This window comes from Hyphobacterium vulgare (assembly GCF_042643335.1).
Classification (GTDB): domain Bacteria; phylum Pseudomonadota; class Alphaproteobacteria; order Caulobacterales; family Maricaulaceae; genus Hyphobacterium; species Hyphobacterium vulgare.
Genome location: NZ_JBHRSV010000001.1, coordinates 660042 through 715135, shown reverse-complemented (window position 1 = coordinate 715135; position 55094 = coordinate 660042). Strand labels below are relative to the sequence as shown.

Sequence of the window (55094 nt, the reverse complement as noted above, 5' to 3'; positions counted from 1 at the left end):
TGTATGCCGAAGCGGGCCTCGATGCGCCGCACATCGCGTCGGCGGTGTTCGATGCGCTAGGCCGTGAGGACGAAGCCGCCGCGGCGCTGCTGGCCTGAACGCTCAAACTGCTGCGTTGGCCGGGGCGACCCGGGATGTTTCGCCGCGCTGGCGGGACTTGCCCTTGAGTCCGATCACGAAAGGCGCCGCCCATCCGAGATAGCGCATCGTGAACAGCTCGACTCCGATCGGAGCCAGCAGACCGGCTGCCAGTCCGATGGCGATCCCCGGCCAAGGCGCCGGTTCGCCGGTGAAGTTGTAGACCATCTGCGTGCCCATCACCGCAAACAGATGATAGAGGTAGATCGAGTAGCTGTACTGGCCGATCCAGGCCAGTGGCAGGAAGCTGAAGCGGTTCGCCAGCAGCGCCCCGGCGAACGCCAGTCCTGCCATCAGCGAGAAGACCGCGCGGCGCTCGATCACCTGGTGCGGATCGGCGATCGAATTCATCGTGTGCAACACGAAGAGCAGGACGGCGACGGCGGCCCAGACCTGGGCGGCCGGCCCGAAGCGCTTCGGGTCGAAACGGCACATGAAGACGCCAAGCGCAAAGAAGGGAAACAGATAGACGGCGCGGGTGATCGAGAGGAATTCGATGTCCGGAGCCAGCGGCGAAACGAAAAGCCCGATCGACAGGATCATCATGCCGAGTGCCACGGCATGCGGGCGGTTCGGAAACAGCCAGTCGGCCACCGCGTAGGCGACAAAGATCAAAAGCACCGCCTGGATGAACCAGAAGTGGGCATAGGCAAAGACATAGACCTGCCAGAAATCGCCCCAAGGCATGGCGAATCCGCCGCCGAGCACCGTGTTGATGCCCGCAAACGCGGTCGCGGCGAACAGGAAGGGCAGAACCAGGCGTCGACCCTTGCCGACCCAGAAACTGCTCATGCGGCCGCGTTCGGCCGGACGCCATGCGTAGACAAAACCCGACAGCATCGCGAACAGGGGCATGCGCAGATGGAAGGCCAGATGCGTGAAGATGGCGAGGGGGTGGGTTTCCTCGATCCGAAGTCCCTGGGTCGGGTTTTCGCCGATGACGTGCAGCGCGACGAGCAGGATGCAGGCGATCCCGCGCAGCGTATCGATGCTGCGATCCCGGTTCTTCTGGGCCAATGCGGTCATGCGTCTGTCCCTCTTCGAAACGCCGGGCGCCGGCATTCGGTTGTTCGTTCCAGACGCGAGCAAGACTCGCGCCAGAGGGGACTTGCGCGTTTCCACCCGGAGTGGATAAGCCGACGTCATGCGAGCCGACCTCTACCTTCTCGAACAGGGCGCATTCGAAACGCGGGCCCAGGCGCAGGCGGCGATTGCAGCCGGCCGGGTGCGCATAGGCGGTGTGCCGATCGCCAAGCCGTCCCAGAAGGTTCAGCCCGGCGCCGCGATCGAGGCGGAAGCGGCGCATCCCTGGGTCGGCCGGGCGGCGCTGAAACTGGTCGCGGGTCTCGATGCGTTCGGGATCGACCCGGTAGGCCGGACCTGTCTCGATGTCGGTTCGTCGACCGGCGGCTTCACCGAGGTGCTGCTGGCGCGCGGCGCGACCCGGGTTTTCGCCGTTGATGTCGGCCGGGATCAACTTCATTCGAAGCTGCGCAATGATCCCCGCGTTACCGTTCTGGAGGGAACCGACGCGCGTCAGTTGACGACGGCCGAGATCACCGGGCCTCCCGATTTGATCGTCTGCGATGCCAGCTTCATCGGCCTGGCCAAGGTGATCGAACGGCCCCTGTCACTGGCGGCGGAAAGGGCCGAGACGGTTCTGCTGTTCAAGCCGCAGTTTGAAGTGGGGCGCGCCCATATCGGCAAGGGCGGGGTGGTGAAGGATGATCTTGCCGTTCAGGCGTCACTCGAGCGCTTCCGCATCTGGATGGGCGACCGGACGGACTTCACGGTCACCGGTATCGCCGACAGCCCGATCACCGGCGGCGACGGCAACCGTGAATTCCTGATCGCCGCGCGCAAGGGCTAGCGGAAACAGAAAAGGCCGCCCCGGGGCGGAGCGGCCTTTCCTGCATGGTGTGACGCCGGAGGTTACTGAGCCGGGCGCCAGATGCCGTCATGGCCCTGGCACATCCAGACGCTCTGCGAGCTGACCGTGCCATAGGCGTCGGCGCGGCGGGTCTGCATCCAGCGGCAGCTGTTGTTCGCACCGGCATTGTAGACCCGGGCGTCGGTCGAGGGCTGCGAGTAGACATAGCCGTTCGGCCCGCCCGCCAGTTCGCCATTGCCGTAGTAACGCTGCTGATCGGTGTAAACACCTTCGTCACCGACATAATACGAGTCGTCGGCGTAGTAGTTGCCGTTCTCGTCGTAATAGCCGCTGTTGGTATAGCCCTGCTCGTCGCGGTAGCCGGAACCAGCATAACGATTGTCGTCGTAGTAGCCGCCATTGTCGTAGCCGCCGTAATAGCGGGTGTCGTCATTGCGGTAGATCGGAGCGCAGGGCTGCCCTGCGGCCACGCCGTAGCCTAGAAGGCCGCCGAGCCCGGCACCGGCCGCGACCGCGACGTCATTCTCGTTGCCCCGGTCATACCCACGATGGCCGCGATATCCGCCGTGACGGCCGTAATAGCTGTCCCGGCCGCCATGACGGCCACGCCAGCCGTGATTGTCGCGATCGTCGATGTCGTCCTCGATCTGGGCGGCGATCACCCCGCCGAGAATGGCGCCGATCACCGCGCCGGCAACCTGGCGGTTCTGGCGGGCGGCCTCGCATTCCTGGACGCTGCGATAATAGTTCTGCGACTGGGCCTCGGCGGTGGCCGCCGGCACCAGGACGGCGGCAGAGGCCGCTGCGAGAAGTGCGAACTTGGACATGTTCATGTCGAACTCCTTTCCGGTTCGCCGGCACGTCTGGCCGGATATTCGAGAGGACACTATCAGGACGCGATGAGCCTGAAATGAACGAAGCCGGCGTTCCCGCCGGCTTCGCAAGTTTCGTGCTGGAACGCTCGCCTACTGGTGACGAGCAACTTCCCAGCGGCCCCAGCGGTCCTGACACATCAGGATCCGGTCGGTGACGTAGTCACCATTCGGCATGAAGATCTCGGCGTCGCCCCAGCGGCAACGGCGGCCGCCATAGTTGTAGTAGTCGCGGGCAATCACCACGCCCCGGACACCCGAATGCGGGTTGTACCAGTAGTAGGGGCTGCTGTTGTTGAACGAGTAGCTCGCGGCGTAATAGTATTGACCGCGGTCGCAGGAACTCAGCCCCGACGCGAGACCCGCGCCGACAATTCCACCGAACAGAGCGCCGGCGCCATCATCGTCGGCCACGGCTGCACCGAACAGCGCACCCAGGATCGCACCGGCGAAGACCTCACCACCTGACGTGCCGCAGCCGGCGTCGTAATAGCGGTAATTGTACCGACTATAGCCGTGATCGTAATAGCGCGTGTGATAGCGCCAGTTGTTCCGCGGCGGATTGTAGTAATTGCCGTAGCGGGGCGGGTTGTAGTTCCGGTAACGCGGCGGGCTGTAGTGCCGGTAGCGCGGCGGCGTGTGGTTCCGATAGCCCGGATTGGTGTATCGACGGTCGCGCCAGTCGCGTCCGCCAGGATTGCCGAATCGCGGGTCCGGACGGTGACGATTGTCGTAACGCGGGTCGCGGCCACGATCACCATATCGCGGATCCCGGGTGCGGTTGTCGCGCCAGCTGTCGTTTCCGCCGCCGCCGCGATTGTCGCGCCAGGAATCACCGCCACCGCGGCCGTCATTGCCGCCACGATTGCGCCAGTGGTCGCCCCGGCCGTCATTGCCGCCACGGCCGTCACGCCAGTTGCCACCGCCGCGGCCATCACCGCGGCCGTCATTGCCACCACCACCCCGGGCTCCAGGACCACCGGGCCCGCCCGGCCCACCGCGATCGCGATATTCGACACCAGGGCGTTCGTCCGGGGTGCGCGGAGTCGCACCGCGCTCGCCGTGACGGCCCCGACCGCCGCCGCGATCTTCCTGCAGCGTCACGATGGTGGAAATCTCTTCATCCATGAACGGCGCAGCAAGCGCCGCCGGTGCCGTTGCGGCGCCGAATCCTGCAGCGAGAACAGCGGACGAGAGAGCGGCCAGCAATGTCCGGGAGGACAGCTTCATGGCAAAGTCTCCTTCGTTATCTCGCCGCAGAGATGGGCGAGCTTGCCGAAGGGTTAACGCTTCTGCCATGAGCGCAGGATGAACGGTTCAGTCAGGTTTGTTCAGAGCGCGGACTGACCCGCATGCCTAAGCCAATGATCAGCCAACACGATTGCCGTCATCGCCTCGCCAACCGGAACCGCCCTGATACCGACACACGGGTCATGCCGGCCCCGCGTCGAGATCGTGGTTTCCTCGAAATCCCGGTTCAGAGTCATGCGGTCGATACGGATCGAGGATGTCGGCTTGACCGCAAAGCGCACGACCAGGTCCTGACCCGTGGATATCCCGCCCAGCACTCCCCCATTGTGGTTCGACGTGAATACCGGGCCGACGTCGCCCATGCGCATTTCGTCGGCGGCGGCTTCTCCCCGCAAACGGGCGGAGTCGAAGCCGGATCCGATCTCGACCCCCTTCACGGCCGGGATCGACATCATCGCGCCGGCCAGGTCGGCGTCGAGCTTGCCATAGACCGGTGCCCCGAGACCGGCGGGCAGGCCGCTGGCAACGATTTCGACAACAGCACCGGTCGAGGAGCCTTCGGTGCGCAGGGAATCAAGCAGCCGCTCCCATTCGGGCACCACGTCCGGATCGGGTGAGAAGAAGGGGTTCTCCAGCGTCCCGTCCCAGTTCCATCGGGACCGGTCGATCGCGATTCCGCCCATTTCGACCAATGCCCCGCGAACGGTTACGCCGTCGCCAATGACCTTCCGGGCGATCGCTCCGGCCGCCACGCGCGCGGCGGTTTCTCGGGCCGACGAGCGACCGCCGCCGCGATAGTCGCGCAGCCCGTACTTGGCGTCGTACGTGTAGTCGGCATGACCCGGACGCCACAGGTCCCGGATCGCGTCATAGTCTTTCGAGCGCACGTCCGTGTTCTCGATCATCAGGGAAATTGGCGCACCGGTCGTGACCGGACCGCCGGTGCGCTCGTCCTCGAATGTCCCGGACAGAATGCGTACCCGGTCAGCCTCCTGACGCGGCGTGACATGCCGGCTCGTTCCCGGTCTCCGGCGGTCGAGCCAGGGCTGGATGTCCTCTTCAGACAGGGGAATTCCAGCCGGGCAGCCATCGACCACGACGCCGAGAGCCGGGCCGTGGCTCTCGCCCCATGTGGTAATACGGAAAAGGTGGCCGAAAGTGTTGTGCGACATCTGGTTCTGGCGAGGGAGGGCTTCGGGGCGATCAAACGAGGCGGACGATAGTGCGATACATGAGGGGCGTCACGCCGCGCTGCGCGGCTTCCGGGCCCAGCGCGCGAACCGGGCGGCCGGGGAAGGCGCGGCAAAGTCCGCGACGAAGCGCTCGATCACGTCCTGGCCAGCTTCCGAGACAGGAAGGCAGGCGGGATGTTCGCGAAACCGGATCGTGATGCACGCCGACGGATCGCCGATCGCCGGAACAATGCAGCCATCAGCCGTTCCTGGCGGTATGCGCACGAATTCGCGGCGCATGCCGCTCGAAACCAGACGGGTGACACCGGTCCGGGCCTGATCGGGGGTAATCCAGACTTCCGCCTCGAAGAGGTGAGCCGATTCGATGTCGCGGATCGCTGCGATGGCCTTCGAAAGCGCGGCGAGCGAGCCTTCCGTGGGCGCGGCCCGGTCCGGATGAAGGGTTTTCACCCGGTCGCGGAACGCTCTCTTTGCATCGGCTCGGGTCGCGCCGGGCGAAAGCCCCAGCGTGCGGAATGCCTCCCGGAGTTGATGCGGGTCCACGGTCATCGGGGCAGGCTAGTGTGCTGACGGTTCCGGAATGGTTGACGAAATCGGGCGCGTGCTAGATTTCGGCTCTGACACCTGATGGAAGGATTGCACACCGTGGCGAAGAAAGACCTGATCCCGCCGACTCCCTCGGCCGAGGACTATGAAGCCACGAGTGCGGCCAACGCCGCCGAGATCTTCGACCGCGACGAACCGTTCGTCCTGTTCGCGGAATGGCTCGAAGACGCCAAGGCGAAAGAGGTGAACGACGCAAACGCAATGGCGCTGGCAACGGCCGATGCGAGCGGTCTGCCGGATGTGCGCATGGTTCTTCTCAAGGGCGTCGATGCGCGCGGCTTCGTTTTCTACACGAACACGGAAAGCGCCAAGGGCACGCAATTAGGCGCCAATGCGCAAGCCGCGATCTGCTTTCACTGGAAGTCGCTGCGCCGCCAGGTGCGCATTCGCGGCGTCGTTGAGACCGTAACTCCCGACGAGGCTGATGCCTATTTCGCGAGCCGGGCCCGGGACAGCCGTATCGGGGCGTGGGCCTCGAAACAGTCGCGGCCGCTGGAAAGCCGGTTCGCGCTGGAGAAGGCCGTCGCGAGAGAGGCGGCGCGTTTCGGCCTCGGCGAGGTCCCGCGTCCTCCGCATTGGAGCGGGTACCGGGTGGTGCCAATGCAGATCGAGTTCTGGCGCGACCGGCCGTTCCGGCTGCATGACCGCCTTCAATTGCTGCGGGAAAACGAAGATTCGCCCTGGAGGCGCACAAGACTGTATCCTTAGGGGTGTATCCGTTGCGGCAAGCCGGGGGGTTGCCGAATATGGGACCAGGACAGCACCGCCTTTACGACTTTGCCTCGTTGACCTGCTTCGTCGGGCTGACCGGCCTGCCGATATGGTTTGCTGTATGTGCGCTCGGCCCGAAGCTGGGCCTTGCCGATGGCGGATATGCGCTGGAGCAGCTGACGCTGTTTTGGGGCGTGATCCTGTCGGGCGTCTTTGTCGCCGCCGGGCTGGGCGCTCTTTTCTTTCTCCTGAGCTATCACCGGGACAACCGCGAAATGCCTCCGGGCAGCTGGGTCCCGATTGCCGGGTTTGCGGTCGCGTTGTCAGCCTTGGCCGCCAGCCTGTCCGCGGCCTGGCTCTTCCAGCAACAACCGGCCGTCAGCGAAGTCACGACGGATGGCGGCAATCCGCCGGCCTTCACCGAAGCGCTGGTCCTGCGCCGCGGCGTGAAAGCCAACACGCTGGATTTTGCCGATGGATATCGCCCCGAGGCGGTTATCGACCCGCTCGTGATCGAGGCATCTGCCGACGAAGTGTTTGATGCTCTTCTTGACATTGCCCGGGACCGGCGATGGCGGGTCGGGTCCGTTTCGCGCGAACGTGACATGGTCGAACTGACCATTGAAAGTTTCTGGTACGCCCAGACCGACGACGTCGTGATCCGCTTGTCTGCGGAGGAGGCTGGCGGCACACGCCTCGACTATCGTGCCGCGGCCCGCACAGGCGCGCGCGACGGCGGACGCAATGCACGGCGCCTGGCGACGATCGAGCGGGGCTTGCGAGAGCGGTTGGGCTAGATCGGCTTGCCGGCCATCTGTCGCAGCATCCGTGCGACGCGCCGGGTTGCGCTGAGTTTGTCGCGCAGCGGCAGGGCAATCGGCGGGTCGATATTCGTCTTGTTCACGTCGACGACATAGATGCGCCCGTCATTGCGGTCGCGCAGCACGTCAAGCGCGCCCCAGTCGAGATTCATCGCTGCCGCGAAGGCTTCGAGCTGTTCGAGTTCGCCCGGCAGCAGCCAGTCCTGATACTCGGCAAGCTTGACCTCGCAATTGAAATTCATGAAGCGCCGGTCAACCGGGCGGCGTTTCAGGAAGCCGAACGGGATCTTTCCACCCACAACCAGGCAACGGAAATCCTCGACCCGGTCGGCGTCGATGCGATTGTCGATCAGGCGCTGGTAGACACATCCCTCCATCGGCTCGCACGGAGCCTGGCGGATGCGGCCATCATGGGCGCCATTGGTTTCGGACTTTTCCACCACGGGGCCGTCGGCGGTCCGCGGGTCGATCTTCAGGGGATAGCCGAACACCTGTTCGAAAACGCTGTTCACGCGCGACTTGGTGACGTCCGTGCAGGCGAAGTTCAGCGTCAGCCTTGCCGCGGGGCGATCATGGCCGCGAGCCGAGGTCGCGTCCTCGAAATAGACCACGATGTCGGCCTGAGCGGGATCGGAGACGATACGGCCACCGGCGGCGTGCAAGGCCGGCCAGATGAAATACCACGGGCGCGGACGGCCGGGCGTGAAGGCGACACGGGGCCCGCGTCGCGCAAACGACGCAGCGCGCCACGCTTCCATGCACAGATAATAGACGAACCAGTTGAAACAGACCCAGAGGAAACGGCCCTTCACCGGAAGTTTCTGTCCGGTGCTGCGCACGGAGACGACGCCGTCCCGATAGTCCCAGTCGGTCCACCAGAGCGTGTTCGAATTCATCGAAGGCTTCCGTCCTCGCCTGTCCACATCCGCCACGCCCCCACGCAGCGGACCCCAGCCCTTTACCGGTCCGGGCCTTGCGTGGGAAGCCCCGAACACTTCGGGAGCGTGTCATGCCGGCATGGATTCGCATCGTGAATTTTGTTTCGGCCCGAATCCGGCGAGCCGTGTGGCTCGTACTGGCCGTGGCTGCACTGCAGGCCGTGACCGCCTTTTCCGAAAGGCCTGCACCGGCCGTTCGCGCGGCCTTGCCGATGGCCGAGAATGTGAACCTGCTGCAACCGCCCCTTGATTGACGAGTCCTGCACCAGCATGAAACTGTAGCAAATCAGGGCAGGACCCCCAGCATGTTCGGCTACATTCTCCGGCGCCTTCTCGTCGCCATTCCGACCATTCTGATCATCATCACCGTGGCCTTCTTCATGATGCGGGCCGCGCCGGGAAGTCCGTTCGATCTCGAACGGCCGATGCCGGAGGAAGTGCGCCAGAACGTGCTGGCGCATTTCGGGATGAACCGGCCTCTGCATGAGCAGTATTTCAATTACATGCGCGATCTGGCGCAGTTCGATTTCGGACCGTCGCTGAAGTTCCGCGACAAGACCGTGTCGCAGATCATCGCCGAGGGCTTTCCGGTCAGCGCGACGATCGGTGCCTTGTCGATCGCGCTCGCCATTTTTCTCGGATCGATACTCGGGTCGATCGCGGCCCTCAGACAGAACAAGCCGACGGACTTCGGGGTTATGGGCCTCGCCATGGTGGGGATAACCATCCCGCCCTTTGTGATGGGCCCCGTGCTGGCGCTGACGCTGGGCCTTTATCTCGGCTGGCTGCCGACCGGTGGTCTTGATCCGCGCCTGGGCATGACGCCCGACCGGCTGATCCTGCCGGTCGTGACGCTCGCGCTGCCACAGATCGCGATCATTTCGCGCCTGATGCGGGCGAGCATGATCGAAGTGCTGCGCTCGAACTATATCCGCACGGCGCACGCCAAGGGTCTGCCGTCGCGCGTCGTGATCACCCGCCACGCCATGCGTGCCGCGATCCTGCCACTGGTCAGCTATCTCGGTCCGGCCTCGGCGGCACTGGTGACAGGATCGATCGTGATCGAGCAGGTCTTCCAGCTGCCCGGGATCGGACGCCAGTTCGTGACCGCCGCGCTGCAGCGTGACTACACTGTCGTGATGGGGGTCGTGATCCTCTATGCGACGTTGATCATCACGTTGAACCTGCTGGCGGACCTTCTCTACGGCGTGCTCAATCCGAAGGTGAGGTACGAGTAATGGCACCTCAGAACGCCCACCCGAACGCCGAGTTGCTGGAGCAGAGCGCCATCAAGGGCCGCTCGCTTTGGGACGACGCGCGCGCGCGCCTGTTGCGCAACCGTGCCGCCGTCACCTCGATGATCATCCTGGGCCTGCTGGTCCTGTTGGCGATCGTCGGCCCGTATATCTGGCCGCACAATCACGCGACCATCTATCGCGAGGCAGTTTGGCTGCCGCCGACCTTCGAAAACCTGCACATTTTCGGCACTGATGCGCAGGGCCGGGACCTGTTCGCGCGGGTGTTGATCGGACTGCGCATGTCGCTGGCCGTGGGCGTGGTGGCGACCGGCGTGTCGCTGGCGATCGGCGTCCTCTGGGGCGCGACGGCGGGCTTTGTCGGCGGGCGGCTCGACCAGTTCATGATGCGGATCGTGGATATCCTCTATTCGCTTCCCTTCATCTTCTTCGTGATCATCCTGATGGTGGTGTTCGGCCGGAACATCATCCTCATCTTCGTCGCGATCGGCGCGGTCGAATGGCTGACGATGGCGCGGATCGTGCGCGGCCAGACCATCGCGCTCCGAGGGATGGAATTCGTCGAGGCGGCGCACGCCGCCGGCGTGTCGCGCCTGTCGATCATCCAGCGGCATATCGTGCCGAACGTGCTGGGACCGGTCGTGGTCTATGCGACGCTGACCATCCCGGTCGTGATCCTGGCGGAAAGCTTCCTCAGCTTCCTCGGCCTCGGCGTGCAGGAACCGCTGACCTCGCTCGGCCGTCTGATCGCCTACGGCGCGCAGGACATGGAAGTGGCGTGGTGGACGCTGATCTTCCCGGGCGCGACGATGATGCTGACGCTGTTCTGCTTCAACTTCATCGGCGACGGCCTCCGCGACGCGATCGACCCGAAGGATCGGTAAGGACGGGCGATGAGAGCAGTTCTGATCGCAGGACTGTTCGTGTGCTCGGTTCTGCTGTTTGGTGTTGCGGTCGCAGGTTCGGTAGTCACGCTCTCTGGCAGCGCCGAGGCGTCGCAGCGTGAAACCACTGTCGACTGGTTCCTCCAGTTCGTTCGAATTGCGATCGCGTTCGAAATCCCTCTTCTGTCGATCGCTTTCTGGGCAGGGATCGTCTCGGCTATCGCCGCAATGACATCCCTGCGGTTTGCGAACGGGTTGCCCTACGAAAATTGAAATTGTAGGGCAATTTCAGCTAAAACTAAAAAAGCCGCCGGTCGCCCGGCGGCTTTTTCATGTCTGGAAGGCGGGAAGCCTACTCCTCGCGCATGACGCGGATCGCGGTGCCACGATCATTGATCAGCATGAGATAGCTGCCCATGGCGGCGCGGCGGATCACAGCGGTGTTCTCGCCATTACGATTGAGGCGTATGCGCTCGGTATCGACCTGACGCCAGACCTGACCGTTCTCCATGTAGAAGCGGTACTGGTTGTAATTGTACTCGCGTGCCCGCTCGATCACCATCGAGATTTCCTCGATGGAGCCTTCGTCGTCGCGGCGGACGATGGTCACACCTTCGTCTTCTGCCGGGGTCGCTGCCGGTTCGACCGGGCGCGGTGTGGCCGGACGCGCGGCGGCGGGCGAACCGGGCTCTGCCGCGGGCAGGGCCGCGATGCGCTCCTCGGCTTCCGCAGCTGCGGCCTCGGGATCGAGCGCATTGGCCTCGCCACGGCCGAACAGCGACATCGAGATGCGCGGCATGGAGGGCAGGTCGAAGCCGAAGCCATCGCGTTCGACGGCGACGATATCGGACCGGCTGACCGTCACCAGATCGCCCGAGACACGGGCGTCCGCGAGATCTCCGGACGCGTTGTCGAAACAGGCGAGGCGCGAGGCCGGGTCTGCAATCGAGCGGCAGGCGATGACCGCATCGACCGGGTCTTCCTCCTGCGCGACGGCCGGGGCGGCGAGGCCGGCGAATGCAGTACCGGCGGCAAGCAGCATGCGAAGAGACACAAGACGGGACATGATTTGCTCCTGACCGGATTAGCGGATGCGGACCGCGCGAAACCAGCGGTTCGACTCGTCGATTCGCATCAGGTGAGACCCGAGCGCGCCGCTGCGTATGTCTGCGGTGTGCCCTTCGATATTGCGCGGCACGTATACACGGGTGGAGTCTTCCTGCTGCCAGACTTGGCCGTTGGCGAGTTCGAAGACGTAGCGCCCCTGGGCACCCGTCCGCACGGCCACGATGGGCTCTCCGATGACCTGCTCGATGCGACCCTCGGCATTCCTGAAGATCTGGGCGCCGGTATCGGTTTCCGTGACGGTCGCTTCGCCATCTCCTTCGCCGCGGCGAAAGCCCAGACGCGGCAGCGACGGCAAGGAGAAGTTCGGAATCGACAGGCCATAGGAGGCTTCCTCGGCTTCCTCGATCTCGCGGCGGGATACGGCGACCAGCCGGCCGTCGTCCTCGGAGGCGCGCAGGGCCGCAACCTCGCGGTCAAGGCAGGCGAGACGTTCGGCATCGCCAGCGATGTCCTGGCACGCGAACAGCGGACGCAAGGGTGATTGATCCGCATCTTGCGCTTGGGCCGCAGTTGACAGTACCAAGACTGGCGCGAGCAGGCCGATTGCAGCTAATGGTAATCGCACGTTCATAGACACTCGTTCATGATCGCTTCGATCAAGGACTATGCGTGAGCGGCGAGGGGCTGTCGACCGCTTCACGCCGTTTGGCGTCTGGATGCCGGACGCACTGGAATTACAGGGGAGATCCGCGACCATGATTCGCAATCGTTCGTTGCTTGCCGCCCTGGCCCTCGGGGCCTCCGCCTTCGCTCTTGCTGCCTGCGGTGGCGGCGGCAGCGAGGTTTCGTCCGGCACCGTTGTCATTCACCGGGGCAATTCCGGCGAACCGCTGACGCTCGACCCGCACAAGGCGAGCGGCACGTGGGAGAACAATATCATCGGCGACATGTTCATCGGACTGACGACCGAAGACATCAATGCGGAGCCGATTCCCGGCATGGCCGAAAGCTGGGACATCAGCGAGGACGGCCTGACCTGGACCTTCCACCTTCGCGAAGCGCAATGGTCGGACGGCCAGCCGGTGACGGCCGGCGATTTCGAATTCGCCTTCCAGCGGATCCTGAACCCCGAGACGCTGTCGCAATATGCGTCGCTTCTGTATCCGATCGTGAACGCGCAGGAAGTGAATACCGGCGACCTGCCGCCGTCGGAAGTCGGTGTCCGCGCGATCGATGACCGGACGCTGGAAATCCGGCTGAACTATCCGGCGCCCTATCTTCCGGGCCTGCTGACCCACTACACCACCTTCCCGGTGCCACGGCATGTGGTTGAAGAGTATGGCGACCAGTGGATCCAGCCGCGCAACATCGTCGTCAACGGGCCGTACCGCCTCGTCCAGTGGTCGACGAACAATTTCGTGCATCTGGAGCGCAACGAAACCTTCTACGGCAATGACGACGTCTGCATAGACGACGTCTTCTACTATCCGACGATCGACAGCGCCGCTGCGGTGCGCCGCGTTCTGAATGGCGAGCTGCACCTGAACAACGAATTCCCCGGCCAGCACATCGACCGCCTGGAACAGGAAGCCCCGGAATATGTCCGCGTCGCGCCCTATATGGGCACGGTGTATTATGCCCTGAATCTCGAAAATCCGACCTTCCAGGACGCCCGGGTCCGCAACGCCCTCGGCATGTCGATCGACCGCGACTTCCTTGCCGAGGAAATCTATCGCGCCGGTCAGCAGCCGGCCTATTCGCTGGTCCCGCCGGGCGTGGCGAACTACACGAACGAAGCCCGCGTGCGCTGGGCCGACGAGCCGATCGATGCGCGCCGCGAGCGCGCCCGCGAGCTTCTGATGGAAGCCGGCTTCGGCCCGGACAATCCGCTGGAATTCGAATACACCTATCGTTCTTCCGCCGACAATCCGCGCATCGCGCCCGTCGTGCAGCAGGACTGGGAAAGCATCGCGGACTGGGTGAATGTCTCGATCACGCAGATCGAACTGCAGATCCATTACGAGAACCTGCGCGCTGCCGACTTCCAGGTCGGCGACGGGGGCTGGATCGCGGACTTCAACGACGCCTACAGCTTCCTTTATCTGGGCGAAACGCAGTCGATCCCGATGAATTACTCGCGCTATCGCAACCCGCAATACGATGCGCTGGTCGCAGCGGGTAACCGCGAACAGGACATGGAAGTCCGGGCCGGAATCCTCGCCGAAGCCGAGCAGATGCTGCTCGACGACATGCCGCTGATTCCGATCGTGTTCTACGTCAACAAGGCGCTGGTGAACCCGAACGTGACCGGCTGGACGGACAACATCCTGCGCATCAACCGGACGCGCTGGCTGTGTTTCGCGGACGTCAATTCCGACGTCGAACCGGCCGGCAGCGAAAACGCGGCGGAAGAATAGTCCGCAGCGCCGACTTGTTCCTCCCCGCCGTCCGGCTTTAACTGGCGGCGGGGGAGGGGCCCATGTCAGGACCTGATATCATCGACAATGCGGTGACGGATGCCGTCGCTGCCGACGCCGTCTTTTCGGAGAACGAGCGCCGCAAGTCGGCCTTCGCGCCGGCGGGCGACGCCGGGCATTGCTCGAACTGCGATACGGCCCTTAAAGGCCCGATCTGCCACAGCTGTGGTCAGGACGCCGATACCTTCCACCGGCCGGTCTGGTCGCTGGCGATGGAAGTCCTCGACGGATTGTTTGCGTTCGACGGCCGCTTCTGGCGCACCATCCCCCCGCTGATCTTCCGCCCGGGCCGGATTACCCGGCACTATCTGACCGGCGTGCGCGCGCGCTATGTCCAGCCCTTTCGCCTGTTCATCGTGGCCAGCCTGGCCTTCTTCCTGGTGTTCTCCATCGACAGCTCCATGTTCAACGGCTCGAACGCCGATGGCGAACAACTGGCCGAGACCGAGCGCGGCCTGGCGCAGATCGAGGAAGACAATCCCGTGATCGCCGGGCCGTTGGCATTAGCGCGCGAACGGATCGGTGAAGCAGACGAGGCGGCGCGCGCCATCGAGGCGGATCCTCTGGTCAGGGCGCTGCAGCAGCAGCAAAGCCGCGATGAAATGGAGCGGTCGGTTCGCGAAGCCCTGCTGCCGGAAGACTATCCCGATGCGGCCAATGAACAGGGCGCAGCCGATCCGGTGACCCGGGAATTGGGCAATGGCACCACGCTGACCGTCGATGCCGAGGGGGCGGAATGGCTGCCCTATTCCGCGCGGTCCTTCCTCGCCGACCGGATCGGGCATGTGATCCAGGACCCCGACAGCTGGTGGCGCTCGGTCCAGGTCTGGACGCCGCGCATGATCTTCGTGCTGCTGCCGATCTATGCCCTGCTGCTGGCGCTGATGCATTTCTGGAAGCGCGGCGTTTTCTATTACGACCACCTGGTCGTGTCGCTGCACTTCCATTCCTTCCTGTTCTTCCTGATGACGGCACTGATCCTCGCCAGCCCGCTGATCGGGGGTTGGGGGATTGTGGCTTTCATCCTGTGGAGCAATTTCTATCTCTACAGGCTGCACCGGCGCGTCTACCTGCACGGCCGCTTTACCTCGGTCGCGCGGGTGATCGTGCTCGACCTAGTCTACATGGTCGTGCTTTCGATCGCCTTCCTGGCGCTGCTGGCGGTGGGGCTGTTCTTCGCCTGACGCCTAGTTCGGTGCCGAATGCGGCGCGCGAAGCTCGTTGCCCTGTCCGTTCATCGTGCGGGCATCGAGTGCAGCGCGCACTTCCGGCAATTGCATCAGCGCGTTCAGTTGCGCCAGCGTTTCCGCCGATTCAGCGGTGACGCCGAACATCTGCTGGAAGGCTTCGAACGGCGTCGGACGGGCCGGGTAGCGGCGCAGATTGACCGGCGCGCCTTCCTCGATGTCGGCCAGCCGCCGTGCCGCCGCGACCGCTTCGCGCAGCCCGCCGATCTCGTCGACGAGATCGAGTTCAAGCGCCTGGGCACCGGTCCAGACCCGGCCGCGGGCGATTTCAAGCACCCGCTCGATCGGAAGGATCCGGCCGTCGGACACCCGCTCGGTGAAGTCGGCATAGATGTCGCCGAGCAGGGCTTCCAGTTCGGCGCGCTGTGCGTCGGTCCAGTCCGTCTGGCCTGAATAGGCGTCGGTGAATTCGCCGCCGACCGAAATCGGTTCGATATTCACCCCGACGAGGCCGAGCGTGTCGTGCAGATTGATCTTGCCGCCGTAGACACCGATCGAACCGGTGATCGTCGTGGCGTTGGAAACGATGTAATCGGCCGGCGCGGCGATGTAGTAGCCGCCCGAGGCCGCGGCACCGCCCATCGAGACGATGACGGGCTTGCCGGCCTCGCGGGCGCGGCGCACGGCGTCCCACACCTGATCGGACGCGATCGAGGAGCCCCCTGGAGAGTCGATCCGCAGCACGATGGCGCGGACACTGGCGTCGCGGGCTGCCGACAGGATCGATTCGGCCATCATGTCGCTGCCAATCATTTCGTCGCCGCCGAACAGGCCCGGAGGGGCTGAACCGGTCACGATCGCACCCTGACCCTCGATCAGGGCGATGACCGGTCCGCTCTGATGCATCAGCGCCGAGCTGGCATAGTCATAAAGGTCCGTGAGCTGGCTGGCGCCAGCGCGGTCGAGTGCCGCCTGGCGGGCATCGACGACCTGACCGAGCTGGTCGACGAGACCGGCGTCCAGCGCTTCTTCGGCGGAATAGGGCGCGTCCTCAATCAGGGCGCGCATCGCCTCGGGCGTCTGGCCGCGATCGGCCGCCGTGGTGTCGATGATGGTGTCGAAGATTCCATTGAAATAGCCGAGCGTGGCTTCCCGGTGCTCCTCGGTGAACCCGGATTCGGTGTAGCTGTTCGGGGCGTTCTTGAAGTCCTCGAACTGGATGAATTCGGCGCGGCCCTCGAAACGCTCAAGCAGACCGCCAAAGAAGGGCACTTCGCCATAGAGGCCGGAGGCGGAGAAGGTCGCCGTGTCCTGCAGCCAGATCTCGTCCGCGCCCGAGACCGCGAAGTAATTGGTCGCAGACGTGCCTTCGAAGCCCTGCGCGTGAACGATCACGAAGCGGCCCGAGGCCCGGAAGGCGGCGATGGCGCGGTGGATCTCTTCCGCCTGGGCCGGCGGCAGGCCGTATTCATTGGCCCGGATGAACAGGCCGGACACACGCGAATCAGATTCGGCCCGTTCCAGCGCCCGGACGAGATCGACCGTCGACAGCGGATCGGCGAAGGCAAAGGGGGAGCGGCTGGGCTGATCGTTGCGCGCTTCGCGCAGGTCAAGCGAGAGCACCACATTCGCCGATGGGATCACTGGCGCCGGGTCGGAGGACTGCGCCGCGGAGGCGATCAGGCCGGCGATCAGGAAGACGCCGAGCAGCATCGTCACGACGGAGCCGACAATGACGCCGAAGATCGATCCGAAGAAGGTGACCCAGAACTGTTTCATGACCCGCTACCACTCGCCGTTTCCAGTTGTCCGGGAATCTATAGAGGTGGCGGGCGGCACGGTCGAGGGGACGCGCATGAGAGGAGTCCCGCCCGGGCGGGATTCGCGTCGCAGCGGACATGCAATGACGGGGGCGGGACAGAATGGTCGGAGTAGCAAGATTCGAACTTGCGACCCCCGCCTCCCGAAGACGGTGCTCTACCAGGCTGAGCTATACTCCGAACCGAGGCCGCGGCTTATAGCGGCAGATTCCGGGGTGTGCAACGCATACCGCGCAGCCCCGTTGCATCCGTCGCAGCTTGCCGCTATCTACCCCGCTCACGCGGTCCGGACAGGCCACGGATTGGGGCGTCGCCAAGCGGTAAGGCAGCGGTTTTTGGTACCGCCATTCCCAGGTTCGAATCCTGGCGCCCCAGCCACTTCTCTTCGTTTTCCTTCCAATTCCGTATCCGGAGAGACGGCCCTCAGCGGGCCGATTGCGGTCACACAGAAATGTGATCTGGCCAAAAAATTCGAAATGTAATATCGTAACGGAACCTGCAGTCAGGCTGCAGCGTTTCGCCCGTGGGGCGAGCGCCAAGTTGCGCATCGCCCGCTGAAGGAGAAAGTCGTCACGGTTTCGATGTTCATCGCAGCAGGATATGGCTTCGGTGTATTGATCGCCGCGCAACAGAACGCTAGCGTGGCCGGCGGTGAATGGCGCGAAGCGTCTTGGACGATACGTCGGCGGATCAACCGCCGCGGGGGAAGGGGTTCACAGCACTGTCTCCAACATCGTTTAGGGATTCGCGTAACCGGGAGCGTTTTCCGGATTCAGGGCCGTTGTTTCAGCGGTCATCTAACTGGGGCTTTTTCCGGCGGTTGGCGCCGGTTTGACAACCGAGGGGAAATTCCAGGGCGGAGGCTGCATGCCCCGTCCGGATCATTGTGAGGCGAGACATGGCGAAGATGAGGTATTGGCTCAGCGCGTCCGTTGCGGCGGCTCTCTTGACCGGGGTGGCCGGCGGCGCAGCTCAGGCCCAGATCAACGATGTGATCCGTACCGCGCAGCAGGCGACGCAAGACGCCGCCAATGCGCAGCGGCAGATCGACGACCTGGACGACGCGGCAACTGACGACGAGCTGCAGTTCCGCGCGCTCCAGCAGCAGATCGAATCGCAGCGGCTCTATATCGAGCAGCAGCGGGTCTTCCTGCAGTCGCAACAGAACGAAATCGCGTCGCTCGAACAGCAGATCGGCCGCGTCGACAATGTCGGCGTCGAGATCCTGCCGATGATGCGCGACATGGTTCAGAACCTCGAAAACTTCGTGAACCTGGACCTGCCGTTCAATGTCGAGAACCGTCAGGAGCGCATCGCGAACCTGTACGAAGACCTCGACAACCCGGAAATCTCCGCGGCCGAGCGTTATCGCCTGATCCTGAACGCCTACGACATCGAGGCGTCCTATGGCCGTCAGATCGACTCCTATGACGAGGAAGTCGAGATCGACGGCGTTCCGACCAACGTTCCGACGCTTCGCATCGGCCGTGTCGCCCTGATCCGCGACATGCCGAACGGCGCCCTGATGGTCCGGACCCAGTACAATAGCGACTGGGAACCGGTTTCGGGTGCGAGCGATGCGGCGGTCACCGGCGCATTCCGTATCGCGCAGGAAGTTACCACGCCTGACCTGTTCACCGCGCCGATGCCGGGCTCGGAAGACGCTCAGTAGGCCTCGAGAGACGGAGATTCACGCGATGAATAAGTCCTTCAAGATTTTCGCTGCCGCCATCTCGATGGGTGCAGCGCTCGCCGGAAGCGCCATGGCTCAATCCGAGCCGGCTTCCTCCATCAGCGAACTGCTCAACCGCGTCCGCACGGACGCGCGGGAAATGAGCGCAGAAAACCAGCGCCGCCTGCAGGAATTCCGCGAAGCCCGCGGCCAGCAGTCGGCCCTCCTGGCCCAGGCCCGCTCGCAGCTGAGCGCGCTGGAAGGCCAGGCGGCTGGCATCCGTACCCAGTACGACCAGAACGAAGCCCGCATCGACGAGCTGAGCGCTCAGCTCCGCGAAGCGCAGGGCGAATTCGGCGAACTGTTCGGCGCGGCCCGCCAGACGGCCGGTGAATTCGCGTCGATCATCGACGCGTCGATCGTTTCCGCGCAGGTGCCGAACCGCACCGCCACGCTGGTCGAACTGTCCGAAAGCCGCGCGCTTCCGGGCACCGAACAGCTCAGCCAGATCCACCGCCGCATGACGGAAGAGATGATCCTGCAGGGCCAGGTCGTCACCTTCGATCGCGTGGTCAACGGTCTCGGCGGCGGTCAGCCGGTGTCGGTGACCCGCGTCGGTCCGTTCATCGCCTGGGCGAATGACGGCAGCACGATCTTCGTGCAGTGGACCGAAGGCGAGAATGGCGATTTCGACCTGTCGCCGCTCGACCGTCAGCCCCCGGCCGACATCGTGAACGCGGCCAGCCGCGTGACCAACGCGTCTTCCGATGAAATCGTGATGGGTCCGGTTGACCCGTCCCGCGGCGGCCTTCTGGCCATCTACCGCGACGTGCCGAACCTGCAGGAGCGTATCGCCCAGGGCCGGACCGTCGGTTACATCATCCTTGGCCTGCTCGCGATCTCGGTCGCCTTCGGCCTGCTGCGTCTCGTCCAGCTGCTGCTGGAATCGGGCGCGGTCGCTGCCCAGAAGCGCCGTTCCACGCCGTCGCGTGGCAACTCGCTGGGCCGCGTCATGGCGGTGTACGAAGAGTACAAGGACCGTGGCATCGAAACGATCGAGCTGAAGCTCGACGAAGCCATCCTGCGGGAGACGCCGAAGCTCGAATTCGGTCTGAACTTCCTCAAGCTTGCGGCTGGTATCGCGCCGCTGCTCGGCCTGCTGGGTACCGTTACGGGCATGATCCGTACCTTCACCCAGATCACCCTGTTCGGTACCGGCGATCCGAAGATCATGGCCGGCGGTATCTCGGAAGCCCTCGTGACCACGGTGCTCGGTCTCGTGTCGGCCATCCCGCTCCTCTTCATCCACAGCTTCGCCGCCAGCTTCGCTCGCGGTGTCCAGCAGGTGCTTGAAGAACAGGCCGCGGGCATGGTTGCGCGTTCCGCCGAAGAACGTCGTCCGTCCTAAGGGGCTACTGAAGGAGGCACGCACATGGATGCGGCTATCACAGGCCTTCAGGAGTTTCTCGAGCGGGGAGGCCCCGTGCTCGTGGTGATCATGATCGCTACGTTTGTCATGTGGGCCTTCATCCTCGAACGGCTGGTATATTTCGGTCTTGCCGAAAAGGGACATTCCAAGCGTGCCGTCCGTGAATGGTCGGCCCGCGAGGACCACAAGTCCTGGCATGCCCACGCGATCCGCGACCAGCTGATCTCCGAGGTAAAGCAGCGCAACTACCAGAATGTCGAACTGATCAAGACCCTCGTCGCCATCGCCCCGCTGCTCGGGCTGCTGGGCACGGTGACGGGCATGGTCTCGGTGTTCGACACGATGGCCATTCTCGGTTCGTCCGATGCCCGCGCCATGTCGGCCGGTGTGTCACGTGCGACGATCCCGACCATGGCCGGCATGGTGGCCGCGCTTTCGGGACTTCTGTTCTCCAACCAGATCGAACGCATGGCACAGCACCGTACCGCTTCGCTCGCCGACGATCTCGAACTGGGGCTGTAATCAGATGAGACGCAGAAAGAACAGGGCGAACGACCAGGCCGAGGTCAACATGACCCCGATGCTGGATATCGTTTTCATCCTGCTGATCTTCTTCATCGTGACGGCGACCTTCCTGCAGGAAGAGGGCCTGAACATGCAGCCGCCGCCGCAGTCGCCGGAAACGCCACCGGATCCGGCCCCGGTCATCTTGGTCGACGTGAATGACCAGGGCCGTGTGTTCGTGAACCAGCAGCAGACCGATCCGGAACGCGTGCTGGCCGCGGTCTCGCGCTTCCGTGCCGAGAACCCGCGCAGCGCCGTTCTGATCGCACCGCAATATCAGGCCGATCACGGCATCGTGGTGCTGATCTGGGACGACATGCAGGCGAACGGCATCCCGGTTTCGGTCCAGCCTGCTGAACGCGTTCAGCAGTGATGTCCGGCCGCGCGAAAGAAATGGAGTAAGTCATGGCTCGCAGAGCTAGCCGTGTGAATACCGAAGAAGAAGAGATCGAGCTGAACATGACGCCGATGCTGGACGTCGTTTTCATCCTGCTGATCTTCTTCATCGTGACTTCGGTCTTCGTGAAAGAGCCCGGCGTGGACGTGACCCGTCCCGACGCGGTCACCACGGATCGGGAGCGCCCGTCCATCCTGATCGCCGTGACCGCGGCCGATGAGGTCTGGATCAACCGCCGTGTGTACGACATCAACGGCGTGCGCGGCGCGGTCGAACAGCTGATCGAGGAAAACCCGCGGGCCGAGGCGATGATCCAGGGCGATGCCGCTGCCAGCAGCGGCCTGGTCTTCGAGGTCCAGGAAATCCTCGGCGACATGGGCGTGCCGGTGAACATATCGACGCGGAACAACTAGGAGGCCGTCATGCCAGGACTTCTGAGACTGATCATCGGCATTCCGATCGCGGCGATCATCACCTTCGCCCTGTTTTCGCTGATGCAGGTGCTGATCTTCACCGACAGCGAAATCGAAGACGAAGTGCGCGACGAGATCCAGATCGACATCCGTCCGGAGGTCGAGGAACTCGCCCGCCAGCGCAATGTCGATATCCGCGACGTGGACCAGGTCACGCCGCCGCCTCCGCCTCCGCAGATCGAGCGGCAGCGGGCGCAGCAGCCGACCGAGGGTCTGTCGACCATCGTGGGCGAAATCCCGCGGTTCGAAGCGCCGCAGCTGAACTCGCAGAGCGTCAACTTCTCGGTCTCCGACCGCGACGCGCAGCCGTTGGTGCGGATCGAGCCGCAATATCCGCCGCGCGCTGCCGAGCGGGGCCTTGAAGGGACGTGCAATGTCCGCTTCGACGTGAACCCGGACGGCACGCCGACAAATATCAACGTCTATCAGTGCTCCAGCTCGCTGTTCGAAAGCGCGGCCCGCCGCGCGGTGGAGCGCTGGCGCTACAACCCGAAGATCGTTGATGGTGTTCCGGTGTCGCGCTCGGGCGTGGAAACCCAGTTCGTCTTCCAGCTCAACGACTAGAGCCGGATCGATGTGACGGCCGCTTCTGGCGGCGAGAAGAGGCCCAGGGCCTGAATTGGCGCCGGTCACCGGCGCGCAGGAGAGCGTGAATGATGCTGTCTACGAAAGCCCAGAACCTGTCCCGTCTCCGGCTGATGCTGTCGGCGGTCTTCGTGGCGGGCGCGATCGGTTTCACCGCACCCGACGCCTCGGCGCTGCGCATGATCGTGCAGGAAGAGGAAGAGGCCGCGAACCGGTCCTTCTCGGCGGAAATCGGTGAAATCGTGCTCCGCGCCCAGGACCTGCAGTCCAACGATCAGTGGCAGGAATCGATCACCCAGCTGGATCGCGCCCTCGCCCGTTCGGGGATCACCCCGTACGAGCGGATGATCTCGCTGCAGCTGCGCGGCCGGGCCTATTACGAAACCGACCGCATGAACCAGGCGATCGACGACTGGCGTGCGGCGATCGCCACCGGGATCATGACGACCGAAGAGACGGTCGGGCTGCGGATCAATATCGGTCAGCTGCTGATCGCGTCCGAACGGTATAATGAAGGCATCGACGAAATCCTCGCGGCCGCGCGCGCCGGCGGGGAAATCAACGAACGCCTCGCAATGATGCTGGCCCAGGCCTATGCCCAGGCCGACCGCTTCCAGGAAGGCCTGCGCTACGCCGAACAGGCCTTCGAAGGGGCCAATCCGCGCGAGCGCCGCCACTTCAACCTGGTGCTGTACTACTATCAGTCGCTCGATCGTGTGGCCGACCAGATGCGGATCATCGGCGAAATGGCCGCGCGCTGGCCTGCCGAGAAGAATATCTGGACGTCCTACGCATCGCTTCTGGCCCAGAACGATCGCGAAGAAGAAGCGTTCGAAGTCAACAAGATCATGTATATCAACGGGATGCTGACCGAAGGCCGCGAGATCGTTCGCGTGGCCCAGTATTACAGCTTCTACGACGTTCCCTATCGCGGGGCCTCGATCCTCGAGCGCGAGATGAATGCGGGCCGCGTCGAGCGGACCACGGACAATGTGGAACTGCTCGCCAATATGTGGCGTCAGGCGCGTGAGTGGGACCGGGCGATTCCGGTGCTGCGCCAGCTCGCCCAGATGACCAATACCGGCGAGAATTACCTCAAGCTCGGTGAAGCCCTCTATCAGCAGGGTGAACTGGCGGCAGCGACCGATGCGATCGAACAGGCGCTGAATCGGGGCGGCCTTCGCCAGACCGGCAATGCCTGGGTGCTGCTCGGCAATATCCGCTACGAGCTGAACAACCGGCAGGGCGCCATCGAGGCGTTCGATCGCGGTGCGCAGTTCGGCGAGTCCCGCCGGACGGCCGAAGGCTGGGCGCGGTTCGTGCGCGAGGAAATCCGCTTCGAGCAGGAACGTCCGCGGATCCTGGAACAGCTGCAGCGTGACTCCTGCCGCTTCACGGTCGAAGATCAGCGCGACACCTCGGTGCTGCTGGGCCGGGTCGATCCGGAAACCGGACGCCTGCTGCTCGACCTGCCGGAAGAGTGCGAGCGCTACTACAACCAGTTCGGCGACCCGATCGGCGATCAGGCCGCTCAGGACGAAGAAGGCGCCGCCGCCGCACAGCGTGCGGAGACGCAAGAGGGCTGATCGCCCGTCTCGCCTGAAATTGGATCAAGGCCCCGCTTCGCCGGGGCCTTTTTCTTTGCCTCTTCGGGAATTCCGGCCCCCTGCCCAGAACATGACACAATCGCAATGTTATCATGTAACCGTTATCGGGTAACGGTGTTCATCCGGAGCAGGGGCGACGGAGCCGTGCCCGGCACACAAGCCAGGGGAGGCTTCACATGCGCCTTGCACGCTTCGCGGCCGGAATGCCGGCCGCCGCCACGGTCACCTTCTTCCTGTTTCTCGGGATGATGACGCTGATCACGGTCGAATACCGTGAGGAAGCGCCGATTCCCGACTACGAGATCGACATCTTCCCGACGGTCGAACCGATACCCGATCCCGAGATTCGTACCGACCTCCCGGTCACACAGTTCGATCCGCCGCCACCGCCGATCCGTCTGGAGGTGGCGCGCGCCGCGGTCGATGCCGCGCCCGAAGCGATGGATATCGGAGCCTTGCCGACGATCGAGACGCCCGCGATCGAGCATCAGGGCATCTATGTTGCCGCCAACCGCGAGGAAACGCCGCTGGTCCGCTTCGACCCGGTCTATCCCGACAACCTGCTGATGCGGGGCGTCGAGGGCAATTGCCTCGTCGTCTACGACATTGCCGCGGACGGAACGCCGTTCAACATCTCGGCGAATTGTTCGAATTCGGGCTTCGTCCGGAGTGCGGAGCGAGCCGTCCAGCGCTGGCGGTTCAATCCGCGGCGCGAGGACGGACAGGATGTTGTCCGCCGTGCCCGTCAGACCAATCTCGACTTCCGCATTGCGGACTGAATGAAAAAGGGCGGCGCCTTGCGGTGCCGCCCTTCTTCAATCGGTTTTTATCTCCGCGCCTATTCCTGCGCCACCAGTTCCAGCTGGTGGACTTCCTCGTCGGCGAGGCCGGTGACCATCAGGGCGAAGGCCCAGTTTTCCGCGGCTTCGCGGAGCGAGTCGAAGCGGCCTGACGCGCCGCGATGCCCGGCGCCCATATTGGTGCGCATCAGGGTGAGGCCATCATCGGTCCGCGTGGCACGCAGGCGCGCCGTCCACTTCGCGGGTTCCCAATAGGTCACCCGCGGATCGGTCAGGCCGGCCGTGGCGAGCACGTGCGGATAGGCCTGCGCCGACACCTGGTCGTAGGGCGAATAGGCGAGGATCGTGTCGTAGTCCGCCTCGCTGGTGAGCGGATTGCCCCATTCGGGCCATTCCGGCGGGGTCAGCGGAAGGGTCTCGTCGCTCATCGTGTTGAGCACGTCGACGAAGGGCACGGCGGCGATGGCACCGGCAAACAGGTCCGGCTCCATGTTGATGGCCGCACCGACCAGCAGCCCGCCGGCGGAACCGCCATAGGCGACGATATTGCCGCGGGTTGTGAAGCCGTCCTCGACCAGCGCATTCCCGGCCGAGACGAAGTCGCGGAAGGTGTTCTGCTTCAGCGCCAGCTTGCCGTCGAGATACCACTGATAGCCGTTGGCCATGCCGCCGCGAATGTGAGCGATGGCGTAGATCATGCCGCGATCGACCAGCGACAGCGGCGTGACGCGGAAGCCGGCCGGAATGGTGATGCCGTAGCTGCCATAGCCGTAGAGCATCAGCGGTGCGGACCCGTCGAGCGGCGTGTCGCGGTGGTAGAGAACAGTGACCGGGATCTGCACCCCGTCATGCCCCGCCGCCATGATGCGGCGCACGACATAGTCCTGCGGGTCGTGGCCGGACGGGATTTCCTGGCGCTTCATCAGCGTGCGCTCGCGGGTGGCCATGTCGTAGTCATAGGTCTCCTGCGGCGTCGTCGGCGACTCGTAGGAGAAGCGCATCGTGTCGGTGAAGTATTCGTAGCCGCTGTCGATGCCGAGCGCGTAGGCTTCTTCCTCGAAGGCGATCTCGTGCTCCGCGCCGTCTTCCAGATTGCGAACCACGATGCGGGGCAGGGCGTTTTCGCGCTCGATGCGGACCAGCCAGTTGCGGAAGCCGAGCAGGCCGGTGACGAGCACGCCCGGACGGTGGTCGATCACGTCTTCCCAGTTGGCACGCTGCGGCGAATCGAGCGGGGCGGACATGATCCTGAAGTCGACCGCACCACCAAGATTGGTGAGGATGTAGAACTGCCCGCCGGCCTCGGTCAGGGAGTATTCGACATCGGTCTCGCGTTCCGACACCAGGATGGCGTCGGACATCGGGTTGTTGGCGTCGATCAGACGCACTTCCGATGTGGTGTGGCCGGACGCGTTGATCACGACATAGCTGTCGCCATCGGTCTTGCCGACATTCACGAAGAAGCCGTCATCGGCCTCCTCATAGACCAGCGTGGACGAGACCTCGCCGCGGATCTGGCGGTAGACGCGCTTGGAGCGGCCATTGTCGTCGCGCCACACCCAGAACAGGGTCGAGGAATCGTTCGCCCAGACGAAATCGCCGGTGCTTTCGTCGGTCAGGGTCGCCACGATCTCGCCGGTGGCGAGATCGATGATGCGGACCTCATAGTATTCCGACCCGCGCGTATCGACGCCGTAGGCCAGCCAGCGGTGGTCGGGCGAGTGCTCGACATCGCCGAAATCGAGATAGTCGACGCCTTCGGCGAGCGCGTCGCCATCAAGCAGGATTTCCTCCTCGCCGACGGGTTCGCGGGTCTCGGGATCGATCGGGCGGCGGGCGAAGACCGGATACTGACCGCCCTCGCGGAAGCGGGTGTAGTATTCGAAATCGCCGTCAGAGTCGGGCACGGAAGAATCGTCTTCCAGGATGCGGCCGCGCATTTCCTGGTAAATGCGTTCCTGCAGCGCTTCAGTCGGCTGCATCACCGCATTGTAGTAGGTGTTTTCCGCCTCGAGGTGATCGCGGATGTCCTGCCGCAGCACGGAGGGGTCGCGCATGACCTCCTGCCAGTTGTCATCGCGCAGCCAGCCATATTCGTCGGTCCGCGTGCGGCCGAGCTGTTCGATCTCGACCGGGCGCCGTTCGGCGACCGGGGCCTCGATGGCGCGGGCGCGCTCGATCAGGGTTTCGGTTTCGGCGGCCGGCGCGGCGCCGGTATCGTCTCTGGTGGCGGCCTGCTGGCCCATCGTCGTCTCCTCGCCGCAAGCGGCAACAGTCAGGGCGGCGGCGACGGCCGAGGCCAGAAGGCCCAGCCGGCGGAACGCAACGCGGTTGTCGGTCATTGAAGGCACTCTCCCCAAGGCGGTTTCAGGTCACTTTTCGCCGCCACCGGGCCGGAAGTCCAGCACGGTGCCATTGACGCAAAAGCGCTTGCCGGTCGGCTGCGGTCCATCGTCGAAGACATGACCCAGATGCGCGCCGCAATTGGCGCAGTGAATCTCCTTGCGCGGAGCGATCAGCCTGAAGTCCCACTTGGTCTCGATCGCATCGGGATCGAGCGCCTCGAAGAAGGACGGCCAGCCGGACCCGGAATCGTATTTCGCGTCGGACTTGAACAGACCGGACCCGCAGACCCTGCAGCGGAACTCGCCGTCGCGCTTTTCGACGTTCAGCGGATGAGAGTGGGGCGGCTCGGTGCCTTCGCCGAAGGCGATCGCCTGTTCTTCCGGCGTCAGCCTGTCGCGCAGGGCGTTGATTTCGTCTTGGGTCAGGCGGGGCATGTCCGTCTCCTTTGCGGGGGCTGGGGGAGAGATAGGGTCAGATGAGCCGGTTTGCAGCCCGGCCGACCTTCAGTAGCGGCGTGGCGGCAGCCAGCCAGACCAGAAACAGGCCAAGGCCCGCCATCGGGATGAGCGCCGACATGTGCGGCCCGAGCGCGGCGACGATGAAACCCATCAGGGCCGCCCCGACCGGCATGCCGCCAAACAGGCCGAGCTGATAAACCGACATGACGCGCGCCACCATGTCGGAGGGGGCGTTTTCCTGAACCACGGCGCGGCTGAGCGAAATCGCCACGCCGGCGCCGAGTCCCCAGCCAAGATCCAGCACATACAGCCCCCAGAAGGGCAGGTGCAGCGCCATCAGGCCGAGACTGGCCACGGTGACCATCTGGGCGACAATGATGACAAGACCCGGGCGTTCGATCGAACCGAAGCGCGCGAGGACGAGATTGGCCAGGAGCGCGCCGACCCAGAATACGACAAGCAGGCTGGACAGCTCGGAATAGCCTCCGCCGTAGATGTCGCGGACGAGAACCGGGATGATGACGAAGAAGCCGCCGCCGACCACGAAGAAGCCGACGGCGATCATCAGCCAGGTCATCGGGCCGAGGACGGGCGAGGTGAAGACCGCCTTCATCCCGTCGACGAGATCACGGAGCACGTGGGGTTTGTCGCGCCGCCGCGTCCGAAGACGCGGCAGCTGAAAGGCGGCCGCCATGCCGAGCGCGAACCCGCCGGACTGCACCGCGAACATGATCGCGGGCCCCGTCCAGCGCGTGGCGTAGCCCGCCGCCATGCCGGCGATCTGGGCCCCGAACTGGGCGATCGTTGTCAGGATGACCGCCTTCTGCAGCGTGATCGGATGTCCGGTGCGGTTGGCCAGCTCGACCACCGGGTTGATCGCGGAATCGCGGGCCGGCAGAACGAAGGCTCCGCATGCGCCGACACCGAGGGCGTAAACGATCAGCAGCGGATAGGAGAGCCAGCCCGTCGCGAGCAGCGCCGAAAGCGTCACCGCTGCGGCGGCGGCCACGCCGTAGAAGATGATGAGCAGCTTGCGGCGGCCCCGGCGTTCGGCAAGCACGCCCGCCGCCGGGAGAAGCAGCAGCATTGGCAGCGTCAGCGCCATCTGCGCCAGACCAAGCCGTTCCGGGCTTTCCCCGAGCGTGAAATAGACCACGCCCGGATAGAGTGTCGTCTGCAGGCCAAAGCTGAAAAACCATCCCGCGACGATGGCAAGATAAGCCGCGAACGGACGAGAACTGGTCGAGGTGATCATCGCGCCCCGGGCAATGACGTCAGGCAGGCGGTCAAACTGCGTCGCCAGACGCCGAAGGGCAAGGCGGCGAATCCGCACGTTTGCAGCCACGCTTCCTTAACGCGCTCGCGGTCATGGTGCGCCGAGACAGTCGCAGAATCGCCATGGCCTATTCCGAAACCATCGATCTCCAGCCGCAACAGGCCCTGTCGGGCCGGACCCGAACCGTGATCGCACGGCGGCTGGCGGATATTGTCTGCCTGCCGTCGAGCCGGATCGGCCCGCAGGAACGCTGGATCGTCGGCGACCTGCTGCACGAAATCCTGAAATACAGCGAGCCAGGCTTGCGCCGCCGGGTTGCGGCGCGACTCGCCGACATCGCCGACGCGCCCTCTGGCCTGGTGCGCTCGCTGGCCATCGACACGTTCGAGGTCGCCGAACCGCTTCTGGAACGCTCGCAGACCCTGACCGATTTCGACCTGCTGGAAATCATCAAGGCCGGAAATCTCGAACACCGGATCGCGATTGCCAAACGCGACCGCGTGTCGGAAGTCGTCACCGCCACCCTGATTTCAGGGGGCGAATACAACGTGATCATGGCCCTCCTGAAGAATCACGGTGCGCATGTTGCGCCACCGACCATCGATCACCTTGTTGCCGCCGCGTCCGAGGAAGCGACGTTCGTTCCGCTGCTTCTGAAACGCCCCGAACTGCGACCGCGCGCAGCCATGCGGCTGTTCTGGTCGGCGCGGCATGCCGAACGGTTCCAGATCCTCGAACGTTTCGGCGTCGATCGCACCTTGATGATCGAAGCGGTCGACGATGTCTTCGCGATGGCGGCTCAGGAAGCCGATCCCGATCCGCTGGTCGTCCGGGCACTGGTTTTCGTCGACCGCCGCCAGCGTGACCGGGAGGCCATGGCCCGCAGCCCCTTTGGTACGCTGGAAAACGTGTTCGACAAGATGGCGCGCGATGGGGCGACACCTGAACTGCTCGATGCCGCGAGTCAGATCGCCAGCATCAGCCGGCCGCTGCTGGCGCGGATGTTCGACGATCCGGGCGGCGAAGCCCTCGCAGTGCTCGTCAAGGCAACCGGGGCGGACCGGGTCTATCTGTCCCAGCTCTGGCGGGCGCTCGGCCGGTCGGAATCGCTGCCGGCCTTCGGGGAAGCGGTGATCGTGCACGACTCGCTTTCGGTCGAACGGGCTCAAACCATCCTGCGCTACTGGGACTGGGCCAATCTCGGCAAGGGCTTGCGCCGGGGCTGACATCCCGGGCAACTGCACCTGTCCACGGGTTTTGTACCGGTAGCGCTGGTCAAGGCCGCCACCCCCCGTTAAATACCGCCCCAATCGGTCGGATAGCCGTCCGGGATCCGCAGGGGAGGCTGCATGATTTACGGCACCGGTCTGGCCGTCATTCTCGCCGTCATCTGGTGGGTGTTGTCGGGGTATGACAAGACGCTGTTGCTCTCCCTGGGAGCGGCCAGCGTCGTCGTGACACTGTTGCTCGCGATCCGGATGCGCATCATCGATCGCGAAACGGCGCCCTTCTTTCGTCTTCCGACGCTGATTCCCTTCTATACGTGGCTTGGCGGCGAGATCGCCAAGTCCAATGTCGCGGTGCTCAAGGCGGCGCTGAAGCCGGAGATCGATGTCACGCCGCGCCTCGTTCGGGTACCCGTTAAGGCCCAGTCCGATCTCAGCCGCTGCATCTTCGCCAACTCGATCACGCTGACGCCCGGGACGGTAACGGTCGAGGTCGAGAAGGACGCCTTCCTTGTTCATGCGCTGACGCCCGATTTCACCGGGGCGGACGGATTCGCCGAGATGAATGCGCGGGCCGACCGGGCCACTGACGGGCGGAGACAATCCTCATGATGGTGTGGGTGAATCTTGCCGCCGCGCTGTGCATGGCTGGCGCGATGGCGCTGATGCTGGCGCGCCTGTTCATCGGGCCGACGCTCTATGACCGCGTGCTGGCCGCCAACAGTTTCGGCACGAAAACGGTTCTGCTGCTACTGATCTTCAGCCTGATGGTCGGGCGCAGTGATGGCGTCGACATCGCCCTGCTTTACGCGCTGATCAACTTCATCGCGACGATCGCGATACTGAAGTTCTTCCGCTACCGCTCGCTCGAGATCGCCCTGGCGCAGATGTCATTGCGCCGCGCCATCGGGGGAGATGACGAATGACACTCATGGAGATCGTCCTGCTGGTTCGCGACATCGCCAGCATCGCGCTGATGGCGACAGGCCTCGTCTTCGTTCTCGCCGGGGCGCTCGGCGTTCTGCGTCTGCCGGACTTCTACACCCGAATGCACGCCGCCGGGGTGACGGACACGCTGGGCGCAGAGCTGATCGTCTTCAGCCTGATCCTGCAGGCGGGTTTCACACTGCTCGCCGCGAAGCTGCTGCTCGTGGGTTTCCTGCTGTTCCTGACCAGCCCGACGGCGACCCATGCGGTGGCGAATGCCGCACACCGGGCCGGCGAGAAGCCGTGGCTGTCGCGCTTCCACCCCAAGCATCCCCGCGACCGTGAGGGAGAGGCCTGATGGACAGCTTCGACTGGACCCAGCTGCTCGACTACGCGCTGATGGCGATGCTTCTGGCCGTCGGCGTGGCGATCGTGCGCCTGCGCAACCTGTTCGCGGCGGTCATGCTGATGGGCGTTTACAGCCTGCTGTCGGCCGCCTGGTTCGTGTCGCTGGACGCGGTCGATGTGGCATTCACCGAGGCAGCCGTGGGGGCGGGTATTTCCACGGTCCTGATGCTGGGCGCGATGCTGCTGACCGCGCGCGAAGCCGAGCCGGTCAAGGCCGGCCGTCACTGGGCGGCGCTGGCGGTGGTTCTCGCGACCGGTGCGGCGCTGTTCTTCGCGATCGGCGACATGCCCGCCTATGGCGACCCGAACGCGCCGGCCAATGCCTATGTCGGTTTCGACTATCTGATCCGGACGCCGCAGGAAGTGGCCGTGCCGAATGTCGTGACCGCCGTGCTCGCGAGCTATCGCGGTTTCGACACGTTCGGCGAGACGGTGGTGATTTTCGCGGCCGGTCTGGCGGTCATGCTGCTGCTGGGTTTCGGTGGCAAGAAGTCGAAGAAGGAGGGCGGTGAATGAACCCGCATCTGGTCCTTCGAGTGGTTTCGAAACTGCTGATCCCGATCATCGTAATCTTCGGATTCTATGTCCATTTTCATGGCGATTACAGCCCGGGCGGCGGCTTCCAGGCCGGCGTGATCATCGCTTCTGCGGTGATCCTCTACGCGCTGATCTTCGGCATGGACGCAGCCCGTGAAGCGGTGCCCGCCTGGTTCGTGCGTGCTGGCAGTGCGGTGGGCGTGCTGATCTATGGCGGCACAGGCTTTTTGACCTGGCTGCTGGGCGGAAACTTCCTCAGCTACGACATGCTGGACCCGGACTCGACGCACCATGCCGGCCAGCATCTCGGTATCCTGCTGGTCGAGCTCGGCGTCCTGACCACGGTGTTCTCCGTCATGGTCGTGATCTTCTACACCTTCGCCAGCCGCGCGCCGGACATCCCGGAAGGGGAGTGGTGATGCTCGAACTCCTCGCCGAACGGTTCAATTTCATAATCGTCATCGTCCTGATGATGACCGGCCTGTATGCCGTGATCGCGACCGGAAACCTGGTCAAGCGCCTGGTCGGACTGTCGCTGTTCCAGACCTCGGTCTTCCTGCTCTACATCACCATGGGCAAGGTGTTCGGCGGCCAGCCGCCGATCCTGCCTGAATATGGTGGCGGGCATGGCGAGGGATATGGCGGTGACGGCGCGCACGGCACCGGCGATGCGGCGCATGCAGCCGCCGGCGAAGCCGCGCACGGGGCGGAAGACGTGCTGCAGCAGGCCGCCGAGGCCCTGACCGAGCCGGTCGCCAGCACCCAGGCACATGCCGTGCTCGACGGGGCCGACGGGATCGGGCACGCCGTCTATTCCAATCCGCTGCCGCACGTCCTGATCCTGACCGCGATCGTGGTCGGCGTGGCGACGCTGGCCGTGGGCCTGGCGCTGGTCGTGCGGATCCGGGAGAGCTACGGCACGATCGAGGACGAGGCGATCAATAGCGCCGATTATGCGATCGATCGCGGGGAGATCGGCCGGTGATTGATACGCTGACCTCCTTCCTGCCGCCGCTGCTGGCGGATCACGCCGTCGTGCTGGCCGTTGTGATTCCGCTGACGCTCGCGCCGGTCGCGGCGATCATGCCGAATGGCCGGCTTGGCTGGCTGGTCGCGCTGCTCGGCACGCTGGCCGCAGCGATCCTGACGATCGCCATTGCCGGCGATGTCGCGCAGAACGGCATCATCAGCTACGCGCTGGGTGACTGGGCGCCGCCGCACGGGATCGAGTTCCGCGTCGATGCGCTGAACGCCGCGGTGCTGGTCCTGGTCGCGGTGCTGGGCCTGCTGGGCGTGGTCTATGCGCTGCCCAGCGTGGCGGACGAGATCGCGCGGGACAAGCAGTCGCTGTTCTATTCGGCCTTCCTCGTGTGCATTGCCGGCCTGATGGGCGTGGCAAGCACGGGCGACGCCTTCAACATGTTCGTCTTCCTCGAGATCTCGTCGATCTCGACCTACACGCTGGTCGGCATGGGCGCGGGGAATGACCGCCGTGCCCTGACGGCCGCCTACAATTACCTGATCCTCGGCACGATCGGTGCGACCTTCTTCGTGATCGGTGTCGGCTTCCTCTACATGGCGACCGGCACGCTCAACATGGCCGACATCGCCGACCGGCTTCCGGCGATTCAGGACAGCCGGGTGGTGCAGGCGGCCTTCGCCTTCATCATCGTCGGACTGGGCCTGAAAGCGGCGATGTTCCCGCTGCATCTCTGGCTGCCGAACGCCTATGCCTTCGCGCCGAATTTCGTGACGGTCTTCCTCGCCTCGACCGCGACGAAGGTGGCATTCTACACGCTGATCCGCTTCGTGTTCGACATCTTCCCGTCCGACGCGCCCTTCGTGCAGGTCTCCTTCCTGTGGGTGTTCGCGGTGCTCGGCGTGATCGGCATGATCGCCGGGTCGATCCAGGCGATCTTCCAGAACGATGCGCGCCGCCTGCTCGCCTTCTCATCGGTGGCGCAGGTCGGCTACATGATGCTTGGCCTCGGCATCGGCACGATGGCCGGCATATCGGCCGGCGTGCTGCACCTGCTGAACCACGCGATGATGAAGGGCGCGCTGTTCATGGCGCTCGGCATTTTCGCGCTGCGCTTCGGCGTGCGCCAGATCAGCGATCTGTCCGGGCTCGCCCGCTCGATGCCGGCGACGTCGGTGGCCTTCACCATCGGGGCGCTCAGCCTGGTCGGCGTGCCGATGACGGTCGGCTTCTGGTCGAAATGGTATCTCGTCGGCGCTGCGCTCGAGGCGGGCTGGTGGTGGGCCGCTGCGGCGGTGATCATCTCCTCGCTGCTGGCGCTCGGCTATGTCGCGCGCCTGCTCGCGGCGATCTGGGTCGGCAAGGTGCCGGTGCATCGCGGCGAGGAAGTTCACAGCCGCGCGCCGCTGTCCATGGCGGTGCCATTGTGGATTCTGGCGGCGGCCAACATCGTCTTCTTCTTTGACCTGTCACCGGTGCTCGAAATGGCGCGCGCCGCGGCCGAGGCGGCCTTTGCGGGAGGCATCCGATGACCCCGGAACTCGGGCTCGCGCTCGCCATCGCATTGCCGGCGCTGGGCGCGGTCATGATCGGTCTTCTGGGCCGCTGGCCGAATGTGCGCGAAGGCGCCACCCTGGTCACCGCCATCGTGCTGGCGCTCAACGTCGCCTATCTCTTCTCGATCGCGCATGAGGGCGCGGAACTGACGCTGCTCGGCATCGATGACGGGCTGTCTCTGAGCTTCCGCCTGGAGCCGCTGGGGGCGCTGTTCGCCGCCGTGGCAAGCGGGCTGTGGATCGTCAATTCGCTCTATTCCATCGGCTATATGCGGGGGAATGAGGAGAAGAACCAGACACGCTTCTATGTCTGTTTCGCGATCGCGCTGGCCAGCGCGATGGGCGTCGCCCTCTCGGCGAACCTCGTCACCATGTTCCTGTTCTACGAGGCGCTGACGCTGTCGACCTATCCGCTCGTCGCGCACAAGGGTGACGAGAAGGCGCGCAAGGGTGCGGCGATCTATCTCGGCATCCTGCTCGGCACGTCGATCGGCCTGCTGCTGCCCGCCATCATCGCGACGCAGTATTTCGCCGGGACGACCGAGTTCACGCGCGGCGGCATCCTGGGTGATGTCGCGCCGATGATTTCCGGCGTGCTGCTGGTGATGTACGCCTTCGGGATCGGCAAGGCAGCGCTGATGCCTGTCCACCCATGGCTGCCCAATGCCATGGTGGCGCCGACACCGGTGTCGGCACTGCTGCACGCCGTGGCGGTCGTGAAGGCGGGCGTGTTCGCGATCCTGAAGGTCGCAACCTATGTCTTCGGACCGGCGACGATTGCGGCGGCCCCGACCTCCGGTCCGCTGGCCTGGATCGCTGCGGGCTCGATCGTGCTGGCTTCGGTGATCGCGCTGACCAAGGACAATCTGAAGGCCCGGCTGGCCTTCTCGACGGTGTCGCAGCTGTCCTATGTGACGCTCGGCGCGATGCTGGCGTCGCCGCTCGCCCTGATGGGCGCGGCGCTGCAGATCGTGATGCATGCCTGGGGCAAGATCACGCTCTTCATGTGCGCGGGTGCGATCTACACCGCGACGAAGAAGACCGAGATTTCGCAGATGCGCGGTCTTGGCAAGCTGATGCCGTGGACGTTCGGCGCCTTTGCCGTCGGGTCGTTCTCGATCATCGGTCTGCCGCCCTTCGGCGGCACATGGCCGAAATTCTTCCTGATGGAAGGCTCGCTGCAATCGGGGCATATCGCCCTGATCGCGGCGCTGGTCGCATCGTCCGTCCTCAATATCGCCTATCTGATGCCGATCCCGGGGCGCGCCTTCTTCGGCTATGAGCCGGAGGCGCCGCTGAAGAAGAAAACGCCGGTGCTCGCGGTGCTGCCGCCGGTGATCACCGCGGCAGGCACACTCGTCCTGTTCTTCCTGATCGGTCCCCTGACCGACTTCCTGTCACCCGTGTTCGAAACGGGAGCGGATCTGCCATGACCGACGCAACGCCGAAAACACCGAAAACGCCGAAGAAGAAGGCGGAGACGGTCAAACCGGACGCGGATGACGGCATTCATCCGCTGGCCCGTCCCTTCCTTTGGCTTGATTCCAAATGGGCGCGCCGCGCGCCGTTCTGGATCTTCCTGACCGCGGCCCTCGGTTTGCTGGCGTGGGAATTCTTCCACCCGCGCCACGCCTACTCGAAGTGGGAAGAGATTTTCGGCTTCTACGAAATCGAGGGCTTTTTCGGCTTCTGCCTGGCGGTGCTGGCCGGCTGGCCGCTGAGAAAGCTGTTGTGGCGCAGCGAGGACTATTACGACCGCGAGGGCAGCGATGATTGACCTGATGTCCGGCCTGTCGCCGGCCTGGCCGGTTCTGATCGCGGGCGTGCTGTGCGCGGTGATGCCGTGGCATTACGCGCGCAAGGCGCTGATGATCCTTGCGCCGCTCGCTGCCGGCCTGTTCTGGTTCCTGACGCCGCAGACCGGCGTGTTCGGCGTATTCGAGGCCGCCGGTTTCACCTTCGAGACCTATCGCTTCGACCCGCTGTCGCGGATCTGGGGTCTGGTCTTCATCCTCGCCGCGTTTCTCAACGGGCTTTACGCGCTGCACGAGCGCGACCGGATGTCGGACACCGCGGCGCTGCTCTACACCGGGGCCGGCATCGGCGCGGTTTTCGCCGGTGACTTCCTGACCCTGTTCTTCTTCTGGGAACTGACGGCGATCACGTCCGTCTTCCTGGTCTGGGCCGGCCGCAATCCGGCGGCTTTCCGGGCCGGCCACCGCTATCTGGCGATCCACGTGCTGTCCGGCGTGCTGCTGCTCGCCGGCGCGATTTTCTACGCCAATCACTCGGGCAGTTGGCAATTCAACGCCGTCGATGTGAATGCGCCGGGCGGCCTCCTGATCCTGCTGGCCTTCGGCATCAAGGCGGCCTTCCCGCTGCTGCACAACTGGCTGCAGGACGCCTATCCGAAGTCGACCGCAGTCGGCGCGGTGGTGCTGTCCGCCTTCACGACCAAGCTGGCGATCTACGCCCTGGCGCGTGGCTTTGCCGGTCTCGAACCGCTGATCTGGGTCGGCGCGATCATGACCGCCTTCCCGGTCTTCTATGCGGTGATCGAGAACGACCTGCGCAAGGTGCTGGCCTATTCGCTGAACAACCAGCTCGGCTTCATGGTCGCCGGTATTGGCGTCGGCACGGCGCTGGGTCTGAACGGCGCGGCGGCGCACGCCTTTGTGCACATCATCTACAAGGGCCTGTTGTTCATGACGATGGGCGCGGTGCTGATGCGGACCGGCTCGACCAAGGCGACCGATCTCGGCGGGCTGTACAAGTCGATGCCGCTGACGGCGCTGTTCTGCCTGATCGGGGCGGGCGCGATCTCGGCCTTCCCGCTGATGTCCGGCTTCGTGGCCAAGGCGCTGACGATTTCCGCCGTGGCGCAGTCGGGGCAGACGATCCCCTTCCTGATCCTGGTGTTCGCTTCGGCGGGTGTGCTGGAGCATTCGGGCATCAAGATCCCGTACTTCGCCTTCTTCGCCCACGACGCCAAGAAGCGGGTCAAGGAAGCTCCGTGGAACATGCTGCTCGCCATGGGTCTGGCCGCCTTCCTGTGCATCTATCTCGGGGTGAATTACGGGGCGCTTTATGACCTCCTGCCGTTCAGCATGGAGGCGTATCAGCCGTATTCGCTCGACCACATCGTGGGGCAGATGCAGCTCCTGCTGGCCGCGCTCTTCGCCTTCACCTTCCTGGTCCGGTTCAAGCTCTACCCGGCCGAAGTGCCGGGGGTGAATCTCGACACGGACTGGCTCTACCGCAAGGCGGGGAACAATTTCGTGCGCTGGAGCTGGAAGATGTTCGACCGGATGATGGGGTCTCTCGGCCATGTCCGCACCCGTATCCGCGCGCGCCTCGGCGACCGGTTGTTCAACGTGTTCAGCCCCGCTGGTGCGTTGAGCCGGGATATTCCGAGCGGCCTTCTGGCGATCTGGACCAGCGTGCTTCTGGGCATCGTCCTGCTGATCGCCTATCTCGCCTAACCGGCTCACGACACGGCCCACGCGTGCGATTCAGCAAGGATTTCAATGCCGACCGCGTGTCAGCACGAGGCACGGGACCCCTGCTTGTTGCGCGACTTTCCGAGGTTCGCGAAGAGGAGTAGGCTGAGCCTGTCATCTGGGGGGGTAGCATGCGGATTCCCACAATCGCCGGCATACTCGGCGGCGTCCTCCTCGCTCTCGCGGCCACCGCTCCCGGAGCCATTTCACAGACAAGCCCGACAGCTATCGCCGAGCCTCTCTCGGATGCTGACCTGGCGATGCTCAATCGGGAAGGGCGGCTGCTTCAGGTGGAACGCGAACTGATTGGCCTTCGAATCGAGACGCTCAATGAACTCCTGAATGCGCATGCACAGGGACTTCTCCTGATTGAGGTGGGAGGCTGGGGCACGCGTGTGTTCAGCCGCGCCTGGCTCGCCGATCAGTTTCGGCCCCGATGCACCGAGAGCGAATTCTCGCCATTTGAACTGGCAGGCATGACTGTCGAGGATTGTGTCAGTCTCCTGTCGGCACCGGCGATTGCAGAGTCGGAAACCATCGCGCGCGATCTGACCCAGGCCCGAGACGCTCTGTTCCGGCGGCGGGACGAGGTGCAGTTCGAACTGGAACAGATTCGCCGCCAGGTCATGGACGACGCCGACCGGCCAGGAAGCGCCTACGATCCGACAAGTGAGGTCGGCGACCCGGTCGGTGAAACCGATTATACCGATTGGATGACCGGAATTTTCGACACCGGCGGCGGCGTGATGCAGCTTTCGCCCTCCGGAGGGCGATACGAAGTTCAGAATGGCGTGATGACTGTGACCCGTATCGAGGGGCCTGTCATGGAGGGGCGTTGGCAGCAAAGCGCCTCTGCCGGACCCTGCCCGAATGGCCGGTTCAGGCTTACCTTCAGCGAGACCGGCTTTTCGGGCGTCTTCGGCTATTGCGACGAAGAGCCTACCCGCGTCGGCGGGTTTCAGGGCACGCGCCGCCGCGACTGACATCCTTCGTGCCGCCTGCATCCGGCTAATCCCCCATTCCGCAGCCGAGCAATCACAGGGTGCGAAATTAGCTGACACGCGAAAATAGGAAAGTTATCCTCTGATCTGCTTTTGTTCCTATCGTCGGGAGGCGAGACGGAGAGGTAGAGATGAGAGCGATCACTCCCCAACGGCTGGACGAGGCCCGAGCGCGGCTGACCCGCGAGGCGGTGGCCTTCACCTTCGGCATCGAACCTGACGCAATCGACGGACCGACGCGGGGCGCAAGTCATGTTGCGCTCGCGCGGCAGGTGGCGATGTATCTGACCCATATCTCGTTCGAGTTGAGCCTGTCTCGTGTGGCAATGGCGTTCGGCCGCGACCGGACCACGGCCTCTCACGCCTGCCACGTGATCGAGGACCGCCGCGACGATCCGGAATTCGATGCGCAACTCGACCGGCTCGAAGCCTTCCTGCGGTCCGCGCCGCTTCCGGCGGAGGTGCGGTCATGGCCGCAATAGGTGCGCGCTGGCTGAAGCGGCTGGCGGTTCCGGGAGCGCGTGTCCTGCCTGATCGCACCCGGGGTTACGCCGTTTTCCCCAAGGGCGACCGCCGCCGCCGGCCGGTGGCACATGTGACGCCTGACCAGTTTCACTTCGCCCGGGCGCAGGGATGGCTCGAACCCGAGGGTGAAGGTTATCGGCTGAGTGCAGGCTTCGACCGGGCCGGTGTCCGGTTCGCGCACGGCAGGGACGGCTTCATGGCCCAGCATGGCGGCTTTGAAACCGCCGGGATTGTCGATCGGGGCGGTCGAATCGAGACGGTCCGGCGACGCGCCGAGGCCTCGCCGCTCGACCGATGGCGCCGGGCGGGTCCGGACGGCGCTGCCCCCTTGCTCGACCGGGCGGAATACGAAGCCGGTGAGCGCCTGCGTGCCGATCATGTCCGCTCGACGATGAGTCAGCGGCTGACGGCTGACTCGACGTCGCCGCCCCGATCGAAATCGGGCCGCGGACCGTCCGCGCCCGAGGACGCGCCGCTCTCGGCGCTCGACGCGCGCACACGCGTTATGGATGCGCTCGAAGCGGTCGGGCCCGGACTCGACCGCGTCGTGTTCGCCGTGTGCATCCGGGAGGCCGGCCTCGGGGATGTCGAACGCGGGGAGGGCTGGCCGAAACGGTCGGGCAAGATTGCGCTGAAACTCGGTCTCACCCGGCTGGCCATCCATTACGGGATGAAACCGCGTCAGGCCGCTCCGGCTTCGCCCTGAATCCGGGCAATCATCGAATTGAGTCCGTTGGAGCGTTGCGGTGAAAGATGCTCGGCCAGACCGATGCGGGCCAGTACCTCGCGGGCATCGACGGAGCGGATCTCTTCAGCGGTGCGGCCGGAATAGAGCCGGATCAGAAGGGCGGCGAGACCGCGCACGATGTGGGCGTCGGAATCGGCTTCGAACACCAGGCGGTCACCGTCCCGGCGCGTCACCAGCCAGACCTGGCTGACGCAGCCCTTCACCCGGTGCGCCTCGTCGCGCGCGGTGTCGGGGAAGGGCGGCAGGGCCTTTCCCATGTCGATGAGATAGCGGTAGCGCTGTTCCCAGTCGCCGAGCAGGTCGAATTCGTCGACGAGGGTTTCGATGTCTTGGTGAACGCTCATGCCCTGCAACTAGGCAGGGCACGGGTCAGTGGCAAGTGCGGAAAACGGTCTGAGGGATCAGGCGTCCTGTTCGGGCCCGGCCTCGGCCTGGGCCTCGAGCCAGCGATTGACCCCTTCAGCCGTCGCATCGGTCAGTCCACCAAGCAGCACGCCGGCCTCGCGGCCCGCCTCGCACACGACCGGCATGTCGGCACAGAACTGCATCACGTCCTGTCCGGCGGCAATGACCTGTTCAAGCGATCGATCGCTTCCGTCCTGTGCCTGCGCACCCGTCAGCGCGGCGGGCGCAAAGGCAGCAACGACAACAATCCAGAACGCGGCGCGAAACAGAAACAACATCGACGATCGGCCTTTCCTTGCGGGTCAGTCACGTCCCTGCAAGTCTCACGCTAGGCGATCGGTTCCATCAATTCCAGAGAAACGGCAATCAATGCAAAATGAAGAGAAAACGACTTGAGAAAAATTCTAATGAATAAATTTTTTATTGCCCCGTTAAGGGGCAGTTTACCATGTCCCGCGGTGATACATGTTTCGTTAACTTTTTCGGTCAGTTCCGGCTCTGTCCGGCCTGCAGGCAGTCGCTGACGTCGATCAGCAGATGCTGCGCGATGCAGAAGCTGTCCTCATACTTGAAGTGGCCGGCGGCGATGCACTGGGCCATGTTGACCCGGGCCCAGGACAGGCAGCGCCGTGCCAGCGGATCCGACAGGAGCTGAGCGACCGCCTGATCGGTATAGGCGCTTTCGTCGTCGATGGCGCGCAGCGCCGCGATGGACAGGATGCGGCCAATACGGACGCGGTCCGGCTCATACGGCAGATCGGCCTCGAGCGAGAGGTTGGTTGTTGGTTGCGGCAGGCGCGGCGGACCGCTCAGCGCGGCGAGGCTCTGGATCTCCGACGAGGCTGCGCCCAGACCGTCCTCACCCCCGACAAAGGAGGTGTTGAACACTTCCATGGAGAGCGGCAGGGGCCGGTCGCCGGACTGGCTCAGCGACGCCAGGCGCGCTTCGCGGTCGCGCGCGACCCGCTGGGCCCAGGCGGCGCGCTGCAGGTCGTAGGCGGCCTGGCGGAATTGCTCGCCGAGAATGCGGATCTCACCGGAATCCTCGTCGATGACATCAAGCACGGTGGCGCTGGCGTCGGCGGAGTGGCGGAAGGCGGTGGCATAGGCCGGGTCATTGAGCAGGCCGGAGATGGCCGCCGCGGTGCCGTAATAGTCGGCGACCTCGCGCACATCGTCGAGATATTGCGGGTTCTGTTCGGCCACGAGCGAGGCATAGGCCAGCCAGGCCCGGGCCAGGCGCTCGTCCGCGAGATAGGAGGACAGGCTGTCCATCGCCTGGTCGAGATCGTCACCGGAGTCGATGGAGGAGTTGCGCAGATCGCCGATCACGCGGTGATAGCCGACATATTGCCCGGCCGATTGCAGCACGATGTCGTCGGAGACGGCCGGCCGCTCGATCGTGTCGAGCCGGAGCACGGGCGCATCGGCCGCAGCGGGCTCGGCCTGCGCGCCGGCCGGGTCGGTTTCCTGGATGAAGAGGGCTGCGGCGAAGGCGAAGGTCGTGAGGAACACGGAACCACTCCCGGTGACGGCTATTTCAGGGGCATCTTGCCGTGAGAACGAAGTCTTCACCAGAGGCTGCGTACAGCAGACGTCAGGAATTCGACGTGATTCGTTAAGGCGCAACCTCTGCGATTCACACCTTGTTAAGAAACCGGGCAAAGAGTCGCCGTGGCTCACTCCCCGAGTCGGAAAATCAACCGGTAAAGCCTTGATCGAACGGTTGCCCATATTGTCCCGCCGCACCGGCGCGCTGATCGCAGGCCTGATCTGGCTGGGCGGTCTGGCGCTGACCGCAACGAGCGTGACCGGAGCCGCCGCCGTCTCGCCCCTGGTGGCCGGTGTGTGCATCGCGATTGCCGCGATCCCGGCGCTGGCACTGATCGTGATGCGCGGCCGGACCGACCAGGATCTGCCGCGCCTGACACTCTCTCTTCTCTGGACCGCACTGGCGGCGTCCGCCGCTGCGGCCTGCGGCGGGGTGACGGGGCTGGCCGCCATGGCCTTCCTGCTGCCGCCCGCCGCGGCTTCCGCCGGAGGGCGGCGCGGCCACGTGATCGAGGCTGCGGCCCTGTCGGGATTCAGCGCGCTGGCGATCGGCGCGCTCCAGTTCGGCGGACTGCTGGTCGCGCCGCCCGGTGCGGCGATGGTGTTCGCACCGGTCTTTCCGGTCGCAGCGGCCTTTATCGCCAGCGGGTTCGCGCTGTCGGCACTGCGTTCGGTCGCGGCCCATGACAAGGCTGACCGAGCGGCGCGGACCTACAGGGTGAAGAGTGCGGCCTTCGATGCCACCTCGGCGCCGCTGGCGGTGGTCGATGGCGACGAGATCATTGCCGGATCGGCCGGTCTGCGCCGCCTGATTCCCGGCCTGCCGCGCACGATCGAGGGCCTGCCCTTCGCGGCATTGGCGCATGACGACGACGAGCGCGACCAGCTGGCCGAGGCGATGGGCCGGCTGGCCGGAGCATCGACCCGGACGACGATCCGCGGTGCCGGGGGCCGCGCCGCGGCGGTCACGATCGAGGGAGCCGCGACCGCCGATGCGACGCTGGTGACCAGCTTCGTTCGCGAGAATGCGGACAGCGATCTGCTCCGGCGCGAACGCGACGAGGCGCTGTCGGACGCGGCTGCGAAGACGGAATATCTCGCCTCGGTCAGCCACGAGATCCGCACACCGCTCAATGCGATCATCGGCTTTTCCGAAGTGATGAAGGCGCGGCTCTTCGGCCCGCTGCCGGCGCGCTATGCCGAATATGCCGATCTGATCCACGAGAGCGGCCGGCATCTGCTCGACCTGATCGGCGACGTGCTCGACATGTCGAAGATCGAGGCGGAGCGCTACGAGCTGACGATGGACCGGTTCGATGCCGGCGATGTCGTCGGCATATGTACCAAGCTGCTGCGCCAGCGCGCGGAAGATTCCGGGATCACGCTGGAAACCGACCTGCCCGAGGGCGAGATTGCAGTCGAAGCCGACCGCAAGGCGCTGCGCCAGATCCTGCTGAACCTGTTGTCGAATGCGATCAAGTTCACGCCTCCGGGCGGTGCAGTCGTGGCGATGGCGCGCGGAGAAGGTTCCGACCTGATCATCGCGGTTGGCGACAGCGGAGTCGGTATTGCGCCCGAAGAGGTCCACGAACTGGGACAGCGCTTCCGCCAGGCCTCGAACTCCTCGGACAGCACTGAACGCGGATCGGGTCTCGGCCTGTCACTGGTGCGGTCGCTGGCCGAACTGCATGGCGGCACGATGTCGATCGAGAGCCGGATCAATGAAGGCACGACCGTGACGGTCCGTCTTCCCGTGATCGACGTGACGGCTTCGGACGCCAAGCCGGAAACGCTGGAAGTCCATGACCGGATCCGGCGGGCTCAGGAAGCGGGCAATTCCCTGAGCGGACCGGCGGTCTCAGCCACCGGTACCGCCTGAGGGTAGGGTGTCGCCGGCCGCCAGAAAGGCCGTGCCCGCGGCGAAATCCCCGATTTCGATGAACCAGGTCCCGGCCACGCGGCCGCGCGTATCGAGTGCCTCGATGCGGACGGTTTCACGCGGATCTAGCCCGGACAGGGCACCAATCGTCCGCTCCGGGAAGACGAAGCGCATCTGATCGCCGGCATCAATTCGGTCCGAGGCCCAGACCGTCGCTTCGGCGTGCGCCGGCGGCGCGTGGCGGACCCAGTCCGGCCGGCCGCTGACACGCAACAGCCCACCCAGGCTGGGGTCGGTCAGTTCGGCTTCGCGGGTGATGTCGCGCATCACGAGCCGGGCCGTGGACAGCCCCGGCGCGGCCGGAAGACCAAAGGCCAGTTCGCGTTCGCCATCCTCGTGAAAGAAACCGAAAATGTGCGCCGGGTCGCCCGGTACCGGATATTGCGACAGTGTCCAGGCCGGGTAGCCGGGATAGGGGCGCGCGGCGAGCCAGACCCGCTCGCTGCCCGGGAAATCCATTTCGCGTACACGCAGCCAGTTCTCGAAAGCGGCAGCCACGTCGAGCGCGATCGACTGCGCATCGGCACTGTCGCACGGCATCGGCTGGGCGCGGCGCGCGAACCCCGCTGCACGCGCGGTGAGGTCATGTGGATCGGCACCGCCTCGGATCAGGATGCCGCGTGCCTGAAGCCAGGCAGCGTCGAGGGCCGCGCGTTCAGGGGCGTTGTACAGGCCGCACCGATCATCGAGAGCACGCGCCAGCGACCGGCCGTCAAAAGCCGTCCGCGCATCCTGCGCCAGGGCAGGTGCCGTCGTCGCGAGAAGGGCGGCGAGCGCCGCAGCGGCACGCATGAAACTGTCCCGGCCTCCAGAATTCGGAGGTGGAGACTAGCGTGAAGCCTTTGACATCGCGTGAACGCGGCGGCGGCGAAGCCACATGCCGCGCATTACGAACAGCAGGGCCAGGGTGAAGAAGGCCATCGCGAATTCGCGCGGGTAGAAGTTGAAGTCACCAGCCCGCTCACGCAGCGACGGCGTTGGCGCGGGCGTGAAGTCGAACGGCGTGATCCCCGCCGCCGTCCAGAAGGCGGCGCGGCCCTGCAGCGACATCCACAGATCGGAGCGCGCCAGCGTGGCCGCAGCATCGGCAAAGGAGGTGTTGTCCGGCGCGGTGAAGGCGGCGATCCAGCGGCCTGCTTCGGACGGGTCCTCGAACACGGCCGCCACGCCTGACGGATCGCCAAGCGCGGCCTCGCCGGTTTCCGCTTCGGCATAGGCCGATGCGGCCAGACGGAAGCCGGAGCGGCGGCCGACGGCGCGGTCGGCGGCGCGCAGCGCGGCGCGCATCTCGTCCGGCACGCGGTCCATGAAGGCCCGGTCCTCGGTGATGTCGGGCCCGATCACGACCAGATGCTGGTCGTCATGCACAGCCCGGCTGTCTTCGCGGAAGGCGGCATAGATCCAGGCCTCGCCCGTGGTGAGGGCAGCGCGCGACAGGATGGAGAAGGCGGCAAGGCGCGTGTCGCCTTCGAATTCGTCGAGTACGACGGCCGTACGGGCGCCGCGGTCGGCGCCGAATGGGAGGCTTTCGCGCACGAAGCGCGACAAGCCGGTTCCGTCACTGCCCGCCGCGGAAAGAGCCGTGCGGCTGAGACGCGGCGCTGCGAGCGCTTCGGCGATGGTGAAGCGAGGGCCGAGCCCTTCAAAGGAGCGCGCGGCGAACAGGCGGGCGGCGGCCTCGGTTTCTGTGGCGTTGCGGCCGCGGATGAGGATCTGCAGGCCGTGATCGTCGACGAGGCTGACTTCCGGCCCGCTCAGCGCGGCATTCGGAACGCTTTCGAACACAACGACCAGGTCGGCATTGGCCCGGTCATGCGTGAACAGCGGCACGCGGCCCGCGCGAAGCGCGATCGCCTGCGCGGACAGCACTTCGACCGCGCGTGGACCGCGGGTGTCCTCGATGGCAATGCGTCGCAGCCCGCCGAAATCGGCGGCGAGGGCCAGTTCGAGATCGCCGAGGGTTTCCGGTTGACCGAGAGCGGCAAACTGCAATTGCAGGCGCGACCGGCGGCCGTCGATCAGCCAGTCTCCATCGCCTGCCGGGGCAATGACGGAAACCGTATTCGCGCCGGACCGGAGCAGTGCACCGTCGATTTCAAAGACCGTGTTGTCGGTCGCGCTGACCGTCAGATCGCCGGCGCGGCGGCCGTTGACGACAAGCGCCAGATTGCCTTCGCCCTGGGCCGCGCCACGGATCGCGAGGGCGAGGCGGGCGGAAGCGGGCACGGCATTCGGGGCGATGTCGAAGGTCAGAAGATCGGCGCTGGAACCGGCCTCGATCAGCCGGGCATTGGTGGCTGGATCAAGATCGTACAGGGTGCGAAGTTCGGAGACCGGCGTGACAGCGTCCTGTGAATGCGCGGCAAAGCCACACAAAAACAACAGGATACCCCCGAGAACCCCACTCGAAACACGTACAAACATGATGCGCTCCCCACCGCCTTTACACTTTATTAAGCAATTGGGCTGCCATCAACGGTCATGAACGAAATTCGCGCAGAAATCTGGGTTCAGGCGCTTTTGCGCCGGGCGCAGTCGGGCGGGGCGATGGGCATGGTGCTGCGCCGGGGCGACCGCGATGCCGGGGCCGTCTGGGTCAAGCTGATGCGCCTCGACGGAACCTGCGAGCTGTTCGTGCCGGTACGGGACGGGACCGGCGAGAAGATCTGGACACGCCCCCTGGGCATCGTCCCCGAAGCCGAAGCCGACGACCGGGCGCGCAAGGCCATCGCGCGCGACCCCGATCTCTGGCTGGTCGAGATCGAGGACCGGCAGGGCCGGCATTTCCTGACCGAGCCGGTGGAGGAACCCGGCGCGCGGGCGTAGGGCGCTTGCACACCCGCGCCTGAGCGGCTACCCCGCCCGGCAAACATCGATCAGGCCAACGACATGACGACCGAACCTGCGGGCGAATGGGCCCGCCGCCGTACATTCGCGATCATCTCCCACCCGGACGCCGGCAAGACGACGCTGACGGAAAACATCCTGCTGGCGTCAGGTGCGATTCACCTGGCCGGTCAGGTGCGCGCGCGCGGCGAAAACCGGCGCACGCGGTCGGACTGGATGAAGATCGAGCGCGACCGGGGCATTTCGGTCTCGGCGTCGGTGATGACGTTCGAGCACAGCGGGCTGCGCTTCAACCTGCTCGACACGCCGGGCCACGAAGACTTCTCCGAGGACACCTACCGGACCCTCACGGCCGCTGACAGTGCGGTGATGGTGCTCGACGCGGCGCGCGGCGTTGAGCCGCGGACGCTGAAACTCGTCGAGGTCTGCCGCCTTCGCGACATCCCCATCCTCACCTTCATCAACAAGATGGACCGGGAGGCGATGGAGCCTGAAGCGCTGCTCGACGACATCCAGGACAAGCTGGCGCTGGACGTGGCCCCCATGCAGTGGCCGTCCGGGTCGGGCCGCCGTTTCAAGGGCGTGATGGATGTCCGCAGCAATGAATTCCTCGTCTTTCCGGGCGTCGAAGGCATCGAGCCGGGCAAGGCGGCCAGGCGCGTTTCACTCGATGATCCGCAGATCGGTTCGGTCCTGCCCGGCGACGAGATGGCCGAATTGCTGGACGGGGCGGAGATGGCCCGCGAAGTGTGCCCGCCCTTCAACGACCAGTCCTATCGCGAGGGCCACCTGACGCCGGTCTATTTCGGATCGGCCCTGCGCCGTTACGGCGTGCGCGAACTGATCGACGCGCTGGCCGAGTTCGCGCCCGGCCCGCAGCCGGAACCCGCCCTGATCAAGGGTGCACAGACGTCCGTCGATCCCGCATCGAAGGAAGTGTCCGGCTTCATCTTCAAGGTCCAGGCGAACATGGATCCCAATCACCGCGACCGGATCGCCTTCCTCCGTCTGGCGTCAGGCGAATTCAAGCGCGGCATGAAGCTGAAGGCGGAAACCGGCAAGGCGATCACGATCTCCTCGCCGGTGATGTTCTTCGCTCAGGACCGCGAGATCGCCGACGAGGCCTATGCCGGCGACGTGATCGGCGTGCCGAACCACGGCGTGCTGCGGGTGGGCGACAGCCTCTCCGAAAGCGGGACGATCCGTTTCTCCGGTTTTCCGAACTTCGCGCCGGAAATGCTGCGCCGCGCGCGGCTGAAGGATCCGCTGAAGGCCAAACATCTGAAAAAGGCGCTGGAATCGCTGGCCGAGGAAGGCGTGACCCAGCTTTTCCGGCCGGTGATCGGCGGCGATTTCATCGTCGGCGCGGTTGGCCAGTTGCAATTCGAAGTCATGCAGGAGCGGGTCTCGGCAGAATACGGGATCGACGTCATGTTCGAACCGGCGCCCTACGAGACGGCGCGTTGGCTGTCGGGGTCGGATGCCGACATCGAGGCGTTCGGCGATCGGCACAAGAGCGCGATCGCCCAGGACATTGACGGCGACCCGGTGTTTCTGGCGAAAAGCCAGTGGGAGGTTGGCTATTCCGAGGAGAAATGGCCCAAGGTGAAATTCCACCGGACCAAGGAGCGGGGACAGGGATTGTGACGTCGAATACGATGCAGACCGTTGAGCGGGGCGCTGGCGAGCTCTGGGGACAGATCATCGAAGTCTGGAATACGAGCTTCCTCGGCGCGAGCGTGGGCGAGGGCATTTCCGCACTGCTGGTGATGATCCTGGCGCTGACCCTGCGCGGACTGATCGCGCGCTGGATCATCGGCGCGCTGAAGAAGCTCGCCGACAAGTCCAGGACCAATCTCGACAATGCGGTCGTCGACGCCCTGTCCGGCCCGCTGAAGCTGATCCCGGTCGTCATCGGCCTGTTTATTGCGATCCAGATCCTCGACGTGCACGGCGAACTCATGGCGGGCGCGCGGATCATCCAGTCGCTGATTGCGGTGGTGATTTTCTGGGCGCTGCACAATGCCGTGTCGCCGGTGATGAAGTCGCTCTCCGGCCTCCGGCGCGTCCTGTCGAGCGTCATGGTCGACTGGATCGAGAAGGCCTTGCGGGTGATTTTCGTGATCGTCGGCGCGGCCGCCGTGCTGCAGATCTGGGATATTCCGGTCGGTCCGATCATCGCCGGCCTCGGCCTGTTCGGCGTCGCCGTCGGCCTCGGGGCGCAGGACCTGTTCCGCAACCTGATCGCCGGCATTCTGATCCTGACCGAGCGCCGCTTCCTTCCGGGCGACTGGATCAAGGTGGACGGTGTGGTCGAGGGCACGGTCGAGCGGATCAACTTCCGTTCGACCGTCGTGCGCCGGTTCGACAAGGGACCGGTCTACGTCCCCAATGCCGACCTGTCCGACAATGCGGTGACCAATTTCTCCCGCATGACGCATCGCCGGATCTACTGGATGATCGGTGTCGAGTACAAAACCACCGCCGAGCAGCTGCGCCATATCTGCGAGCAGATCCGCGCCTATCTGACCGACAATGCGGAATTCGCCGGCCCGCCGGACGTGCCGCAATTCGTGCGCGTTGACAGTTTCGGCCCGTCCTCGATCGACATCATGCTGTATTGCTTCACCATTACCCGAGACTGGGGCGAATGGCTGCGGATCAAGGAAGACCTGGCCTACCGGATCAAGGAGATCGTCGAGGGTGCCGGCACCGGCTTCGCCTTCCCGTCGCAGACGATCTATCTCGACGACGGAGCGGAGGCGTTTTTGCCGCCCTCGCTGAAGGCCAGGCCGGTCGAGGGTGCCCGACAGGCAACGCTGCCCGCCGCACGGGGCGAGGACGGAAGCGAGGCGACCTAGGCCGCGTTCCGCCGCAACAGCATGAATCGCAAGGCGCGCTGGGCGTCCCGGTCGGTAATGGAATCGTAGATGCGGCCGAATTCCTTCGCATCGCGCAGGGCATCCTGCGAGAACGAGCGGCCAGCATTGCGCAGCACGGCGAGCGTCACGAAAAGCGAACGGTCGAGACCGCCAGCCTTGCAGATCAGGCAGAGCGGATCGATCGACTCGTGGTCGATGGCCTGACGCGCCGAGCGGTAGTCGACCGCGGCCATGTCTGCGAGGCCGACGGCCAGCTTGGTGAATTCCTTTTCCCGCATCAGGCGGGCCAGCAATGCGCCGTCGAACTGGCGGCGCACCTTCATCGAGGCGATGTAGCGCTGGGCGGCGTCGATGTCGGCGTCGGCCATCATGCGCGCTTCGAGGCGGACATGCGAGGCCTGCATGGCTTCGTCTAGAACGGCGGGATCGACGGCTTCGAAACGCTTCAGGATTTCGTCGCGCAGATGGCTTTCGACCACGGCGACGAGGTCCTGCAACAGGTCGACCGGGGTTTCGCCGCGCTGGATCAGCGGTGCGGCAAGCTCGGCGCTCTTCTCGGCGCGTTCGGTCACTTCCTCATAGGTCTGCCGGGACAGGCGGGCGCCATCGTTTGAAATCAGCCGGGCGACGGTCTGGTCGTCGCCGCGGCGGACGATCGCGGCGGACACGCTTTCCGGAACGGTCTCGCGGCCGGAAATCTCGCGCAGATGCGACTGGCCCAACTCCTCGGCGAGGATGGCGAGATCGGCTTCGCTGAGCGACGCCGATTTGCGCAGGATCGGCGCGGCGACCTCGATCGCGTCGCGCGCCAGCTGCATGACCAGGCCTTTGGGGGCGAGCGGGGCATCGGCGAAGCGGCGGGACAACTCCTCGCGCGCTTCCTGCGCGGTCTGAGCGGCAAGCCGCGACAGGACGGTGTCGAACTCGGCATGTTCGCTGGTGTCGCGTTCCGGGGTCGACTCGAAGAACAGATCGGTCACTTCGCGCAGCAGATCACGGCGCCGGTCGCTCGACTTTTCCTTCGCCAGGTCGACCAGATTGTGAAGCTTGGAAACAACCGCCATTGCAATGCCGCCCCGACCTGACCTGATACAGGAGTGTCAACTAGCGGAAGGGCGTAAAGAAACGGTGGCCAATCACGGTTAACGGGATGCTGAGGACGTTGCGCGATTCAACGGGGGGCGATACGAGAATCGCGCGGGAGGGAGAGCAGCATGACCGACAGCTCAAAACCGGGTTGGCGCAGCCGGTTGGTCGCGCTCGTCGAACATCCGGTTTTCCTCAATTTCATCACCGGACTGATCCTGTTCAACGCGGTCACGCTGGGGCTGGAAACCTATCCGCTCGACGCGGCCTGGTTCGACATCGCCCTGCCGGTTGTCGATGCGGTCATCGTGACGGTGTTCGTCATCGAATTGCTGCTGAAGATGATCGCTTACGGGCCACGCTTCTTCCGCTCGGGCTGGAACTGGTTCGACGTCGTCGTCGTGGGCGTATCGCTCTTCCCCGATGCCGGGGCGTTTACCGTGCTCCGGGCGTTGAGGATATTGCGGGTCTTCCGCCTGTTCTCGGTGATGCCGGAAATGCGCAAGGTCGTGGAAGCGCTTATGCGCGCCATTCCCGGCATGGGCGCGATCATCGCGGTGCTGGGCCTGACCTTCTACGTGTCGGCGGTGATGGCGACAAAGCTGTTCGGTGCGTCGAATCCGGACCTGTTCGGTTCGCTGGGCGGGTCAGCTTTCACCCTGTTCCAGGTGATGACGCTGGAAGGCTGGGCGATGGAAGTGGCCCGGCCGGTGATGGCCGAGATCAGCTTCGCCTGGATCTTCTTCCTGGTGTTCATCGTCCTGACCAGTTTCGCGATCCTGAACCTGTTCATCGCGGTCATCGTGGACTCGCTCCAGTCGAAGCATTTCGACGATGAGGAAGAGCGCGGGGAAAAGGAAGCGGCCGAGGCGCATGCCGAACGGGCCGAGCTGAGGGCCGCGCTTTCTGACCTGCGCGCCGAGATCGCGGCGCTGCGGGGCGAAGTGGCTCAGGGAATGCGTTCGGCCTCGGCCTCGAAGGCGCGCGACAGCGACGCGTAGAAGGCGATCTGGCGCTCCTCGCGCTCGGTGAGGTCGCGCGGCGGCGGTGCGTTCAGCGGCCGGATCGGAAGCCCCTCACTGGCGGCGGTCATGAAGCGGTTCCAGATGCGGGCCGGCAGGCTGCCGCCGGTCACGTCCGCCGTCGGGGTGTCGTCATCATTGCCGACCCAGACGCCGGCCACGAAGTCGGCCGTGTAGCCCATGAACCAGGCATCGCGGAAGGACTGGCTGGTGCCGGTCTTGCCCGCCACGGGGCGTTCGCCCATGCGTGCGGCGGTGCCGGTCCCCTGCAGCACCACGTCCTGAAGCAGGCCGGTCATGGTCTGCGCCACTTCGGCCTCGATGGCGCGTTCGCCGTCGCTGTCCACGTGTTCGTAGAGCGTGTGTCCGCGAGTGTCGGTGACCTGCATGATCAGGAAGGGTTCGCGCCTGACCCCGTCATTGGCGAAGGTGGCGTAGGCGCCTGCCAGCTCCAGCAGCGTGACTTCGGCGGTGCCGAGCGAGACGGCGGGCAGTTCGGGCAGCTCGCTTTCGATCCCCAGGCGGTGGCCCATGTCCACGACGCGGTCGATGCCGATCTCGTCGGCGATCTGCGCCGCGACCGTGTTGATCGAACGGCGCAGCGCCTCGCGCATCGTGACGCGGCCGCGATAGCTGCCGCCGAAATTGCGCGGCGACCAGCCGTCGAGATCGATCGGTTCGTCCGTGTAGGCGGTGAAGGGCGAGAGGCCGGCCTCGATCGCGGCGGCAAAGACGATCGGCTTGAAGCTGGAGCCTGGCTGGCGGCGGGCCTGGACGGCGCGGTTGAACTGGCTGTCGCCATAGTCGCGCCCGCCAACCATGGCGCGGATGGCGCCGTCCGGCGTCAACGCCACCAGCGCCGCCTGGCCCGCCCGTTCGGCTTCGCCTTCGGCCTCCAGCAATTCGTGCACGGCGCTGTGCGCATCGGCCTGAAGGTCCGGGTCGATCGTGGTCCGGATCACGAGGTCATTCGGCGCGCCCGGGAGTTCCTCGCGCACGAGCTGGATCGCGTAATCGAAGGCATAGCCGAAGATTTCCGGGCTTGGCGCATCTTCATCGCGGGTGCGTACGGGCGTCGCCGGGTCCAGCAGGGCGGCGTGGCGCTGGGTCTCGGTGATGAAGCCGGCCGCCTCCATCGCGAACAGGACCTCGGCGGCGCGGTCGCGCGCAGCGGGCAGATTGCCGAGCGGGTCGAGCCGGCTCGGGGCCTGGGGCAGGCCGGCGATCATCGCCGCTTCGGCCAGTGTGAGGTCCGCTGCGGATTTGTTGAAATAGCGCCGCGCGGCGGCTTCGAGCCCATAGGCGCCGGCGCCGAGATAGATGCGGTTGAGGTAAAGTTCGAGGATTTCGGTCTTCGTCAGCTGGCGTTCCAGCGCCCAGGCCAAGCGCATTTCCTGCACCTTGCGGCGGATCGAGCGTTCCGGCGTGAGGAGCAGATTCTTCACCAGCTGCATGGTGATGGTCGAGCCGCCCTGCACCGAGCCGCCGGCGCGCATATTGGCCAGAACGGCGCGGACCGTGGCGCGCAGATCGACACCGTGATGACGAAAGAAGCGCCGGTCCTCGATGGCGAGGAAGGCTTGCAGCACGTGCGGCGGCAATTCGTCGGCACGCACGGGCGGCGCATAGCGCGGGCCGCGAATGTCGAGAATTTCGCCATTGCGGTCGAGCAGGGTGATCGAGGCCTCGCGCCGGGCCGACCAGAGCGCGGCCGCGTCCTCGGGCAGGGCGGGCAGGTCGTGGAAGGCCCAACGCCAGAAAACGCCGGACAGAACGCCCATCAGAATGATCGCCGCCGCGATGCCGCCCGTGATGTACCAGGCGCGGCGATCGCGGTGTTCAGCGTCACGCTGCAGCAGGTCGGCACGGAATGGCGGCATTGGTTTCCTTCCCCGTCCGCTTTATCACGCATGGAAGGCGGCGAGATTCAGGCGATGACAGACAAAAAGCCCTTCTGGAAGCTGAAATCCCTGAAAGAGATGAACCGGACCGAGTGGGAGTCGCTGTGCGATCACTGCGGCAAGTGCTGTCTGGTTCAGCTGGAGGACGAGGACGGCCACCGCGAATTCACCGACGTCGCCTGCCGTCTTTATGACGTCTGCGAAGGTGGGTGCCGCAATTACGCACAGCGCTCGCGGGAAGTTCCCGACTGTGTGCGGCTGACGCCGGGCAATATCCGCGAACTGCACTTCATGCCGATGACCTGCGCCTATCGCCTGCTCAATGAGGGCAAGGAGTTGCCGGACTGGCACCCGCTGGTGTCGGGTGATCCGGAAAGCGTGGCCGCGGCCGGCATGAGCGTGGTCGGCCAGGTCGTGCCTGAAGCCGATGTGCCGGACTGGCGGCTGGAGCATCATATCCGCCTGTGGCCGGGCGAAAGCGGGGATTGATCCGCGCTTGTCCCCGCGCAGGATAACCGGATGGCCGCGTACAGCCGGCAATTCCCGAAAAAATGCAGCCCTTTATCCGGCCGACCCGCTTCTGGGACCAATATGTGCCATGGCCGGAAAGAAGGGCCGGGGCAAACGCACCCCTGAAATCTGGGATGCGCTCTACCGGCGTCACATCACGGGCGAGAGCGTCGAAGCGATCGCGGCCGACACCGGGCTCACCGCCCAATGGGTTCGCGTCAAACTGAACCGGATGAAGCGGGCGGCGGGCGAGGCGGCTCCCAAAGGATATATCGATCCGGTCAACCGGGCATTGGCGCGGGCCGAAACCGCGCTCGACGAGGGCCGCCATGACGACGCGATGCGGGATATCCGCGCCGCTTCGGCCATCGCGAAACTGCGCAGGGAGACGGGCATGGTGACGCAAACGAAGAGACCGGCCGGCAAGGCTGGCGGACAGAAAGGGCTGACGCTTGAAGACGCCCGCACAATCATCCGCGAACGGATGGCGCGCATTCGTCACGCCAGAAGTGAGACAGGGCGAGCAGACGGCCGTTGATGCCTTTCTCGAAAAGATCAGTACTGCCGAAACGATCGAAATTGCCTCCGATGGCTGGGAGTTCTGGGCACATGATGCGCAGCTTCCCCCTGATGGCGAGTGGCGGGTCTGGCTGTTCATGGGCGGGCGCGGTGCCGGCAAGACCCGCGCCGGGGCGGAATGGGTTCGATCAAGGATCACTGAAGGCGCGCGCCGGATCGCGCTGATCGCACCGGCGCTGAACGATGCCCGCGAAGTGATGATTGACGGCGAGTCCGGCCTGGCCGGGCTCGGTCCCGAAGCAGAC

59 protein-coding genes and 2 tRNA genes (2 of these 61 cut by a window edge) are annotated in these 55094 nt (G+C 65.0%); 41 read left to right on the top strand and 20 right to left on the bottom strand.

Features of this window, described 5'->3' with window-relative positions; translation table 11 throughout:
• Window positions 1–98 carry the end of a 1-deoxy-D-xylulose-5-phosphate synthase gene (gene dxs, locus ACFOOR_RS03895; protein WP_343164118.1) on the top strand. Its footprint begins 1813 nt before the window's first position, so only the last 98 of its 1911 coding nucleotides appear in the window; its start codon lies beyond the left edge, outside the window; the stop codon is at window positions 96–98.
• Between the two features lie 4 nt (window positions 99–102).
• On the opposite strand, the gene ACFOOR_RS03890 is transcribed toward dxs, so the two are convergent.
• Complete coding sequence (locus tag ACFOOR_RS03890) at window positions 103–1164, bottom strand: acyltransferase family protein (RefSeq protein WP_343164117.1); 1062 nt, start codon at window positions 1162–1164, stop codon at window positions 103–105.
• Window positions 1165–1282: 118 nt separating this feature from the next.
• Here ACFOOR_RS03890 and ACFOOR_RS03885 point away from each other — a divergent pair, with 118 nt between their 5' ends.
• Window positions 1283–2008 (top strand): TlyA family RNA methyltransferase, encoded by a 726-nt coding sequence (locus ACFOOR_RS03885; protein ID WP_343164116.1) that lies wholly within the window; start codon window positions 1283–1285, stop codon window positions 2006–2008.
• 62 nt (window positions 2009–2070) lie between these two features.
• Here ACFOOR_RS03885 and ACFOOR_RS03880 read toward each other — a convergent pair whose 3' ends face one another.
• The 4 genes from ACFOOR_RS03880 to ACFOOR_RS03865 form a co-directional block, all read right to left on the bottom strand.
• Window positions 2071–2862: a hypothetical protein gene (locus ACFOOR_RS03880; RefSeq protein ID WP_343164115.1), complete on the bottom strand. Its 792-nt coding sequence runs from the start codon at window positions 2860–2862 to the stop codon at window positions 2071–2073.
• A gap of 132 nt (window positions 2863–2994) precedes the next feature.
• The gene (locus ACFOOR_RS03875; protein ID WP_343164114.1) at window positions 2995–4131 is read right to left on the bottom strand and encodes a hypothetical protein; all 1137 of its coding nucleotides are present in this window, start codon (window positions 4129–4131) and stop codon (window positions 2995–2997) included.
• Window positions 4132–4232: 101 nt separating this feature from the next.
• A complete protein-coding gene (aroC, locus tag ACFOOR_RS03870; RefSeq protein ID WP_343164113.1) occupies window positions 4233–5324 on the bottom strand; it encodes a chorismate synthase in 1092 nt (363 codons plus the stop codon).
• A 69-nt stretch (window positions 5325–5393) separates the two neighbouring features.
• On the bottom strand, window positions 5394–5795 hold the full coding sequence (locus ACFOOR_RS03865) for a hypothetical protein (protein WP_343164112.1): 402 nt from the start codon (window positions 5793–5795) through the stop codon (window positions 5394–5396).
• Between the two features lie 177 nt (window positions 5796–5972).
• On the opposite strand from ACFOOR_RS03865, the gene pdxH reads away from it, so the two are divergent.
• Together pdxH and ACFOOR_RS03855 are read left to right on the top strand one after the other, a co-directional pair.
• On the top strand, window positions 5973–6659 hold the full coding sequence (pdxH, locus tag ACFOOR_RS03860) for a pyridoxamine 5'-phosphate oxidase (RefSeq protein ID WP_380213792.1): 687 nt from the start codon (window positions 5973–5975) through the stop codon (window positions 6657–6659).
• A gap of 38 nt (window positions 6660–6697) precedes the next feature.
• The gene (locus ACFOOR_RS03855) at window positions 6698–7459 is read left to right on the top strand and encodes a DUF1499 domain-containing protein (RefSeq protein WP_343164110.1); all 762 of its coding nucleotides are present in this window, start codon (window positions 6698–6700) and stop codon (window positions 7457–7459) included.
• Here the strand turns inward: ACFOOR_RS03855 and ACFOOR_RS03850 are convergent.
• The gene (locus ACFOOR_RS03850; RefSeq protein ID WP_343164109.1) at window positions 7456–8379 is read right to left on the bottom strand and encodes a hypothetical protein; all 924 of its coding nucleotides are present in this window, start codon (window positions 8377–8379) and stop codon (window positions 7456–7458) included. The genes ACFOOR_RS03855 and ACFOOR_RS03850 overlap by 4 nt on opposite strands.
• Window positions 8380–8492: 113 nt before the next feature.
• On the opposite strand from ACFOOR_RS03850, the gene ACFOOR_RS03845 reads away from it, so the two are divergent.
• The 4 genes from ACFOOR_RS03845 to ACFOOR_RS03830 are packed head-to-tail and all read left to right on the top strand — an operon-like array spanning window position 8493 to window position 10834.
• Window positions 8493–8675, top strand: coding sequence for a hypothetical protein (locus tag ACFOOR_RS03845; RefSeq protein WP_343164108.1), 183 nt, complete (start codon window positions 8493–8495; stop codon window positions 8673–8675).
• A 51-nt stretch (window positions 8676–8726) separates the two neighbouring features.
• Entirely contained in the window at window positions 8727–9659 is a 933-nt protein-coding gene (locus tag ACFOOR_RS03840; protein WP_343164107.1) for an ABC transporter permease, read from the top strand.
• Window positions 9659–10561 (top strand): ABC transporter permease, encoded by a 903-nt coding sequence (locus tag ACFOOR_RS03835; RefSeq protein WP_343164106.1) that lies wholly within the window; start codon window positions 9659–9661, stop codon window positions 10559–10561. The genes ACFOOR_RS03840 and ACFOOR_RS03835 overlap by 1 nt, the downstream gene beginning before the upstream one ends.
• Window positions 10562–10570: 9 nt before the next feature.
• Window positions 10571–10834, top strand: coding sequence for a hypothetical protein (locus tag ACFOOR_RS03830; RefSeq protein ID WP_343164105.1), 264 nt, complete (start codon window positions 10571–10573; stop codon window positions 10832–10834).
• A gap of 79 nt (window positions 10835–10913) precedes the next feature.
• Here ACFOOR_RS03830 and ACFOOR_RS03825 read toward each other — a convergent pair whose 3' ends face one another.
• A complete protein-coding gene (locus ACFOOR_RS03825; protein WP_343164104.1) occupies window positions 10914–11627 on the bottom strand; it encodes a hypothetical protein in 714 nt (237 codons plus the stop codon).
• 18 nt (window positions 11628–11645) lie between these two features.
• Window positions 11646–12164 (bottom strand): hypothetical protein, encoded by a 519-nt coding sequence (locus ACFOOR_RS03820; protein ID WP_343164103.1) that lies wholly within the window; start codon window positions 12162–12164, stop codon window positions 11646–11648.
• Between the two features lie 220 nt (window positions 12165–12384).
• Here ACFOOR_RS03820 and ACFOOR_RS03815 point away from each other — a divergent pair, with 220 nt between their 5' ends.
• On the top strand, window positions 12385–14046 hold the full coding sequence (locus tag ACFOOR_RS03815; RefSeq protein WP_343164102.1) for a peptide ABC transporter substrate-binding protein: 1662 nt from the start codon (window positions 12385–12387) through the stop codon (window positions 14044–14046).
• A 62-nt stretch (window positions 14047–14108) separates the two neighbouring features.
• A complete protein-coding gene (locus ACFOOR_RS03810; RefSeq protein ID WP_343164101.1) occupies window positions 14109–15290 on the top strand; it encodes a DUF3667 domain-containing protein in 1182 nt (393 codons plus the stop codon).
• A gap of 3 nt (window positions 15291–15293) precedes the next feature.
• Here ACFOOR_RS03810 and sppA read toward each other — a convergent pair whose 3' ends face one another.
• Window positions 15294–17072, bottom strand: a complete 1779-nt coding sequence (gene sppA, locus ACFOOR_RS03805) for a signal peptide peptidase SppA (RefSeq protein WP_343164100.1) — start codon at window positions 17070–17072, stop codon at window positions 15294–15296.
• Window positions 17073–17216: 144 nt separating this feature from the next.
• Window positions 17217–17293: transfer RNA gene (locus ACFOOR_RS03800), tRNA-Pro, on the bottom strand.
• Between the two features lie 123 nt (window positions 17294–17416).
• Between ACFOOR_RS03800 and ACFOOR_RS03795 the strand changes: the two genes are divergently transcribed.
• The 9 genes from ACFOOR_RS03795 to ACFOOR_RS03755 all read left to right on the top strand — a co-directional run bounded on the left by ACFOOR_RS03795 (window position 17417) and on the right by ACFOOR_RS03755 (window position 24619).
• Window positions 17417–17491, top strand: a tRNA-Gln gene (locus tag ACFOOR_RS03795).
• A 520-nt stretch (window positions 17492–18011) separates the two neighbouring features.
• Window positions 18012–18785, top strand: a complete 774-nt coding sequence (locus ACFOOR_RS03790; RefSeq protein WP_343164099.1) for a DUF3450 domain-containing protein — start codon at window positions 18012–18014, stop codon at window positions 18783–18785.
• Between the two features lie 25 nt (window positions 18786–18810).
• The gene (locus tag ACFOOR_RS03785) at window positions 18811–20193 is read left to right on the top strand and encodes a MotA/TolQ/ExbB proton channel family protein (protein ID WP_343164098.1); all 1383 of its coding nucleotides are present in this window, start codon (window positions 18811–18813) and stop codon (window positions 20191–20193) included.
• Between the two features lie 24 nt (window positions 20194–20217).
• Window positions 20218–20736, top strand: coding sequence for a MotA/TolQ/ExbB proton channel family protein (locus ACFOOR_RS03780; protein ID WP_343164097.1), 519 nt, complete (start codon window positions 20218–20220; stop codon window positions 20734–20736).
• Window positions 20737–20740: 4 nt separating this feature from the next.
• The gene (locus tag ACFOOR_RS03775; protein WP_343164096.1) at window positions 20741–21151 is read left to right on the top strand and encodes an ExbD/TolR family protein; all 411 of its coding nucleotides are present in this window, start codon (window positions 20741–20743) and stop codon (window positions 21149–21151) included.
• A gap of 32 nt (window positions 21152–21183) precedes the next feature.
• Window positions 21184–21588: an ExbD/TolR family protein gene (locus ACFOOR_RS03770; protein WP_343164095.1), complete on the top strand. Its 405-nt coding sequence runs from the start codon at window positions 21184–21186 to the stop codon at window positions 21586–21588.
• Window positions 21589–21597: 9 nt separating this feature from the next.
• Window positions 21598–22212 (top strand): energy transducer TonB, encoded by a 615-nt coding sequence (locus tag ACFOOR_RS03765; protein ID WP_343164094.1) that lies wholly within the window; start codon window positions 21598–21600, stop codon window positions 22210–22212.
• 89 nt (window positions 22213–22301) lie between these two features.
• On the top strand, window positions 22302–23819 hold the full coding sequence (locus ACFOOR_RS03760; protein WP_343164093.1) for a tetratricopeptide repeat protein: 1518 nt from the start codon (window positions 22302–22304) through the stop codon (window positions 23817–23819).
• 197 nt (window positions 23820–24016) lie between these two features.
• Window positions 24017–24619, top strand: coding sequence for an energy transducer TonB (locus ACFOOR_RS03755; RefSeq protein WP_343164092.1), 603 nt, complete (start codon window positions 24017–24019; stop codon window positions 24617–24619).
• 59 nt (window positions 24620–24678) lie between these two features.
• Here the strand turns inward: ACFOOR_RS03755 and ACFOOR_RS03750 are convergent, their stop codons facing one another.
• The 3 genes from ACFOOR_RS03750 to ACFOOR_RS03740 are packed head-to-tail and all read right to left on the bottom strand — an operon-like array spanning window position 24679 to window position 28789.
• Window positions 24679–26982 (bottom strand): S9 family peptidase, encoded by a 2304-nt coding sequence (locus ACFOOR_RS03750; RefSeq protein WP_343164091.1) that lies wholly within the window; start codon window positions 26980–26982, stop codon window positions 24679–24681.
• Between the two features lie 30 nt (window positions 26983–27012).
• Complete coding sequence (gene msrB, locus ACFOOR_RS03745; protein ID WP_343164090.1) at window positions 27013–27420, bottom strand: peptide-methionine (R)-S-oxide reductase MsrB; 408 nt, start codon at window positions 27418–27420, stop codon at window positions 27013–27015.
• A gap of 37 nt (window positions 27421–27457) precedes the next feature.
• Window positions 27458–28789, bottom strand: coding sequence for an MFS transporter (locus ACFOOR_RS03740; protein WP_343164089.1), 1332 nt, complete (start codon window positions 28787–28789; stop codon window positions 27458–27460).
• Window positions 28790–28842: 53 nt separating this feature from the next.
• Between ACFOOR_RS03740 and ACFOOR_RS03735 the strand changes: the two genes are divergently transcribed.
• The 14 genes from ACFOOR_RS03735 to ACFOOR_RS03670 all read left to right on the top strand — a co-directional run bounded on the left by ACFOOR_RS03735 (window position 28843) and on the right by ACFOOR_RS03670 (window position 40085).
• Complete coding sequence (locus tag ACFOOR_RS03735; protein WP_343164088.1) at window positions 28843–29946, top strand: DUF2336 domain-containing protein; 1104 nt, start codon at window positions 28843–28845, stop codon at window positions 29944–29946.
• 123 nt (window positions 29947–30069) lie between these two features.
• Window positions 30070–30558, top strand: coding sequence for a Na+/H+ antiporter subunit E (locus tag ACFOOR_RS03730; protein WP_343164087.1), 489 nt, complete (start codon window positions 30070–30072; stop codon window positions 30556–30558).
• Window positions 30555–30872, top strand: a complete 318-nt coding sequence (locus tag ACFOOR_RS03725) for a monovalent cation/H+ antiporter complex subunit F (RefSeq protein ID WP_343164086.1) — start codon at window positions 30555–30557, stop codon at window positions 30870–30872. Before ACFOOR_RS03730 ends, ACFOOR_RS03725 begins: the two co-directional genes overlap by 4 nt.
• Complete coding sequence (gene mnhG, locus ACFOOR_RS03720; protein WP_343164085.1) at window positions 30869–31231, top strand: monovalent cation/H(+) antiporter subunit G; 363 nt, start codon at window positions 30869–30871, stop codon at window positions 31229–31231. Before ACFOOR_RS03725 ends, mnhG begins: the two co-directional genes overlap by 4 nt.
• On the top strand, window positions 31231–31797 hold the full coding sequence (locus ACFOOR_RS03715) for a DUF4040 domain-containing protein (RefSeq protein WP_343164084.1): 567 nt from the start codon (window positions 31231–31233) through the stop codon (window positions 31795–31797). Before mnhG ends, ACFOOR_RS03715 begins: the two co-directional genes overlap by 1 nt.
• Entirely contained in the window at window positions 31794–32237 is a 444-nt protein-coding gene (locus tag ACFOOR_RS03710; RefSeq protein WP_343164083.1) for a Na(+)/H(+) antiporter subunit B, read from the top strand. Before ACFOOR_RS03715 ends, ACFOOR_RS03710 begins: the two co-directional genes overlap by 4 nt.
• On the top strand, window positions 32237–32803 hold the full coding sequence (locus ACFOOR_RS03705; protein ID WP_343164082.1) for a cation:proton antiporter subunit C: 567 nt from the start codon (window positions 32237–32239) through the stop codon (window positions 32801–32803). Before ACFOOR_RS03710 ends, ACFOOR_RS03705 begins: the two co-directional genes overlap by 1 nt.
• Entirely contained in the window at window positions 32800–34329 is a 1530-nt protein-coding gene (locus ACFOOR_RS03700) for a monovalent cation/H+ antiporter subunit D family protein (RefSeq protein WP_343164081.1), read from the top strand. Before ACFOOR_RS03705 ends, ACFOOR_RS03700 begins: the two co-directional genes overlap by 4 nt.
• Entirely contained in the window at window positions 34326–35786 is a 1461-nt protein-coding gene (locus ACFOOR_RS03695; protein ID WP_343164080.1) for a proton-conducting transporter transmembrane domain-containing protein, read from the top strand. Before ACFOOR_RS03700 ends, ACFOOR_RS03695 begins: the two co-directional genes overlap by 4 nt.
• Window positions 35783–36130 (top strand): hypothetical protein, encoded by a 348-nt coding sequence (locus ACFOOR_RS03690; protein ID WP_343164079.1) that lies wholly within the window; start codon window positions 35783–35785, stop codon window positions 36128–36130. Before ACFOOR_RS03695 ends, ACFOOR_RS03690 begins: the two co-directional genes overlap by 4 nt.
• On the top strand, window positions 36123–37835 hold the full coding sequence (locus ACFOOR_RS03685) for a Na(+)/H(+) antiporter subunit D (protein ID WP_343164078.1): 1713 nt from the start codon (window positions 36123–36125) through the stop codon (window positions 37833–37835). The genes ACFOOR_RS03690 and ACFOOR_RS03685 overlap by 8 nt, the downstream gene beginning before the upstream one ends.
• A gap of 149 nt (window positions 37836–37984) precedes the next feature.
• Entirely contained in the window at window positions 37985–38836 is an 852-nt protein-coding gene (locus ACFOOR_RS03680; protein ID WP_343164077.1) for a hypothetical protein, read from the top strand.
• A gap of 149 nt (window positions 38837–38985) precedes the next feature.
• Window positions 38986–39336 carry a helix-turn-helix domain-containing protein gene (locus ACFOOR_RS03675; protein ID WP_343164076.1) on the top strand — a complete coding sequence of 117 codons (351 nt, stop codon included), beginning with the start codon at window positions 38986–38988 and terminating at the stop codon, window positions 39334–39336.
• On the top strand, window positions 39324–40085 hold the full coding sequence (locus ACFOOR_RS03670; protein ID WP_343164075.1) for a DUF6456 domain-containing protein: 762 nt from the start codon (window positions 39324–39326) through the stop codon (window positions 40083–40085). Before ACFOOR_RS03675 ends, ACFOOR_RS03670 begins: the two co-directional genes overlap by 13 nt.
• On the opposite strand, the gene ACFOOR_RS03665 is transcribed toward ACFOOR_RS03670, so the two are convergent.
• From ACFOOR_RS03665 to ACFOOR_RS03655, 3 genes are all read right to left on the bottom strand, one after another.
• Window positions 40061–40471 carry a SufE family protein gene (locus tag ACFOOR_RS03665; RefSeq protein WP_343164074.1) on the bottom strand — a complete coding sequence of 137 codons (411 nt, stop codon included), beginning with the start codon at window positions 40469–40471 and terminating at the stop codon, window positions 40061–40063. The two genes, ACFOOR_RS03670 and ACFOOR_RS03665, sit on opposite strands and share 25 nt — an antisense overlap.
• A gap of 57 nt (window positions 40472–40528) precedes the next feature.
• Window positions 40529–40810: a hypothetical protein gene (locus ACFOOR_RS03660; protein ID WP_343164073.1), complete on the bottom strand. Its 282-nt coding sequence runs from the start codon at window positions 40808–40810 to the stop codon at window positions 40529–40531.
• Window positions 40811–41018: 208 nt separating this feature from the next.
• Window positions 41019–42047 carry a hypothetical protein gene (locus tag ACFOOR_RS03655; RefSeq protein WP_343164072.1) on the bottom strand — a complete coding sequence of 343 codons (1029 nt, stop codon included), beginning with the start codon at window positions 42045–42047 and terminating at the stop codon, window positions 41019–41021.
• Window positions 42048–42246: 199 nt separating this feature from the next.
• Here ACFOOR_RS03655 and ACFOOR_RS03650 point away from each other — a divergent pair, with 199 nt between their 5' ends.
• Window positions 42247–43962 (top strand): sensor histidine kinase, encoded by a 1716-nt coding sequence (locus tag ACFOOR_RS03650; protein ID WP_343164071.1) that lies wholly within the window; start codon window positions 42247–42249, stop codon window positions 43960–43962.
• On the opposite strand, the gene ACFOOR_RS03645 is transcribed toward ACFOOR_RS03650, so the two are convergent.
• Together ACFOOR_RS03645 and ACFOOR_RS03640 are read right to left on the bottom strand one after the other, a co-directional pair.
• Entirely contained in the window at window positions 43942–44814 is an 873-nt protein-coding gene (locus tag ACFOOR_RS03645) for a hypothetical protein (protein ID WP_343164070.1), read from the bottom strand. The genes ACFOOR_RS03650 and ACFOOR_RS03645 overlap by 21 nt on opposite strands.
• A 36-nt stretch (window positions 44815–44850) precedes the next feature.
• A complete protein-coding gene (locus tag ACFOOR_RS03640) occupies window positions 44851–46446 on the bottom strand; it encodes a hypothetical protein (RefSeq protein ID WP_343164069.1) in 1596 nt (531 codons plus the stop codon).
• Window positions 46447–46503: 57 nt separating this feature from the next.
• Between ACFOOR_RS03640 and ACFOOR_RS03635 the strand changes: the two genes are divergently transcribed.
• From ACFOOR_RS03635 to ACFOOR_RS03625, 3 genes are all read left to right on the top strand, one after another.
• Window positions 46504–46848 carry a DUF1491 family protein gene (locus ACFOOR_RS03635; protein WP_343164068.1) on the top strand — a complete coding sequence of 115 codons (345 nt, stop codon included), beginning with the start codon at window positions 46504–46506 and terminating at the stop codon, window positions 46846–46848.
• A 63-nt stretch (window positions 46849–46911) separates the two neighbouring features.
• A complete protein-coding gene (locus ACFOOR_RS03630) occupies window positions 46912–48516 on the top strand; it encodes a peptide chain release factor 3 (protein WP_343164067.1) in 1605 nt (534 codons plus the stop codon).
• Window positions 48513–49730 (top strand): mechanosensitive ion channel family protein, encoded by a 1218-nt coding sequence (locus ACFOOR_RS03625; RefSeq protein ID WP_343164066.1) that lies wholly within the window; start codon window positions 48513–48515, stop codon window positions 49728–49730. Before ACFOOR_RS03630 ends, ACFOOR_RS03625 begins: the two co-directional genes overlap by 4 nt.
• On the opposite strand, the gene ACFOOR_RS03620 is transcribed toward ACFOOR_RS03625, so the two are convergent.
• Window positions 49727–50815 (bottom strand): DUF2336 domain-containing protein, encoded by a 1089-nt coding sequence (locus ACFOOR_RS03620; protein ID WP_343164065.1) that lies wholly within the window; start codon window positions 50813–50815, stop codon window positions 49727–49729. The genes ACFOOR_RS03625 and ACFOOR_RS03620 overlap by 4 nt on opposite strands.
• Before the next feature lie 150 nt (window positions 50816–50965).
• Here ACFOOR_RS03620 and ACFOOR_RS03615 point away from each other — a divergent pair, with 150 nt between their 5' ends.
• Window positions 50966–51838 carry an ion transporter gene (locus ACFOOR_RS03615; RefSeq protein WP_343164064.1) on the top strand — a complete coding sequence of 291 codons (873 nt, stop codon included), beginning with the start codon at window positions 50966–50968 and terminating at the stop codon, window positions 51836–51838.
• Here the strand turns inward: ACFOOR_RS03615 and ACFOOR_RS03610 are convergent.
• Window positions 51787–53739: a transglycosylase domain-containing protein gene (locus ACFOOR_RS03610; protein WP_343164063.1), complete on the bottom strand. Its 1953-nt coding sequence runs from the start codon at window positions 53737–53739 to the stop codon at window positions 51787–51789. The genes ACFOOR_RS03615 and ACFOOR_RS03610 overlap by 52 nt on opposite strands.
• Window positions 53740–53793: 54 nt before the next feature.
• Here ACFOOR_RS03610 and ACFOOR_RS03605 point away from each other — a divergent pair, with 54 nt between their 5' ends.
• The 3 genes from ACFOOR_RS03605 to ACFOOR_RS03595 all read left to right on the top strand — a co-directional run.
• On the top strand, window positions 53794–54249 hold the full coding sequence (locus ACFOOR_RS03605; protein WP_343164062.1) for a YcgN family cysteine cluster protein: 456 nt from the start codon (window positions 53794–53796) through the stop codon (window positions 54247–54249).
• Window positions 54250–54358: 109 nt separating this feature from the next.
• Window positions 54359–54808: a hypothetical protein gene (locus ACFOOR_RS03600; RefSeq protein ID WP_343164061.1), complete on the top strand. Its 450-nt coding sequence runs from the start codon at window positions 54359–54361 to the stop codon at window positions 54806–54808.
• Between the two features lie 34 nt (window positions 54809–54842).
• Window positions 54843–55094, top strand: partial view of a DNA-packaging protein gene (locus ACFOOR_RS03595; protein WP_380213818.1) — the start only. It continues 972 nt past the right edge of the window; the window shows 252 of its 1224 coding nt (coding positions 1–252); its start codon is at window positions 54843–54845; its stop codon lies off the right edge, out of view.

Coding starts and splice junctions, on each gene's coding strand:
- ACFOOR_RS03890 (WP_343164117.1), bottom strand. CDS start 1,164: ATGACCGCATTGGCCCAGAAGAACCGGGATCGCAGCATCGATACGCTG.
- ACFOOR_RS03885 (WP_343164116.1), top strand. CDS start 1,283: ATGCGAGCCGACCTCTACCTTCTCGAACAGGGCGCATTCGAAACGCGG.
- ACFOOR_RS03880 (WP_343164115.1), bottom strand. CDS start 2,862: ATGAACATGTCCAAGTTCGCACTTCTCGCAGCGGCCTCTGCCGCCGTC.
- ACFOOR_RS03875 (WP_343164114.1), bottom strand. CDS start 4,131: ATGAAGCTGTCCTCCCGGACATTGCTGGCCGCTCTCTCGTCCGCTGTT.
- aroC (WP_343164113.1), bottom strand. CDS start 5,324: ATGTCGCACAACACTTTCGGCCACCTTTTCCGTATTACCACATGGGGC.
- pdxH (WP_380213792.1), top strand. CDS start 5,973: ATGGAAGGATTGCACACCGTGGCGAAGAAAGACCTGATCCCGCCGACT.
- ACFOOR_RS03855 (WP_343164110.1), top strand. CDS start 6,698: ATGGGACCAGGACAGCACCGCCTTTACGACTTTGCCTCGTTGACCTGC.
- ACFOOR_RS03850 (WP_343164109.1), bottom strand. CDS start 8,379: ATGAATTCGAACACGCTCTGGTGGACCGACTGGGACTATCGGGACGGC.
- ACFOOR_RS03845 (WP_343164108.1), top strand. CDS start 8,493: ATGCCGGCATGGATTCGCATCGTGAATTTTGTTTCGGCCCGAATCCGG.
- ACFOOR_RS03840 (WP_343164107.1), top strand. CDS start 8,727: ATGTTCGGCTACATTCTCCGGCGCCTTCTCGTCGCCATTCCGACCATT.
- ACFOOR_RS03835 (WP_343164106.1), top strand. CDS start 9,659: ATGGCACCTCAGAACGCCCACCCGAACGCCGAGTTGCTGGAGCAGAGC.
- ACFOOR_RS03830 (WP_343164105.1), top strand. CDS start 10,571: ATGAGAGCAGTTCTGATCGCAGGACTGTTCGTGTGCTCGGTTCTGCTG.
- ACFOOR_RS03825 (WP_343164104.1), bottom strand. CDS start 11,627: ATGTCCCGTCTTGTGTCTCTTCGCATGCTGCTTGCCGCCGGTACTGCA.
- ACFOOR_RS03815 (WP_343164102.1), top strand. CDS start 12,385: ATGATTCGCAATCGTTCGTTGCTTGCCGCCCTGGCCCTCGGGGCCTCC.
- ACFOOR_RS03810 (WP_343164101.1), top strand. CDS start 14,109: ATGTCAGGACCTGATATCATCGACAATGCGGTGACGGATGCCGTCGCT.
- sppA (WP_343164100.1), bottom strand. CDS start 17,072: ATGAAACAGTTCTGGGTCACCTTCTTCGGATCGATCTTCGGCGTCATT.
- ACFOOR_RS03790 (WP_343164099.1), top strand. CDS start 18,012: ATGGCGAAGATGAGGTATTGGCTCAGCGCGTCCGTTGCGGCGGCTCTC.
- ACFOOR_RS03785 (WP_343164098.1), top strand. CDS start 18,811: ATGAATAAGTCCTTCAAGATTTTCGCTGCCGCCATCTCGATGGGTGCA.
- ACFOOR_RS03780 (WP_343164097.1), top strand. CDS start 20,218: ATGGATGCGGCTATCACAGGCCTTCAGGAGTTTCTCGAGCGGGGAGGC.
- ACFOOR_RS03775 (WP_343164096.1), top strand. CDS start 20,741: ATGAGACGCAGAAAGAACAGGGCGAACGACCAGGCCGAGGTCAACATG.
- ACFOOR_RS03770 (WP_343164095.1), top strand. CDS start 21,184: ATGGCTCGCAGAGCTAGCCGTGTGAATACCGAAGAAGAAGAGATCGAG.
- ACFOOR_RS03765 (WP_343164094.1), top strand. CDS start 21,598: ATGCCAGGACTTCTGAGACTGATCATCGGCATTCCGATCGCGGCGATC.
- ACFOOR_RS03760 (WP_343164093.1), top strand. CDS start 22,302: ATGATGCTGTCTACGAAAGCCCAGAACCTGTCCCGTCTCCGGCTGATG.
- ACFOOR_RS03755 (WP_343164092.1), top strand. CDS start 24,017: ATGCGCCTTGCACGCTTCGCGGCCGGAATGCCGGCCGCCGCCACGGTC.
- ACFOOR_RS03750 (WP_343164091.1), bottom strand. CDS start 26,982: ATGACCGACAACCGCGTTGCGTTCCGCCGGCTGGGCCTTCTGGCCTCG.
- msrB (WP_343164090.1), bottom strand. CDS start 27,420: ATGCCCCGCCTGACCCAAGACGAAATCAACGCCCTGCGCGACAGGCTG.
- ACFOOR_RS03735 (WP_343164088.1), top strand. CDS start 28,843: ATGGCCTATTCCGAAACCATCGATCTCCAGCCGCAACAGGCCCTGTCG.
- ACFOOR_RS03730 (WP_343164087.1), top strand. CDS start 30,070: ATGATTTACGGCACCGGTCTGGCCGTCATTCTCGCCGTCATCTGGTGG.
- ACFOOR_RS03725 (WP_343164086.1), top strand. CDS start 30,555: ATGATGGTGTGGGTGAATCTTGCCGCCGCGCTGTGCATGGCTGGCGCG.
- mnhG (WP_343164085.1), top strand. CDS start 30,869: ATGACACTCATGGAGATCGTCCTGCTGGTTCGCGACATCGCCAGCATC.
- ACFOOR_RS03715 (WP_343164084.1), top strand. CDS start 31,231: ATGGACAGCTTCGACTGGACCCAGCTGCTCGACTACGCGCTGATGGCG.
- ACFOOR_RS03710 (WP_343164083.1), top strand. CDS start 31,794: ATGAACCCGCATCTGGTCCTTCGAGTGGTTTCGAAACTGCTGATCCCG.
- ACFOOR_RS03705 (WP_343164082.1), top strand. CDS start 32,237: ATGCTCGAACTCCTCGCCGAACGGTTCAATTTCATAATCGTCATCGTC.
- ACFOOR_RS03695 (WP_343164080.1), top strand. CDS start 34,326: ATGACCCCGGAACTCGGGCTCGCGCTCGCCATCGCATTGCCGGCGCTG.
- ACFOOR_RS03690 (WP_343164079.1), top strand. CDS start 35,783: ATGACCGACGCAACGCCGAAAACACCGAAAACGCCGAAGAAGAAGGCG.
- ACFOOR_RS03685 (WP_343164078.1), top strand. CDS start 36,123: ATGATTGACCTGATGTCCGGCCTGTCGCCGGCCTGGCCGGTTCTGATC.
- ACFOOR_RS03680 (WP_343164077.1), top strand. CDS start 37,985: ATGCGGATTCCCACAATCGCCGGCATACTCGGCGGCGTCCTCCTCGCT.
- ACFOOR_RS03675 (WP_343164076.1), top strand. CDS start 38,986: ATGAGAGCGATCACTCCCCAACGGCTGGACGAGGCCCGAGCGCGGCTG.
- ACFOOR_RS03670 (WP_343164075.1), top strand. CDS start 39,324: ATGGCCGCAATAGGTGCGCGCTGGCTGAAGCGGCTGGCGGTTCCGGGA.
- ACFOOR_RS03665 (WP_343164074.1), bottom strand. CDS start 40,471: ATGAGCGTTCACCAAGACATCGAAACCCTCGTCGACGAATTCGACCTG.
- ACFOOR_RS03660 (WP_343164073.1), bottom strand. CDS start 40,810: ATGTTGTTTCTGTTTCGCGCCGCGTTCTGGATTGTTGTCGTTGCTGCC.
- ACFOOR_RS03645 (WP_343164070.1), bottom strand. CDS start 44,814: ATGCGTGCCGCTGCGGCGCTCGCCGCCCTTCTCGCGACGACGGCACCT.
- ACFOOR_RS03640 (WP_343164069.1), bottom strand. CDS start 46,446: ATGTTTGTACGTGTTTCGAGTGGGGTTCTCGGGGGTATCCTGTTGTTT.
- ACFOOR_RS03635 (WP_343164068.1), top strand. CDS start 46,504: ATGAACGAAATTCGCGCAGAAATCTGGGTTCAGGCGCTTTTGCGCCGG.
- ACFOOR_RS03630 (WP_343164067.1), top strand. CDS start 46,912: ATGACGACCGAACCTGCGGGCGAATGGGCCCGCCGCCGTACATTCGCG.
- ACFOOR_RS03620 (WP_343164065.1), bottom strand. CDS start 50,815: ATGGCGGTTGTTTCCAAGCTTCACAATCTGGTCGACCTGGCGAAGGAA.
- ACFOOR_RS03615 (WP_343164064.1), top strand. CDS start 50,966: ATGACCGACAGCTCAAAACCGGGTTGGCGCAGCCGGTTGGTCGCGCTC.
- ACFOOR_RS03610 (WP_343164063.1), bottom strand. CDS start 53,739: ATGCCGCCATTCCGTGCCGACCTGCTGCAGCGTGACGCTGAACACCGC.
- ACFOOR_RS03605 (WP_343164062.1), top strand. CDS start 53,794: ATGACAGACAAAAAGCCCTTCTGGAAGCTGAAATCCCTGAAAGAGATG.
- ACFOOR_RS03600 (WP_343164061.1), top strand. CDS start 54,359: ATGGCCGGAAAGAAGGGCCGGGGCAAACGCACCCCTGAAATCTGGGAT.